Below are 49,511 nucleotides of genomic sequence, written 5' to 3'. Positions count from 1 at the left end.
GGCAGCGTCCACAGCTCAGTAGGAAATCCCTGCATGACCGCCCCGACCTTGAGGGCTTTGACCAATTCACGGCGCTGCGCCTGATCCAATCCCGCCGGACGGCCGCGGCGACCATCTTTGAGCGCCCCCGGACCTTCAGCCTCCAGCTTCAGCCGCCATTTGCGCACCGCCTCAGGGCTGACGCCCACGCGCCGGGCGACTTCCGATTGGTGCACACCCTGCTGCAACAGACGACCAGCCTTGAGTCGCCGTCGCTGTAAATCCGATGCTTTCTGAGGCTCTGCCATTGGTGCCCTCCAAGCTACCACAGCGGCAGACCACAAACAGCAAAAATAGTTTCAACTATTTATGCAGGGCTCAATAATTTCACGTGCCGCTGTCGTTGTATGCGATCTCAGCGGTCGCAACGCAAACGTCTTTTACGAAGCAGGCATCGCCCACACGCTTGGCAGAGAGGTCGTTCTTATCGCGCAAACTGCTGCCGATGTACCGTTCGACGTCGCAGCAATAAGACACATCAGATATCTGCCAAATGGAGAAGGGCTCGCGAAATTAGGAGCCGATTTGAAACGACGCCTCGAAACGCTCAAGACCCGGAAATGAGGCACACGACCAGTAGATCGTGCCGGAAGCCCTTGGCTCTGCGAATACGCTAATTGCGAGCTTACTCAACGGGGTAAAGTGAGCATGCATCGCGGATCAGTTCGCGAGCGAATACGGCCAGGCTCCGCTAACCCGCTGAGAAGTCAGAAAAAATTTCGAGACACCATGCAATCTTCGATTGCGTGATGTCTCAGCGCTGAGGGGTCCAGGACGGCTGAGGGCCGCTAGGCCTGCCACCACCGCAATTCGCCGCGCGCGCTCCAGATAAGCGCGGCGCAGCCGCGCTTGCGTCCGCACCTTCAGTGCGGCGGAGCCGCGAACGCCACTCCCCCGCAAACCCACCTCGTACCGCGCGAGCGGATGGACAGCGGCAGATGCAATCTGACGCTGTCCATCGGCGAAACCGCGAGCCGGGCGAAGCGCATTTGCGCCGCTCGGCGAGCGGAGGCTGCAGCCCCGAGCAACCCGGACTGCATCTTTTGACAGTGGCCGGACCGTCGCCTCGAACTACCATTTCATCTCTGGAGCCAAGACGGTTCCGCACACGCCGGCGGCTGATTTTTCCGCCGCCGCGAACTGGAGGTTCGCCATGCCCGATTCAAGCACACCCGCGCAACGTACTCGCAAGGGCCGCAGCCTCGAGGACGAAATCGCTCGCCAAGAATCCAAACTCAAGAAGCTGCAGGACAACCTGAGAGATAGAAAGAAGCGCGACTACGAGCGCAACGCTAAGGCGGTTTCCACGCTTCTTCAGGCCGAGCACCTTGATCAAGTGTCAGTCGAAATCTGGCAGAAGCACATACCGACTCTCAAAGGTCTTCTGCAGGGAACGCCAGCTGATAAAGATCAGCGGCCGGGAACGGCACTGCCGGCACCCGAATAGGCCGGAAGATCGCCGCGAATCCAGCGCTATACTTAGGAGAGGGTACGGTTACCCGCTATGTAGGGAGTTCGATATCGTGAAACAGCCTGGACTCGACAAACGCCATCGGGACAAGGATGGGACGATCCATCAAAAGCGAGGCGATGCCCAGAACCAGAATCTGTCGCAGCAGATTCCTGGGTTCGGACCAAAGACCACGCTGGCCCACATGCGTAAGGTCACCGGCGAGGTCAGCGAAGCGGCCGTGCGCAAGGCAGCGGAAAAGCTGCGCCCGCCGAAGAAGAAGTAGTTTCGACGGGCGCAACCTCTTCAGGTTGACGCCCGGACGGCACGTTGAAACCCAGCCAGAAGTTCGGCCTTGACCTGATCGGCCCCATACCGGTGCATCCGGTCGTTCCAGTCTGATCCCTCATCACCCGGCTCGAACTCCGGCAGCAGCGCGTAACCATTCACGGCTTCCGCCGCCGCCAGCGCCGCTTCGCGTCCGGCGTTCTTCTTCGGCTTGCCGTCCGGCCCGATCTCCAGCGGCTTGCGATGATCGTTGTCCCCGGCGATGACGATCCGCGCCTGCGGATAGCGCACGCGGAATTCGCGGGCCACCGTGTCCAGATTCCAGGAACTGAACGCCACCACCACCGTCACGCCGGTCAGCCGGACGATGGTTTCTCCCGTCGCCCAGCCTTCCGCGATGACCAGCGGTCGCCGCTCGTCGAAGTATTTCCAGCCGCGCGAGCGCATCGGATGGTGCAGGCCATTGACACGACCGTCGCGCAGGAAACGCTTCTCCCCGTCCGGCGCAATGCGCTGCATGCTCCACAGCTTGCCGGCGATGTCATAGGCGAAGATCGCCAGATTGCCCTGCCGGTCCATCAGCGGACGCGGCCCCGCCGTCAGCCCCTTGGCCACCAGGTACGGGTGATCCTCCTGCGCCGCCCGAAACCCACCCGCCCGGATCATCCGGTATAGCCGGCCGGCCATGCGCTCGTGGAGGCGCTGCCGCTCCGCCTCCCGCGCTTCCTGCCGCCGTTTCGTCTCGGCCTGTAACTGCCGGCGCTCGCGCTCCGACAGCTGGATGCCACCCTTGGAATACCTCCAATTGCGGCGAATGCCGGCGCGGAAGTTCTGGACATAGCCGGCGGGCCAGCCATCCAAATGACCGACATAAGCGCCGCTGCGCTCCCGCCTCGAGTCGCCATCAGCTTTCACCCGGTGCAGCCGGTCGTCCATGTCGGGCAGTCCGTCCAGAACTAGCCCAGCTAGCCGCAGCACGTCCGCAAACTCCCGCATCGCCTCCTGCACATCCACCTGGGCGCTCATTGGCCCCTCCCGATGCGCGTCGCCTGCACGCCTTTCTGAAACGCCAGCAGGTAATCCACCGCCTCCTGTGCCTTCGCCGCCGCCGAGAAGATGAACTTCCGATCATCTCTCAGCACTTTCAGCCAGGACGCGATGTAGGCCGCGTGGTCCTCAATGTGGTCCGGCCGCAGTCCCAGCTCCGCCCCGAGGAAGGCCGCGCCCAGTTCGGCCACCAGTTCCTCCGCTGCATACCCAGCGTCGCCCCAGCGCTTGCGGCCCAGGTCCCGATCCAGGCGCGAGGGATGCCGGGTCCAGTGGATCAGCTCATGCGCCCGGGTTGCGTAGTAGCACTCCGCATCCGGAAACGCCTGGAAGTCCGGTAGCTGGATGTAGTCCTGATCGATACGGTAGTACGCCCTGCCACCACCCTCGCGAATATCGGCTCCGGTCGCCTTGGCAAACGCCTCCAACTCCGGAACCCGCTCACTCAGCTTCTCCGGCCACTTCGGCTCGACGTAGTAGACCTCGGGCAGCCGGTCGATCTGGTCGGCATTGAAGACGTTGAAGGTCCGCAGGAATCGCACCTGCTTCTGGTCGTCCTCCCCATCACCCGCACCTGGACCGTCCTTGAGCGTCGAACCGTAGTACACCACCTGGGTCGAATGCTCGCCTTTGCGCACCTGGCCGCCCAGCTCCAAGGCCTGCCGGTAAGTCATCCAGTGCGCGGAGACGTAGCCTGCCTCCAGCGCCTTGACCCACAGGATCAGCACATTGATCCCGCGATAGCCCTGATGGTTGTGGCGCAGCGGGTGCACAGCACCCGCCCCCGCGCTCCACGGCTGGAACCAGGGCTTGACGCCCCGGTCCAGCTGCTCGATGACGCTCTGAGTCACCTTCTCGTAGATATCCATGGCAGCCCCTCCTCACTCGAAGTCCAGGAAGGGCTGGATGAACGGCCAGGCCCAGTGCTGATCGTGACGGTCCTGCTCGCGCAGTTCCGAGATCTCCTCGAAGATACCGGCCTTGATGTCGTCCGGCAGGGCGCGCCACTCCCGAACCGTGGTCGGGCGAGAAACGGGATAGTAGAAATCGTCCATGAGAGTTACTCCGTAGTGCCAGCACTCGGGGTAAGCGCTGTTTGCGGAAAACCTCCCGGCACGGAGTCGCAGGACGGTCAAGGGCGGCGGCACCGGCTCGTCGGCTCGCGGCTTCATGCGAGGCGACGAACGGAGCGCAAGCCGGCGCAGCGGACCCTTGACCGGCCGAGCACCGTGACAAACTGAAAAGCAAACAGCGGTCTCCTCTCTCTCCCGCCGTCCCCGGGCGTGGCGAAGACCGCCCGAACCTCTAGCCCGCAAAAAGATAGCCGGCGCCGACTCATGGTCGGCGCCGGCAGGCGCAACTACTGCGGCAAGGTGTCGAGCACGGACTGCGCGGCGTAACGCGCGGCGTTGTTCAGCTTGCGCACCCAGGCCGTACGCGTCGGCGACCAGACGAAGCCTCGCGTGCGCAGCAGCCGGCGCACCGATTCCTCGGGCTTGCCCTGAAACACCAGGCACAGGCGGTTCTCGTCGGCGTCCTCGATCACCTGCACACCCTTGACCTCACGCGTGGTCGATTCCTGCTTCTGCGACAGCGCCTCGATACGGCGCTGGACGCGGCGGATGTTGGCGCCGTTGTTCTTCAGGGCGTAGTCCGGGAAGCCGGTTCGGCCACAGAAGTCAGGCTTCTTCAGCTCGATGATTTGCGTGGCGCTGAAGCCGAGCGCCTGCAAGCCCGAATCGTCGCCGTAGCGCAGGGCGCGGTTGGCGGCCTTCATCTGCTCCTGGCGCGCCTCCAACTCCTGCACCTGCGCCTTCAACTTGGTCACGGCCTCGGGATCATCCGAGGACACGCCGCCGAGGCCGACGCCATCCGCCCGCGCAGCCGTGGCCTGCGCCAGGCGCTCCAGCTCGGCGGCCTTCTCGAACGCGCGGCTGATGCGCTGGCGGTAGTTGCGGTCGCGCTTCTCGCTGTGATGGCCTACCAGGATCGGTTGGCCAAAGGGAATCACGGCCGCCCGCTCGCGCGCCCGCTGCGCCAGACCCTCGGCCACCGCCCGCAAGCGTTGCGCCCGCGCCATCAGCCGCTCACGTCGCGCCTGCTGCTTCATCTCGTAACTGTTCATGGGAGACTCCGGTGTGCGTCAGCGCTCCGAGATGAGCGCTGTTTGCCGGAAAGGCGCTGCACCGGGTCACAGGCCGCTCAAGGGCGGCGGCACCGGCTCGTCGGCTCGCATGCTTCCGCGAGCCGATGAACGGAGCACAAGCCGGCGCAGCACATCCTTGAACGGCCGAGCACGGTGCTACCTTAGAAAGGCATACAGCGGGCATTTTCCCCCGGGCCCACTGCCGTGGGCCCGCCGAGCGCGCCCATCAGGCGCGCGAGTCCGGCGATTCAGTTCCAAAGTCGAGGATGTGGCGGCGTGGTCGTTTCTTGACCGCCTCGCGTTGCTTGGCCAGCTCCCGGATCAGGTCGCCTGCGAGCAAACCCGACGAGGACGGCAAGTCCACGGGTCCGTGCAGGCGGATGCGGGCCATCAGGTCGATGCAAGCATGGCAGCACTTGCGGCCGTCCAGCAATTGCCGCTCCAGAAGCTCCAGGTTGGGCAAGCTGGTTTTCGGTCGGCACAGGGCCTCGCCGCGACGGCGCACAATATCACCCAGGTGCAAGGTGTCCAGCACCGTCAAGTGCACGATGGCTTCGGGCCGGTCACCACGGGCGGAAAAGCGGAGTTTCACCGAGCCATATTACGAGCGCCTCGGTGGCGCGCAAGCGAAAAAACTCCCCGGCCTTGCGCCGGGGAGCCAAATACTGCGGGCCTCTGGACTACGCTGCCTTGCGCAGCATGTCCGGCAGCCAGTTCTTTCCCGCCGACAGGCGTTCGGCGGTCGCGGCCAGCTCGTTCTTTTTCATCACGTCGAGCTGGTGCGCGTCATCGGGCGAGAAGCATTTCACCGCCTCGATGATCTTCACCTTCGGCACGTGTGCGAAGTAGCCGGCCGCCGTGGGCGTCCACCAGCGCGCCATGTCGAGGTCCAACGCCGCTGCCAGCGGGCCGGCGCGGTCGTCGGCCGCATCGTCGGTGACCGCCTCGACACAGCAGGCGGTGCACACCGCCAGCAAGGCCAGCAGGTCCTCCTGCGGCATTTCGCGCAACGCCGCAAAGAGCCTTTCCGGCTCTGCGGGCAGCGTATCCCGCCATGCCTGCTTGGCCTCGTTGAGCGCGGTGACTGCCGTGGACTGCGGCAAGTCCTGGGCATAGCGCTCCAGACGCTCCGGCGGCGCGCAGGTGATGCGCACCACGTTGCCGTAGTGGCCGTCGCCGTACAACGCTTGCAGCGCCAGCCGGTGAATCACGGCCACCAACGCCACGCTCGGCTGCTTCGCCAGTTCCGCCTGCAAGGCAGCGGTACGGTGGGCGCTCAACTGCCGGGTCAGACTGGCGCTCAGGCTGCCCTCGGGCTTGCCGTCCGCCTTCTTCTGCTCGCCCTCCTTGGCCTTGCCACCCTCGCTGGCCTCGGCCCGCAACTGCTTGGCGTCGGCCTCGCGCACCAGCCCGCGATGCACCACAGCTTTGCCCTCGTTGTCGACGGACACCACAACGCCGGCATGCGCCTTGGCCTTGACCGGATACACCACCCGCGCCTGCGCCAGTGCCTCGCGCTCCGCGTCGAGCCGTTCCCACTCTTCTTCCAAGACTGCGGCACCACCCTCATCGCACTCCCCGGCCTCCAGCGTGGCCTCGATCTTCTCGATGCGCTTTTCGATCCGGGCGGCCTGCTTGGCCTCCTTGTCAGTAGGCTTCCGGTTCTTGGTGGGCACCCGCTCAAAGGCGTATATGTCGGACGCGGTGGCACGCGGCACCACCTCGATCCACGCCCAGCCCTCCAGTTCTAAGTCGGTCGCGATGGGCGCCAGCCGGTCCACCGCGAGCTTGTCGAGCAGGGCGCGGTCGCTCAGATACACGCCCTTCTCCCCTTCCGCGAACAGGTCCCGGCGCGACACGCCGCCGGCCTGCTGGTAGTCCTCGACGCCGACGAAGCGCGCCACCGCGTCACGCTCGGCGTTCACATCCTCGGCCGTCAGGTGCTCGCGCAACTGGCGGGGATCGCGCTGCCACTCCGGGGACTCGTAGAACGCCTGCTCCTGCGCGGCGTGATCGTCGGTGACGGCCAGGGCCATCAACTGCTCCATGGTGACCTTGTCCTTGCGGTAGTCCGCCAGCAGCCGACGCGAGACATTGGCGAGCTTGAGCCTGCGCTGCACCGTCAGCGGGGTGACGCCGAAGTCGGCGGCAATGTCCTCGATGGGCCGGCCCTCGTCCACCAGCGCCTTGAACGCCTCGAACTCGTCGGCGGGGTGCATGGCCTCGCGCTGGAAGTTCTCGGTCAGGCTGACCGTGGTGGCTGAGGCATCCGGCACCAGCAGGCAGCGCACGCCGTGGTCCTCCGGCAGGCGCTTGCGCTTGGCGAGCAGTTGCAGTGCCAGCAGTCGGCGCTTGCCGGCCTCGACCTCGTGGAAGCCCTCGTCGCCGGGATCGGTGACGATCAGGTTTTGCAGCAGGCCGACCCGGTCGATGCTGCGGGCCAGTTGCTTGACCGACGTGCCGCCGCTCTTGCGGACGTTGCGGGTGGAGGGGCGCAGGCGGTTCAAGGGAACCGTGATTTCCCGCGCCGTGCTTTCGACTCTCATATCCATGTGAAGCTCCTTCATCAGTTAGGTAGGGGATGGAAGGAACGCCAGTGCCACCTCCGGGGCTGTTGGGCGTAGTCGCGCCGGGTGCGCGACTCGCCCTTGGCGAGCGACCGCCGGGCTGGCCGCAGTCCAGCCCCGCCCGAAGGGGCGGAACGCCTCGTCGGCCGCGCCCGCCGTCTCGTCGGGACGACGAGCGGCGGCAGGCGCGGGCGGCGAGCGGGGCTTGACGGCGGACGGCACGGCGGGCCGCCCGCGGAACGCGGGCACCGAAAAACAGCTGCGCGCAGCGCAGACCACTACGGCCGCCGCAGGGATAGGCGGCCGGGACAGGGCGCGCAGCGCGCTGTCCGCCGGCGCTCAAGGTCGAGCCGGCGCGGTTTGTCGGCTGGACCTGCGCCGGCGACGAGTTGATGAGAAGGAAGAAGTTTGGAACTGCCCTCGCCCCTCGCGTCAGGGGGCGTTACCCGAAGGGCCGAGACCCGGCTTCATCGGGGCTCGGTGAGCGCAGCGAGTAGCACCCGGCCCCGGCACAGCCGGGGAGACGCTCAATCCGAGCTAGCTCGCCATTCAGTGAAGGTCTGAATTGCGGCATAGGAAACGAATTCACTGTAGAAGCCATCGAATCGGTCACACGCCCCAACGCCATTACGCATGAAACGGATGACTCAACAGCAGCTCACTCCTTAGCCCACTCTTGTTCTTCTTCCTTCACGAGTTCTTGCATCGCTTTCATATCGGTGATGCGTGCGGCGGATCGCCGGGCAGCCACTTTCTCAGGGCTCAGCTTTGCTCGTAGCTCAGGGCCGGCGGTGTTGTAGAGCAGCTCCTGAAACTCCTGCTCGTGCACCCGCGCACAGAGCTTGCTCCCGAGCATGTCGTTCAACACCATTAGACGAATCGGATTCAGGCGCAGCAGATTACGCCAGCGTTCATCCATCGATACGAAATAAGGAACAAAAAATGAGCCCTCTCGCGTAACCTGCGCGACTTGTTCCATTAGCCGCACATGTGCCATATCCCAGGCCATGCCGCGAACCGACTTCAGCATCTTGGGTGAGGGGTTAATGATCGGCCCAAAAAAAGAGCTGACCTCCCTACCGCGAATGCCGCTCCAGATCAGGTTCAGTTCGGTCGCCGGTACAGCCCCCAGCCTATCAATGCCAAACGCGAGCAAGTCATGAAGGATGCGGCTGACCTGGCGCCTCCCGAATCGGCGCCAAAGCCTGGCGAAACACAACAAGAGCGCCTGGATGCCAAGGCACTTGGCTTCATGCTGCACGATGGAACGATCGTTGTAGAGGTTAGACAGAAAAGTTTCAGCATCGGATCGAAGCGAAATCATCAGGGACTCGGCTGGTGCGCTGAATTGAAAACGACCGGGATCGTGCTGAAAAGCGGCCCAGTCCAGATGATCAAGCATGCGAAAGGCGATCAAGGTGTTGATCGGACGATAGTTCGCCGCATTCTCGCGTACGAGCCGGACGTTCTCATAGAGAAACGGCAACACGTCGAACTGCACCCGAGGATTTTTCGCCTTCAGGGTCAGAACCTCGATTACGCGTGCACGGTCGACAGCCTGAATGCCTTCCCCGCTCAGAACAGCCCTCAGTTTCTCCGCAAAATTTGAATCGAAGCTCAGCGAGTAGTCGATCGCTACTGCGGACTTCCCGCCGGTATGGCGCGCCTGCACGCTAACACTAGGTGACATAAAGAACGCACGTGGGCCTTCCAAGATCGGCGTGACGTAAATGCTATCAAGCACGCCGAGGCCCAGGTCCAGGGCAATGGCATCTTTATGATCGGTGCTGACAATCGCCCGAAGATCGGCGCACTCCGCCGCCCGGTGCGCCTGAACCTCGCGGAGGGTGTCATAGTCATTTGTGAGCAGCGCCCTGAATACGACATCAGCGATAGGGGATTGCTTCATTGCTGGATCGAAAGTAACGGAACATCGACTGTATTTGACGGTAGGTTTGGATTCGCAATCACCAGCCACAGCTGTTAGCGATACAGAACCAGATGAATTCGATCACTAGTCTACCGTTAACAAGTATCTACTCTCAGTGCCCGATACCCCGACCGCCGGCAAGCGATGAGGTATCGAACAGGGCTTGCAGGGGGAGACGCGTAGCTCCCACTGCGCTGCTGTCGGATGCCAACCAAGGAAGCTACTCAGCGTGCCTTGTATTGCGTTGCAAGCCAGAACCCAAATACGTTGAAGCCGGCGATTATCAGAACCACGGCCAGCAGCGCTGCCCTAGCCTTCGCCGGCAAGAAGTAGTTCTGGACCAGGTAGATACAACCCAGCCCCAGGCCCCAGCTCACGATCGCGATGGACCACAGCCAGGACCGCCGGCGCTCCGCGGCCAGCGCCGGAAGGTCTGCGTTGCATTGCTGGCAGTAGCGGGTGCGGCGCCAGGTGTAGCGATCACACTGCGGGCAGCGGACCGCGTTGCGGTGTGCTGGATCAGGCCCAGGCCGTGCTTCGGCTTCACCAACTGCCGGCCGAGCCTCGCCCAGTACGCCCTGGATCTCGCGTTCGAGCGCGTCCGCGTCCTGCCAGTCGAGCGCCGGCCCGCGCTCCAGTCCGTCTCGGCCTCTCCCTGTCTGCTGCGGAAACAGGCGGACGACTTTTTCACCCGGATCCCTGTCGCCTTGCTCGTCTGACACCTCAGCACCTATTCGCCGGCCTGGTCGGCCCGCTGTGCGTGCTTGTAGTACACGCCGGCCACCCTGCGCCGGCCACCGATCTTGCGCACCTGGATGACGATATCCACCACGCCCCGCAGATAAGCCAGGACCTGCTCCCGCGACAGCGCGACATTGCCCTGCATCACCATCAGCGCCAGCCGCTCGAACGCCAACGCCGGCGAGTCCGCATGCACGCTGGTCAGCGACCCCGGATGCCCGCTGTTGACCGCGTGCAGGAAGCTGGACGCTTCGGCCCCACGCAACTCGCCCAGGATGATGCGGTCCGGCCGCAGCCGCAGGCAGGCCTCCAGCAGATCCTGGATCGTCACCCGCGCCACGCCTTGGCCGCCTTTGCTCGCGAGCAAGTGAGCGGCGTTGGGCACGCTCGCCCGCAGCTCGCGCACATCCTCAATGGTCAGCAGCCGCTCCTCCGCCGGCACTTCCCGCAACAAGGTGTTGAGGAAGGTCGTCTTCCCCGAGTTAGTCGAGCCGGACACGACAATGTTCTTGCGATAGCGCACCGCGCAACGTAGGAAATCCTTGAGGCGTCGCGCTGCCAGTAGCTCCTTCAGCTGCTCGTCCTCGACACTGAGCGCGTCGCTGCGCACCAGCTCGACCGCCTCAAACATTCCCTGCGCTTCGTATTCCTCCAGCGTGTACTGCCGTTCCGCCTGCCGCCGGAACGACATCACCACAGTGCCGGCCTCGCAGGCCGGCGGCAGCACCACCTGCACCCGCTGGCCAGTCGGCAACCAGGCCGACAGCAGCGGCCGCGTCTCGTCCACCACCTGATGGGTCTCATAGGCGATCAGCGACGCCAGCCGCTGCAGGTGCTCGTAGTCAAGCTGCGGCACGGCCCGATGTTCCATCGTCCCGCCGTTGTCGACAAATACCTCCCCCGGCCGGTTGATGGAGACCTCGTTGATCTCCGGCCGCGCCAGCAGCGACGCCAGCGGCCCGAGGAAGGTGCGCAGTGCGACGCCCGCGCTGGTCGTGAGGATAGGATGGATGGTCGCGCTCACGGCATCCCTGCCGACAGCTGCGGCGCCGCGCCGAACACCAGATCACGCGCCACAAACACCTGAACCGGCGTCCCCTGGTCCACGTAGATCGTCGGCGGGATGTTGATGCTGTCCTGCAGCGAGTCCTGCGCCACCTGGCCGAAGCCCTGTGAGGTGTTGATGACGAAGGTGTTGCCGCCCTGGCTGGCTGTCGTGGCCGAGCCGATCAGCGACAGCAGGAAAGCCGCGCCGAAGCGCTCGACGAAGTGCCGGTCGATGTCCCCGGTCAGGCCCGCCCGGCCCAGGTCATCGGTGCCAGGCGAGCCGATCGCTACGTCGGTACCGTCCGGTTCCAACAAGCGAGTCCAGATCACGAAGACGCGCGTCTGCCCTCGCACCAGCCCCGATCGGTAGTCGCCGATCAGCCGCGATCCCTTCAGAATCAGCTTGCGACTGCCATCCTCGCTCCACACATCGCTGGTCACCACCGCCCGCAGCTTGCCTGGGAGATCCGAGCTCAGAGCCGTCTCCAGGGTCGCGGCCAGCATCTTGCCTTCGGCGATGCGGTCACCAAGGGAAATTCGGTGAGCCACCGCCTCCTGCGCCTGGTCCTTGACCGCCGCCTTCGCAAAAGCCTGGGTCCGCTCTGCATAGCCCTCGGCGGGCGAGCTTCGTTCGCCCTTCGGTTCGTCCGGCTGCGCGCCGGCCGCGGCATTCTGCAGCTGCGCCGCCAACAGGGCATTCAGCGGATCGGCCCCCGGTGGCTTGGGCGCGGCCGCCGCCTGCTCATGCCCGGAGTCGTCGAACACCAGCATCGGCGAGTGCATCCGCGCCTCCGCCTTTTGCTTCGCCGCGTCGACCGCTTCCTGCGTGGCACCCGCCGGGTGTGTCTCGAAATGCTGGGGGTTGTTCGGGACCTCGAAGCTTCGCTCTGTCGCGGGCAGCGGCAGGTCCGGCGGTGGTGAGTTGTCCACGTTGGCAAGGACAGGCGGCTTTGCCGCCGGCGCGGGCTTACCTGGCTTGCCGCCGGTCAGGAACAGAAAAGCCACCACCAGTCCGATGCCGATCAAGCCCAGGACGGTGCCGATCTTGTTGCGCGCGGCCGCGGCAACCGGGCTGCGCCCGCGCTGACGCGGCGGCTCCTGTTCGCCGACCCGGTCGCGATCGTCCGAGTCCATGCGCTACTCTCCGGAGCCGCCGGCCGTCTGCGCCGCGGCGGTGTTCACCAGCGCCTGGTGCCACAGCGCCTCGTTGTAGACGCAGACTTCGCCCTCGCGACTGCGCAGCGTGAACTGCCTTCCCGTCCGTTCCACCACCACGTACTTGCCCGAGACGTGGTAGTTCAGCAGGGACTCGTTCTTGCCATCCGCCACCAGGAAGATCGCCGGCACATCCTGCCGCTCCCGGAACTGGAAATACGTGAACTGTCCGTCGTCGAACACGTGCAGCGGCGCCAGCCCGCCCTTGCCCTGCATCGTATAGTCGAGGTTCCAAGCGGAAGGATCGACTTTCTTGTCGGGCACTACCTCCTGCTGCTTCTGCTGGGCGGCCGCCGCCAGCTGTGCCTGCACCCTGGCTTCCTCGTCCTGCGGATAGCGGAATTTGACGACGTAGTTCATGTCGTCGATGGTGGCGAGCAGGTTTACGGCCACCAGCTCGAAGGCGTAGGTGCGCTTGTTGGTGACGACGGCGACGTTGGTATGCGCCTTGGGCTCCACCGGCTTCAGGAACAGCAGATTCCCCTGCTTGTTCGGCGCCGCCTGCCAGGCCAGGCTGTCGCCGATGGCCAGCGACTCGATCTTCTCGTCGTCGGCCAACTGCACCATCTGCTCGAAGCCGTAGTGCCCCTTGATCAGCACCACCTGGGACGGATCGTAGACCACGGTGCGGATGCGGGGATCTTCGGGACCGGCCTGGGGCAGTTCTGCTGCCAAGGCCAACAACGGCAGGAGTACGAAGAGATACAGGGCTTTCATGGCTTGGACTCCTGGGGCAGCGATTCCTGGTCCACCCGGTAGGAACTGACGACGAAGCCCAAGGGGTTGCGCAGCCGCTGGGCGAGGTCGGCCTTGGCGTTGACGTACTGGAACCCGACGCTGGCGATGTAGTGCTCGGTGGCAACTTCAGTGGCCTTGGTCAGGGAGGCGGTGAAGTGCACCTGGCCGAGGGCGTCGGACAGCAGCACCACGCTGCGGACATCGATGGCGCGGGTCGTGCCGGTGGGAAATTTCATGTAAATCGAATCCGGCGCCCCCGTCTGGAACTGCGCCAACCAGGGCTTGAGCACCGCATCGGTCGAGCGGCTCTGCACCGCCTGGTAGTAGGTCTTGAGCAGGGCGCGGTCGAAGGATTCGCGGGCGATGACGTAGGTGGCCAGATCCGCCTTGCGCACCGCTTCCTGCTGGCTTATGGTCTGTCCGGTCAGCTGTGTTTCTACATGGGCCTCCCCGGTGCTCCGGTCGACGACCACAGGGACCACGTCGGTCCGTTTGAGCGGTGCAAGGAACGCCACCGCGAGCATCGCGAGGCCCGCCAGCACGGCTGCGGCCGCTGCCACGATCCAGGCGCGGTCGCGCGAGGCGCGGACCCGGGCATAGGCCTCGTCGTAAAAGGTTTCCGCCGCCGCCCAGTAACGGTCCAGATCCTGGGTGGGCGGATTCGGCTCAGCGGCGTTCACGCGAAGTCCTCTGCGGCCGATTCACGTAGCGCGCCCACTGCAAGGCGCGCTTGCCCCGCGCCAGGCCGCGACCAACACCCTCGCGGAACGTCCCCATCGTGCTCAGCGAGATGCCGCCGGCGATAGCGCCGGCCACACCGTGGACCTGGGCGAGCAGCAGCACGGCGACGATGTCCGCCAGCGCCAGGTTGAACACGTCCTGGATGGTGGCGTCGTCGGCGTTGGCGTCGAGCTTGTTCAGGCTCTGCTGGGCGATGGCCAGGATCAGCGCCAGTACGCCGTAGACCAAGATCGGGATCAGGGCGTAGTGGATCACCTGCCCCAGCCAGCCCTCGAACAGCCGCCGGGTGTTGCGGAACAGGTAACAGATGGCGAACAGCGGCGTCAGGATCAGTAGCACCGCCAGGGCAATCTGCGCCAGCGCTAGCAGGAAGGCGGCATAGGCCGCAACGCCGACCGTGACTGCGTAGACCACAATGGCGGCCAGGAACGGCGACCAAGGCCCGGTGACGTGGCCGCGGTCCCACAGTTTGTTCCCGGCGTCCATGCCCGTGTCGTAGAAGTTGTCCATCGCCGCGTTCTGCCCGCTGGCGCCGCCCCCGCCGACCTCGACGTTGGCAATCGCCGCCGGTGCCTGCACGAACAGCCGCTCCAGGTAGTTGGTGTAGAAGTCGGCGTTCGTCGCCAGAACGTACACGAACAGCATCACCGCCAACCGGCCCATCACCTCCCGGAACGTCAACTGCGCGTGGCCGGTGAGCATCAGCACCCCGTACCCTGCCACGAAGATCGACAGGCACAACCGCAGCGGCGTCTGGAACGCGCTGCGCATGCTGTCGTAACCGGCGATCAGGAAGCTGTTGACCGCCGTGTCGACGCTGTTGAGGAAGTCGGTGAAAACCGTCGTGCTCATTAGCGGCGCAGACGCAGCAGATGCTGGTCGAACACGTTGTCAGCGGTGACGCCGGTGAAGCCGGCGGCCTGGGCGCGGCCCAGCAGGTCCTGCTGCAGCGCAGGGCACTTCGCCAGGTAGCTGGCTTCATAGCCCTCGGTCTTGAGGCCGGCGTGCTGCTTGACGCAAGCAGTGAACTCGCCCAAGTCCGGCTTTCCGAACAGCCCATGGATGATCGGGCCGTCGCCCAGCGCCCGGCGCAGCGGGTTAGGGTCATTGGGATGCGGCTGGTTGGCGGGATCGTTCTGCCAGCCGTCCTCTCTGGGCTGGAACTTCGCCAGGGCGGCCGGACTCGGAATGCCGGGTGAAGACTGGCCGCAGGCGGCGAATGCAACGCCGACTGCAACGATGCAGGCGCCGAATCTAAGAATTCGCATGGCGGCCTCCTAACGGTTGAGGGGGATCAACGGACCGCAGCCGCCGACCAGGGCTAGAGCGGGATGCTGACAAGGCGGCTTCAGATCCTCGTGCGAGCAGGCGGCCAACAGGATAGAAACAAGCAACAAGGCGACGGCTTTCACGGATGGCTGTACGGCACGAAGGCCGCCTCCTCGACGGTGCCGCGCAGGTGCGCGGCGTTGGCGCTGCCGGTCGCCTGCATCTGCGCGGCCTGCAGCTGGATCAGTTGGGTCAGGGCTTCATTCACTTCGGCTAGGAGGCGGCCGTTGAGATCGATGGCGGCCTTGAGGTCCTGGGTGCCGTTGAGTTGGGCCAGGTACTGCTGCACCCGCTGCATCCGCGCCTGGGTCTGGTCGTAGGCTGCCTGGCTGAGGCCAGCCGCGGCGGCGGTGGCGTTGGTGCTACTGGTGTAGGCCACGGCATCGGGGTTGTTGCCGCTGCGACCGGGGAACACCTGGGCGCCGGTCTGGGTGATGCCCTGATTCTGCGCGAACAGCTGAGCGGCATGCGCAACGTCGGCCGCGCTGCCGGGATTGCCGCCCTGCTGGAGGATGCTGAGAGACTGCTGCCAGCTCCCAGGGGCGTAGTTGCGCATCTGCTGCTCGACCGGAGAGTTGAACAGGCCTCCCATGTTGCGGCTGCCGGTGATGGACTGATACTGCTGCTGAGCTTGCGTCAACTGCTGCTCCAGCCGTTCGAGTTGAGCCGTCAACTGCATGAACTGCTGGATATCCTGCGCCAGGTTGGCGACGTCGATGACCGGCATGCCGCTGGCCCCGGCGGAGCTAATCAGCGCAGTACATGCCAACAGCGACCAACCCATCAAGGTTCGTTTGAGGATCATTACTGCTTCCTCCGTTGCCGAAATACCGGCAGCCAAGCGGCCGGGTCTTCGCCGGTCTCCGGCAGAATCCGGTCCAACAGCTCCACCGTCTCCTGGCGGCCCGACAGGATGGCGATCTCGTCAGCCATGCCGGCCAAATCCAATCTGGCGACGACGCTGTGCTGGCCGTGTTTAACCAGGAAGCAGCGGCTCTCCTTGTCCAGGGTCAGGATCAGGTCCAGCTCGCGCTGGGTGAGGTTGTAGCCCTCAAAGGCCTTGCGCTCGGTGTTGGGGCTGGGCAGGAAGATGTGGGTTGGCGACTGGCCGAGGATGACTTTGCCGATTGGCGCCTCGGTAATCGACTCTGGCGACTGCGAAGCGAACAGCACCAGCCCACCGCGCTTGCGGATAGTCCGCTCCCAGTTATTGACGAGAGGAGCGAGGATTGGATCGGCGACGGCGGACCAGCCCTCGTCGATGACGATGATGGTCGGCCGCCCTTCCTTGAGGATGCGGTCGACCCGCTGCAGCATGTAGTACAGCGCCGGAGCGCGGATGATGGGCTCGGCCAGCACCTCGGTGAGATCGAAGCCCATTACTTCCTGGTCCAACGCCAGCCGGTCTTCCGGGTTGTCGAACAGCCACCCGTACTGACCGTCGCTGTGCCAGGGCCGCAGCCGCTCGGCCAAACTGCCGGCACTGATCCGCGGGAAGAACGCTGCAATCACCGCCAGGCGCCGCTCCGCTTCCGGCAGCTTGAAGGTGTCGTCCACTGCTTTCTGCACCAGCAGGGATTCCTGCGACGTGAGCGCTTCGCCCCGGGCGGTCAGCAGGCCGGCAAGCAGATTGCCGAGCATCGCCCGGGTCGCCGGGGAATCGGGCAGCCGCAACGGATTGAAGCCGGTGGGCTGGCCTTGGCGGATCACGCTGTAGCGTCCGCCGATGGCGCGGATGAACAGGTCGGCGCCGCGGTCCTTGTCGAAGTAGATCAGGCGCGCGCCGGTGCGCAGAGCCTGCGACAGTAGGAAACACATGAGCGCCGTCTTGCCCGTGCCGCTGGCACCGACGACGACAGTGTTGCCGTTGTCGCCGTCGTGGAAGTTGAAGAAGTAGGGCGTGCCCGACACCGTCTCCAGGATGGTGATCGCCGGACCCCAGTGGTTGCCGGCAGGTCTGCCGTAGGCGTAGTTGTGCAGCGAGGCGAAGGCGGCGAAGTTGGTGCTGGCGATCGGCGCCGGCCGGGCGATGTAGGCGAAGTTGGCGGGGAGCTGGGCCCAGCGTGCCAGCTCCATCGCTCCACCCGACTCCCGCACCGTGATCAGGCCCAGTTCGGTCAGGCGCTTGTCCACCTCGTTGCAGGCACGGTCCAGCTCGTCGGCGCTTTCAACCATCGGGACCACGGAGAAGTGGTGGCTGCCATAGACCAGCCGGCCACTCGCGAGGTCGTCGCGGGCCTGCTCGATCTCGTCGATCTGCGACAGGGCCGGATCCTCGATGTTTTCCATGATCCGGGCTTGCCGGGCCAGGGCTTCCAGCGCCGTGGAGCGGCCGATGAAGCCGAAGGACTGGGTGACGACGGCCTCGCACGGCAGAGTGAAGAGTGCGTCCAGCATTCCCGGCCAGGTCTGCGGCGCATACTCCTTGATGCTTAGGACTGCCCCAAAGCGCGACCAGCCAGGGCCGCGCATTTCGAAGCCTTCGGTGCCAAGAAAGTCAGTGGAGCTGGCGAGATATCCATCCAAGCCTCTGGCCGGAACCGTCCGGCCCAGGAAACCGTCCACCGCGGCGAGCGGCAGCTGCACTGGCCGGTCGCGACCCGTCAGCAGATGGACGATGAAGCGCAGGAGCTCGGATTGCTGAGCATCGCCTGCGTCCACCAAGCCGAGTCGACGCGCTCCGTACGGCGCCAGCTTGGCCTGCAGGTTTTCGGCTTGCTGGTGCAGCTCTTTCAGGGTCTGCCTCTGCAGTAAGGTGTGCTGCGCCTCGTCCCTCCCGGGAGACCATGCTCGCCGCAAGCGTCCTGCAAAACTCACCGCTCCGGCCGGGCAGCGGCGGACCAGGCTCAGGTAGAGATCGTTGACGTAGAGGTGCCGGTGGCGCAAACGGGCGAACCACTTCCGGTCCAGTTCGGCGGCGAAATCCGGAGGGATATCGCCTGCAAGCTCGGGCTGCACGCGGCGACGCACGATGTGCTGCCAAAGTGCATAGTCCCCGCCAGCCAAAGCGCGCAGCAGAGTGTTTCGGTTGGCTTTGAGCCGGTCAAGCTCTTGCGAATCTTCCGTCTCGAAGGATTTGCCTTCCAGCTTGAGAGTTTGGATCAGGTCGCCGCTGCGGGTATCGAGAGTCCAGGGATCGCAGTGGCGAACGTAGGGAATGTGCTGCGCCGCGCCGGCGTCGCGAGCAGCGATCCGAGCGGCCGGGGTGCGCGCCGCCGCCGATTTGAGGAGTTGGGCGGAACGGAGCAGCACCGGAATGCCCTCAGCGCGGCAAGTAGAGATTGCTGCGGTACAGCGGTCGGTTGCGGACCGGCCGGGCATGCTGTGCCGCCTTGAACAGGATATCGAAGAAGCGCGGATCCCACTTGCACAACAGCACGCCCGCGAGATGCAAGGGCGCGATGGTCAACAGGTAGAGGAGGTTGTTGCCCATCAAGAACAAAACCGTTGCGCCGACCGCTTCGATAACGAAGTAGCTGTAGGTCACACCCCACAGCAGCAGCGGGCGCGTCATCCCAACGACCAGACAGTCGCGGGCTGTGCGCTCCTCACCCACGGCTTCAGCCTCCGGCAGAGGTAGTGAAGAAGGAAACAAACTGGTCAGCGCCAAAGATCAGCACGATGCCACCGATAACCGAACCCGCCCAAGCCCAGCGCATACGGCCCATCATGGCAGTGATGCCGACGCCGATGACGGCGATGGCAGCCAGGGTGCGGATGGCGGTGGACTGCAAGAAGCCATGGATGGCCGTCATGGTCCCAGTGATCGGGGCGATATCCTGGGCATGGGCACCCAGTGGCACCGCGGCAGCTAGAAGAAACGCTGTGCAGAGGAACAACCGATTCTTTCGCCACCATCCCCGCTGCTGCAGGGTAGAATGACAACTGTCCATGTCCATGTCCTCATCATCAGGCATCCATGCCGTGTAGCGGACTAAATCACGCAATTCAAACTGGTGTCACTGCACTTTGTGACAGTTCGTCGCAGTACGGTTTGGACCACTCTATGGACGACGAGCGAACCACCAAGGACGGAGAGCACAATGGATCACCTCAGCTCGGCCTCTATGTTCCGAAACACGATTGACCGCTTTGTGGAGGCCTTCAACGTTAATGACCTCAATGCGGTGATGATGTTTTTTGCAGATGATGCGGTGTACAAACCTGGTGACGGCACCGAGCACCGCGGGCCAGCGGCCATCCGGCGTGCGTTCGAACCGCAGTTCAATGGCGCGTTCGGAACTATGCGATTCGACGAGCACGACCGGTTGATAGATGACGTCCAACGTAAGGCCGCGATCCGTTGGGTATGCCGCCACGATCTATCGGGCGCAAAGACATTCGGGGTGTCCCAGACCTTGCAAAGGCTCGTGGTGAGCGCATTCGTTGGGCGACAATTCGGCTGGGAAGGTCTCGACGTCTTTCACTTCGATACGAGCGGGAAGATCGTCGGAAAATACACCTACGCGAACTACGGCCGACCACTGCTACGGCGGGATCTTGGTGTCGCGCTGCCTAAGGCTGGCTATCCTAATCCGTTGCAGACTTGAAGCCTGCAGGTGGAAATTGTCGGGTATCAACGATTCCGTCGGCAACCGCTTTGAGAACCGCCTCCTTTCGGCTCTCAACCCCGAGTTTGTCTGCTGCGCGGTCTAGGTAGTACCGAATCGTGCGTGGCTTGACTCCTAGGATGGCTGCAGCTTCCTTTCCGGTGCTGCCACTGGCAAGAACCTCAAGCGCCCTCAATTCAGATGCGGTCAGCGCCTTACCGAATGTTTTAGCACTAGCCTCGAGAATACGGGTGACCGCTTTATTTGTAACGGATGTGAGAAGCACAACTCCTGCAGACACCTGTTCCCATTGCTCAGTGGAGGGAGCAATCGGACGGTCACCACAAAAAGAAAGGATAGCCATTGATCCATCAGTTCCGCGGTCTGCGCATGAGAATCCAAACTCCATGCCATTGCGTACCGATTCGCGGCGCAGTGCTACCTGCCTCTCATCATGATGCAGACCATCCCATCGGAAGGCGCCCTCGCCCTGCAATGCCTTGTTTATTACAGGATCGAAGGTATAGGCCTTATTGGCATCGTAATACTCCTGCCATGCCTTTGGATAGGTCGTGATGACGATCTGTCGAGGCGGCGTAATACTTCGACCAGTACGCATCCCGAAGAGCACAAATACGGCGCCAACGATTGAGGCAGCTGGCTTTAATATGTCCCTTACTTCCGCACGAGACCTTGCCTTATCGATTTGGATACAGATCTCTGCAGTCGCGCGAAGAAGATCATGCATATCGATACCTAAAATCCGCTTTCGGACCCAAGGTTTGACTATGAAGATATGGTTATTGTTCAACCAGTTCCGTCTATTCTCAGCAATATTTGACCCTGCTCATTGAAAGTAGGTCCCGCTCTACTTTGGTGCGCGCAGCTTAGAGTATTCTTGCCAATCGCAATCACGAAGCACGGCGCAGTACCTGCTGCCATCACCTTTCAGGTCTACGCTTGACCAGCATCAACAGCCTGGTCGTCATCTCTCCTTGATCGTTTTTTTATTCGAGGGCTCACGCCTTCATGTCTGTATTTCTCCGCTGGAAGGCTAATTGGCCTTCCGGAAGAGGGCCAAGTCTTTCAATCTATCGGATTGATCTGTTTTACAAATACTCGATAGATCGAAGCGAGTGTTTCCAAGTAGCAGCGGACAATTGGCTAGCCCCGGACCATGCTTGATCCATTGTGATGCAAGCTTCGGCGATGGAGCGCAAAAGGTCCGACAAATCCCCGTCCTAGTCAAACTCTACGATTTGCCTGATCGCCGCCCCCTTGGATAGCCGATCAAAGGCTTCGTTGATATCGTCGAGCCTCAATCGATGCGTAAGCAACCGGTCAACCGGCAGAAGTCCCGCTCGATAAAGATCGATATAGCGGGGAATGTCCCGCGAGGGAACTGCAGACCCCATATACGACCCTTTGACTGTCCTTTCTTCTGCGACGAGGCTTACAGCGGGCACCGAAAACATGCGGTGGGGATGAGGCAACCCTGCTGTCACAGTCGTGCCCCCGCGGCACGTTACGGAATACGCCTGCGCAAGGACTGCCTCGCTGCCGACAGTCTCGATCGCGTGGTGGACCCCACCCCCAGTCATGTCCCTGATCGCGGCGACCACATCATGGTCCCGCGCGTTAATGGCAGAGGTGGCACCCAGTTCAAGCGCGGCATCGAGCTTGGATTGGAGGACGTCCACTGCAATCAAGGGATTGGCGCCGGCCGCCTTGGCGCCAAGGACTGCCGCCAGACCAACACCGCCGAGCCCAAATACGGCGGCGCTTTCACCAGGGCGGATCTGGGCGGTGTTTACGGCCGCGCCAACGCCAGTCAGTACGGCACACCCGAACAACGCCGCGATCTCAGGCCTGAGGCTTGAGTCGACCTTGATCGCAGAACGGGCGGACACTACAGCCATCTCTGCAAACGCCGACACACCTAAGTGATGGTTTGCGGAACTTCCGTCGTTCAGATGCCACCGCCTTGATCCAGTCAGGAGCGTGCCGGCCGTGTTGGATCCGGCGCCCGGTTCGCAAAGCGCTGGCCGCCCCGAGGCGCAGGGCCCGCAATGTCCGCATGACGGGACGAAGGACAGCACAACCAGATCGCCGGGTCGAAGTCCCACCACATCGGGCCCGCATTCGACAACCTCGCCCGCACCTTCGTGCCCCATTACCATGGGCATAATGCGCGGTCTCGATCCATCGATCACCGATAGGTCTGAATGACACAGACCTGCCGCGCGGATTCGTATCATAATTTCGCCGCGGCCGGGTGGATCCAGCTCGACTGTCTCGATGCTCAAGGGCCTGGAGTTCGAGTAAGGGGCAACAGCCCCCGGGTTACGCAACACAGCAGCTCGTACCTTCATATCAACCTCACGTTGTACATCACTAACCTGCCAATTCTCGGTTTTTCTGATCGTTCCAATGACGCGACTTTGCGTCCTTCGGCGTACTGCTAGTCATCCCTCTCTTTTTAGGGGCATTAGGAGCAGCCGTAACAAAGTTTGCTCTGCTGGATACCCAAGCCCTGTGAGGCCCAATTTCATTGAGCGTGGAGGCTCGATTGGAGTCGCACAGTATGTCCCGAATACCCGATCCCACAGCGACAAGTGGAAGCAGAAGTTTCGGCGGTGTTCTTCATGCTCAATAGAATGATGAATCCGGTGCATTTCTGGCGTCACGAAAACCGTGCGGATCACGCACTCCCAGCGTTCCGGGATAGATACGTTGGCATGCGTAAACAATGCGAACGAGCTAAGAAGAATCTCGAAGGACAGCACTGCCACCGGAGCGATGCCAAATGCGAGTACCACCCCGATCTTCCAGACCATGGAAAGGGCGATTTCCGCTGGGTGAAAGCGCGTCGCAGAGCTTACGTCCAGCGAAGCATCGGTATGATGGACCCGATGCAGCCGCCAAAGCAGCGGCAGGCGGTGCATCAGGCGATGCTGCATGTAGATGCTCAGATCCAGGGTGATGATGCCAGCCATTGCCTTGATGAGGGGAGGCAGGTGCAGGGCATGCAGCCCCCCTATCTGCCGATCCTCGCCTATTAACGCCGCATCGACCGCAAGCCATGGCATTACTGCTTGAAGACATAAGGTACCGATGACACCAAGGCTTAGGTTTATCGGCCAGCGCCGTAGCCTTTCGGCTTTTGCTACATGACGCGGCGAGTGCCACTCCGCCGCAGCGAATGTGACCCATAGGGAACAGAACGCAACTAGGCGAAGTGCATTATGGTTCATTGAACGGGCATGTCCGTCGACCGCACGCGCTAATAAGGCCGCACAAGGCAAGAACCTGTGCACCTGATGCAGGGCTGCAGTTCATTCCATTTACGCTCCCGCAGGGAGAGTACGGAGCGTGTCTATCCAGGTCAGCATAGCCTGCTGCTCAGGCAATGGCTTCAGCAAGGAAGATAGCTCATGACGTACCACGTCGAGATCTGGGTCATAGTCAACATCGGTCACTTTATCGAGTTCATGCACGGGCCCGTGCTCTATTAGGTGCGACTGCAGCATGGCCGCTGTCCCGGACTCTGAATAGGGAACAGTTGTCCACACTGAAGTGGGGACCGCCTTCTTTCCTGCAAAGAGCCAGAACCCTCCATCGCAAGCCCGGCCCAAAGCAAAGGCAGAGAGGTCGAGAGCACGCACCGCATTTTGCAGAAGGGCCTGAGTGATTTGAGGAGCATCGGTCCCGATCATCAGCACCGCCCCGTGAGAATGCAGCAGAGTGGAATAGACGGCATCCAGGCGGTCACCGAGACCGCCCGCCCCTTGATATACACGGGGATATCCACTCCATCTGGCGGTTCCTAGTGCCTCATGCTCAGCCACCGCCCAATGAGGCGAAACAAAGCCGGTACAGGAGTCGACGACGGCTTGAACTGCCATCAAGGCCTTGATATAAAACTGAGTAGCAGCGGCTTCGCCAATGCCGGCCGCGAGCCGTGTCTTGATCGGACTGAGCCCCGGGGTCTTCACAAAAATTGCCAGCGCCGGCTTCATCCTGATCGGCGCCGGAGTAAGCGATACCATTCCGGCCCGGCTTGAAGCGCCGTCAACCAGACGTGCCGCAGCGTCGTCGCAATCCAGCCCCGCTCCTTATATTTCCGGGCGCTGGTCAGTACGGTCGCCGGCAGGCCTACTACAGATAGCCCCGCTGACCGAACACGCCACACCAATTGGTGGTCTTCGCCGAAGGTACGGGACTCGTCGTAGCCGCCGAATTGCCAGAAAAGGCGGCTAGGCAGCACGAAGCCTTGATCACCGAATGGCAGCTTGAGCCATCGTGACCGGAGGTTGGCGCCAATGGCGTTCAGGGTCATCAGGCACGGTCCATCGCCGATGAATCCGAGCCTGAAATGAGCCAGGCACTCTTGTCCACTCCTCAATAGGGTTTCTAGTGCGGGGATCGCCCCGTCACTTAGGCAAGAATCCGCGTGGAGAAACCAGAGCCACCGGCCTGTCGCGACCCGTGCGCCGGCATTCATCTGTATAGCTCGTCCGGATGCGCTGAAGCACTCGATCAACCGGTAAGACGGGTACGATTTCGTCGCTATGCCTTCATTCCGCGGAGCCGAGTTGGCCAAGATCACCTCACCGACCAGGGGGTGGCCCCGCAGCTGTTCGAGCAGGGCGGTCCAGCCGCTCTCCTTCGCGGCCAATGGGACGATCACAGACAGCAGATTTTGGCCCTCCACCCGCAGGAAATCCGAGCATGCCGGCTCATTCATGCGCGTGTCTGCTCCCAGGCCTGGTGCAATTCGTAGTGCGGGCCATGCATCAGCCTTTCGGCGTAGTTTCGTTCTGCCGCCGAGCCAGGCGGCCACTGCCGGTCGAAGCGCGTCAACCAAGCGTCGCTGTTATATTGCACCACGAGCGCATCGCAACGGAGAGGCCCGATCTGGATGCCATGGAGACTCCCGCTCACGGGAGGGGCGCCCGATGATATGCGTGTCACGATTCCATAACGATGGCCCCGGAAATTCGGCATTCCGCAGGCGCCGTTGTTCATAAGGAGACGTCGCTCCCCCTGAACGTCGATTGTCCTGACAATAGGCTGGCACGTATGGCTGCATGCGATCACACGGGCATCGACACGTTCGAACTCGCGAGCCAGCCAGGAGCAGGACGTCGCAGCAGCGAGGCCGGCGCAAGCGGCGACCGAGTCGTTCGCCGACAGTGACTCTGCAGCGAACGCCCACCCGGCCAAGGATCGAGTATCTCCGTGCAGCAGCAGGATCCTTTCCCCGGCTACGCGAATGCTCCGGTAAGTGGGTAGGCCGGCCAGCCAGGCTCTGTGTTCCTTAAACCGATGGGCTGTCTGCTTCAGGCGCATGAAGATCTCATTCGAATGATCTACGAAGCCTTGGGCGACAAAGGGGGGATAGGCGCAACCGCAACCGGCGGACGTCTCGTCCCGCCCCAGCTCGCGCTCCACATTTCCGGAGATTGCCTCGAAGTCACCAACAGCTTGGGCGATCCGTGAAAAGTCCGTGTCATCTACATCGAACCAATGGAAGTCTCCGCCGAACACTAGGCGCACCCGCCCTCGCTCAAGCGAAACCATCCGCTGGAGCTCCAGCAGCGCTTCGATGTTCCCGTAGAGCCCCCCAGCAGCATACACGACGTCGGCGTCACCATCGTCAGCGGCGCGTAAGGCACCCTCCGGGTAGAAATAGTCGGTGGGGCAAACACGCCCCATCCCCGCCCTACCAGCTGTAGACATATCTAAAGTAGACGGCGTCGGTTTGAACGACGTTCGCACCGCTAAGCGCGTGCGAATAGCTCATAGACAAGGAGCTTGCTAGAAACGGGATCCACATTGCGCCAGCGCCCATCGCGAATTCCCGTGTGCGACTGTTGTTGATCGCATTGTCCATGCCATCCCGTGCTTTCCCGGTATATTGCCAATCGGCGCTCAAATATGGCGACCATTTCGAAGTCAGCGCATACGCCACTCGTACGTTCGCGAAAGCGGTTTCGGCGGGATCTTTGACATCATTAATCGCCTGCCCGTGAGAACTCGGTAGGCTGAGCCCGATGTCGCCATCCACGTTGACATGAGAAACATTGGCGTCGTAGAAGAGCGTTGGCGTCACAACTAGGTTGTGGGCGGAAAACTTCGATTGGCCCCAGGCCGGTTGAACGAGTAGATCTGCACCTATGGTTGTATTGTCCGTCGGCTTGAACCACAGAACGGGCGCGAAAATGGGGTCTCCAACGCCGGAATCATTTGGCTCTCTGCCGGCTACTTTGGTTAGGGGCACCAAGGCCTCTATCTCATAGCCAAGGCGGTCCCCAAGCGACGCCAAGTAGGCTAGCTTCGAGATCCCTACGTAAGTGGCACCATCGGGCCCCTTGGACGTCGATCCATCCACTGCATAGGTTCTGTCGTCCGAATTGAAATAGCCATATTCTACGAATTCGCTAATCGGCTTGAATTTGAGTGGGAGGTCGAATTCATGGGGAGCAATGACGGCGGATGGCATGCCCGCCGCAATTGCGCTCGAACTGAAAATCGACACGACCAATGCTGGCCAAAGTTGCACAACGCGCGTACGCATATTTCCCCCGTAACAAAATAAGCAATCGCCGCTCGACTCACTCATCAGCGCACCGACTCGCCAACGAGAGCTTCCAAGGACATTCCTCTCGCTTCGACACCCGTCCGGTTCCAAATGAGCATCGCGACCAGTCCTAAAAACCAATATCCGGCCAAGAGGACAAGCGCCGCGGAAATGCCAAACCTTTCGGCGGCCGCTGTAATAGAAAACGGGGCTGAAAATGCGCCGATTCGACCGACTGCTACACTTGCGCCTACACCTGTGGCGCGCAGACTGGTCGGGAACAGTTCGGTGAAGGTGGGGTAAGCGCCCACCCAGCTTGCAGTCGCCAGAACATTCGCTACTACGAAGCCGGCAATAATCCAAGACGTGCCCCAGGAGCTAACTGCGGCGACCCCCAGCATGGCCAAAGCCGTCAGCCCATAACACGCGGTAACCGTGAGCTTCCGTCCAGCGCGATCCAGGAGCCAAGCGACCACGAGCCCACCGACCAGCGCACCGGCATTGCCAGCTAGGTAGAACAGAGGGATGGCGGTAGCGTCCAATTTCAGCATCGGTAGAGCCACCAGCGGAATGAATGCGAACAGGCCGTAGTACCCGGCGGCCTCGGCAAAATCGAGCGCACATCCCAAGGCGAGACGACCGGGATGGAGTCGCAAAAGTTTCAGAATTTTCGATTCGCCATCCGCCTTGGTTGATGGCACGCGCATCTTTATCGCCGGGATGCGATCAAATCGAACCTGCCCTCGCGATATTCCATCGATGATGGCGCTGGCAGCCGCTCTTTGTTGCTGGAGAAGAAGCCAGCGTGGAGATTCAGGGAGGTGCCGGCGCAACACTAACGTCGACAAAGCGATAAATGCGCCAACGATGAAAACAGCCCGCCAAGCTAGCTCAGGTGGAAGGACAGCCAATAGGACCATCGCCACCAGCGAGGCCGCTATCGCGCCCACGGTCCAGAGGTTCATTACCAGGGCCCCAGCTCGCCCCCGGAAACTGGCCGGAATGAACTCGCTGACAGCCGCGTTGATCGCCGCATATTCGGCTCCGACGCCTATCGCCGTGATAAACCTCAACACCAGGAAGGTAGAATATCCAGGTGCCGCAGCCGTGAGTGCGGTGAAGAGCCCATAGATTGAGAGGCTTGTCAAAAAGATGCGCTTTCTGCCGTATCGATCCGACAGCACCCCGAACCCGTAAGCTCCGATCATCAGGCCGACAAACCATGCACCGAGTATCCAACTCATTTGGGCCGCGTTGAGCCGCCATTGATCTTTCAGAATGCCAATAATATTGCTGATCAAAGTGACTTCGAATGAATCGAGAGCCCAACCCACGCCGAGAACAAGGATCGCCACCGTATGAAATCTGTTCCACGGCAAGGTATCCAGCTTTGCGGCAACGTCGTGGCATTCGCGAGAATCGTGTGGTTCCGCCTTTGACGTCATGCAATATCCTTCGTTGTGACGCTTAGGTAAGGTGAGGGTACTGCTGCTACACGCCAGGCACTCACAAATGCCCTCCAGAGGCGTTGCAAGTCACAAACCTGTATGGATTCATCTGGTGAGCGAACCCCCGCAGGAACTTCCAGCCCCCGCCGTGCAGCCGTAGCAGTGATCCCCGAACGCCAATGGCATATGCTCTAGATCATCCAACCTTGAGATATCCCAGATGCTCCGTCGGTGCCCACCGACGGGAATATCCAGCATCTGGTTGAAGTCGCAATCGAACAGAAGGCCATCCCAGGATACCGAAAGCATGGTTCGGCACATCACGCCCCGCGCTGCAGTGGGATTGAACGCATTCAGCAACGTCGTCATGTACTGTTCGTACTGCCCCTGCCGTTGCAGGTCATGTAGGAAGCGACTGATCGGCATGTTGGTAATAGCCAACAGACGATTGAAGCGGACCCCGAAATGCTCATCAAGCTCTCGCTTGTAGTCCGCTTGGAGTGTCAATTGTGGGGGCGGTAGGCTGGGACCTACAGGGTTATAGACGAGATCCAGTTCCAGCTCGCCCTCAGGAGAGCCGTAACCAAGAGCATTGAGCTTCTTCAAGGCCACGATACTTTCGTCAAAGACGCCGCGCCCACGCTGGGAATCGACGTTTCCTTTGGAATAACAGGGCAAAGATGCCACGATTGCCACACCTTGCTCCGCAAGAAATTCAGCCGTGCCCTCTTGCCCGGATTGCAGTAAGACAGTGAGGTTGCATCGGTCGATAACGCGCTTGCCGAGCGCGCGTGCGCCACGAACAAGCATTCGAAAGTTTGGATTCAGTTCGGGCGCACCGCCGGTAATGTCAACCGTCGTGACACCCGGGGTGTGCTCCAGCAGGTTTATCAAACGCTCGATGGTCGCAGCGGCCATCACTTCGGTCCGCTTTGGACCCGCATCCACGTGACAATGATGACAAGCTTGGTTGCAAACCTTTCCGACATTAATTTGGAGCACATCAATGGGCATGCGGTCAATCGCAAGCCCTCTTTCTGCAAGGGTTACGTCGAATGGGACGATGGTCCGGTTCTTATTCATCCCAGACGCCAGTTATGATATCGCTCGAGCCACCGCAAGACGTTCTGCGGCGCATGAGCCTTCTTCCAAACACCGGCCGCATATTTGTTGGCTTCCGCGAGAGTGGGATATGCGTGGATGGTGCCAAGAATCTTGTTGAGTCCGATGCGATTCCGGATCGCCAGAGTGAACTCCACAAGCAGTTCACCGGCACTCTCTCCAACGATGGTTGCTCCGAGGATCCTATCGGAGCCTGGTACCGTGAGCACCTTTACCCAACCGTGCTGATCTCCGTCAACAATCGCCCGATCCAGATCGTCGATGCCATAACGGGTGAGTTCATACTTGACACCTTGCTTCTCGGCCTCGCTTTCGTTCAGGCCAACACGGGCAACCTCAGGATCAACAAAGGTCACGGCGGGGATAGCCGAATAGTCGACGCGGAAACGACGGAGCTGGCCAAAGAGTGCATGCACGGCGGCATACCAGGCCTGGTGCGCTGCAACGTGGGTGAGTTGGTACGGTCCTGCGACATCGCCGCAAGCGTAGATGTTTGGATAAAGCGTTTCTAGGTACTCGTTTGTCTGAAACGTCCCGGAGCCGCCTCCGGTGATGCCCATTTCTTCGAGCCCATAGCCGGATATGCGTGGCCTGCGGCCTATCGCGACCAGGATCTCATCGAATTCCAGCGAAACGTGGGAGTCGCCCGAGGTGCAGTGAAGCAGTTTTTGCCCGTTGTTGCACTCAACCGACGTGGCGGCATGAGCCGTGTGGACCTTTACACCGTCGTTTTCCAGGCGTTCGCGGACAAACGACGAAACATCGGGATCTTCACGAAGCAATAGCCGATCCGCAACTTCCACCTGGGTTACCTCGGAACCGAGCCGGGCAAATGCCTGCGACAACTCGCAGCCAATAGATCCGCCACCTAGCACGAGGAGCCTGCGTGGAAGAGTTCGCAATACCCAGAGGTTCTCCGAAGTCAGGTACCCTGCTTCCGAAAGACCTGGAATTGGTGGCACAAACGGTTCCGCACCGGCGGCTATGATGATCGAGCGTGTGGTAATGACCTCTCCGTCGACCTCGACCGTCCATGGCGAGGTGATCCGCGCCGTACCTGCGCGGACATCAACCCCAAGCTCGGTATAGCGCTTCACTGAATCATGGGGAGCTACCGCGGCAACACAACGCTGCACCCGCTCCATCACCTTGGCAAAGTCTGCGTGTGCTTTTGGAATGGACAGTCCGAATTCTTCCGCTCTCTTTGCTTGCGCAAGGATCCTCGAGCTTCGGATGAGTGCCTTGGATGGTACACAGCCATAGTTGAGGCAGTCGCCACCCATCAGATGCTTTTCAATCAAGGTTACCTTTGCTTTTACAGCTGAAGCGATGTAGGCGGATACCAAACCGGCGGAGCCGGCGCCGATCACGACGACATTGCGTTCGAAACGCTTTGGCTTTGGCCATTTGCTATAGATTCGATTAGCCTTGATCCCGCGCTCAATCCGTCGAGCGACCAGCGGAAACAAACCAAGCAGGATGAACGCGCCCAACACCGATGGAGATACAACGCCCGAAAGGGAGTGCAGCTTGGCCAACTGCGTACCCGCATTGACGTAGACGATCGTACCTGGAAGCATCCCGATCTGGCTGACCCAGAAGAAGGTCAACGTGCTGATTGGCGTCAGCGCCGTAAGCAGGTTGACGAGGAAGAAAGGGAACGCCGGTACCAAGCGGAGGGTAAGCAGATAGAATGGTCCGTCCTTTTTCATTCCTTGATTCACCGCATAGAGACGGCTGGAGAATTTCTTCTGGACGAAATCCCTTAGTAGGAAGCGACTCGCTAGGAAAGCCAGAGTTGCTCCTAGTGTCGATGCAATCGAAGCGATGATCGTTCCTTCAACCAAGCCAAAAATTGCGCCTGCCGCAAGCGTCATCAGAGCCGCGCCTGGTAAGGTCAGGCCCGTAATGGCGACGTAAATCGCTCCGAACTCCAGAGCCAGCAAAAGAGGATGGCTCGCCTTCAGGTCACGAAAGTCATCTTGTCTCTCCTGCAGCTGACCCAAGCTTAGATAATTCTCCCCGCCAGCAAGAAAGAAAAGCCCGATTGATGCTGCGATCAGTGCGATTAATGCGAGGCGTGCCACGATCTTATTGATCTTCATGTCTAGAACTTCGAGATTCCCAATACGCAGCAATAGCACGACCGCGCTACGGCACATTCTCCTGTGCTTGAGTTCAGCGTTGCGCAAATCACAAAGGGGTCGATGGCCATGATGAGTGAGGCACCCGTGGCCTTACCTCCTGGATCAACTAGCCGACACCAGATTGCGCCCCTTGGTACTATTCAGGTATGCGGAGTAGACGCCCAACAGATTCAGAAGAAGGAAGTTTGGTACTACCAGGCTCGGCGCAAGAACCATCGGGAACGTCAGCATCGACTCTGATGACGGCAGGTGCGAGAAAACCTGTGCCGGCCCCGGAAGACCTGACTGGATTGCAAGCTCACCCGGCACGATGATGATCAGAAAACCGGCCATGTGCCAGAACATTAGCGCATCATTCGAAATGCGACCGGATTTGACGGCCTTGTAAATCAGGACGGCGCTCAACCCGAAGGTTATATCCGTCACGCCGATTGCGAGCTCCACGTGAAGTGGGAACCCTTCACGCAGCGACAGCAGCAGAGTACCGATCGCGCAAATGCGAAGCGCCTGAATGGCAACCTGCCAGTGAGCCGGGGTATTTAATGCGATTTCGTGGATTCCCGAACGGACCGCAGGAATAAGGAGTAACAATGTGGTGGCGATAACGATCGGAACGGCCGGCAACCAGAGGCCAGGCATGAACGTCAGGAATTCCGGACTAGCATAGACCCCAGTCAAGGCGAATCGCGCGCTAAAAAAGCCCCACACCACCAGCGGCACAACTAACACAATTGCCGCCAGCATCGCCCTTTTCGGGCCAGCCGCCTCCGAATCTGCCGACTTTCCCGCGGCGACAAGGAGCGCGCATTGGGCCGCAAACAGGAAAGGAATCGTTGATATGTGCGCCATGTTCAAGCTCCCCGGTGTCGTCTAGTAAAGATTACTAACTGCATCTGCTGGCTGCAGCGGATATGATCCCGCGCCAAACCGAAGATACAATTGGAGAATGATTGTTCTCTCTCACGACAGATAACGCAAATAGATGTTTTGTATGGGACGCATAATTACGGTTGATTGGTGGCACCTCAGCGATCGTAGCTATCCTTATGCGTGCCCCTCGGAATCCGCAAGTCGCTCCGCCTCAGTCAAATCGGTGAGAAATCCAATGTGGATGACGCCATAGGTCGCCTTTATTCTCGATCCTGACTTTTGAGCCGCTCATATCAACGCCATGATCTCTTCTCTGCCGGTTCTATTTGTGGCTCAGAGCGTCACGACGCTACTCGCGGCCCGGACGACCGACAGGCGGATAGGCAGCCAGACTAAATCGGTCGCGGCGGTCTTGCCGCTAATTGCTGCAATTGCGCTTTGGGGGGGCGTGGACGTTGTACTTGCGTCACAAGGGGTTTATTTCACAGAGCGTTTTCTGGCGCTCTTGCCTGGTCTCTGGCTGCCATTTGTTCCGCCGGTGATCTTGGGACTGGCGACTCTTTGCCCTCGCGTGCGGAGAGGACTTAAGGACCTAATCGTGGGCGCGCCGAGGCATTGGCTGGTTGGAATTCAGGCGCTCAGGGGGGTTGCAATAACCACGCCGGCGGCCATTGTCTACGCTCACTTTAAGGTTGATCCGGCCATATGGCTAGTCGAATTGTCAATTGGTTTGTCAGATGCCGTATTCGGCTTGAGCGCGCTCCTGCTTTACCGTCCCGTCCGGAGGGCAGGTATATCTCCCGATGCAATGGTGGTCTGGCATGCAACCGGGATACTCCTGATTCTCGTTCCTGGCCTGTTCGCAATCCAAATGGGACTACCTGGGCCTTTTCAGATTCCCGAGCTCGTATCAGACCCTCCTGCAATGCTGACTCTTCCGACCGTGCTCGCGCCTTCTCTGGTTGTGCCTTGCTTCATGCTGCTCAACGCGCTTGGGATAGGGTCTGCACTAATGGATCAGGCATCGAAAGCGAAACAGACCGATTGACACGTGTCCTTTTCCACCTTCTCGGTGGCCCGAAAATACCTGAGTATCTTGCGCGGAATACATCTCTGGCTTCGTCATGACACATCCATCATCATTTGAGCCCAGGCACCCCTTAGATGCCGTCATTTGCGTTTTTTGGGAACGAGGGTTCGCAGAGGCGAGCTATGAAGACCTTGCTGAGGCTAGCGGAGTAGGCCGGAAGGGACTCTATGCCGCGTTTGGAAACAAAGAAACCATGTTTGGCTTTGCGCTGCGGCGTTATCGTCAATTGTTCGTGGCATCATTGCTATCCGATCTACGAAATCCGGATATCCGACTAGCGGATATCGCGCACCTTCTTCGGGAAATCGGAGGATTTCTGGCCAGCAAGGAGGGACGGATCGGCTGCCTAATGGCGAATACGGCACTAGACGATGTTCTGAAAGTTCCGGCCGTCAGGCTCCAAGTTGTAGAGCATCTGAAGTTCATGAGCACCACATTCGCTGCAGCGCTTCGGCGCTGCGGCGTCACGGAGGAGCCAAGCAGCAGATTGTCGGACTACCTTACCGGAACATTGCAGGGTCTCTTCGTTCTTGGGAGAGCGCAAGCGGGCAGACAGATGATCACCAACTGTACGCGGACAGCTATCGCTGCTATCTCCTTGCCCATGTCTTCCACAGGGATGGGCGCAGGTACTGAAGATCCGTCTGGTGACCCACAACAGTTGCTTCCAGGGTTTGAGAAATTTAGATCGATGACCATTCAGCGCCGGCGCTTCTCTGAAATGGTTGCTAAGAGAATCTAGTCCATTATTGGAACCTGGCCATTCGAGCCGGACCATCGCGCAAAACGCAAGTTGACCCCATGGAGAGTCAACGATATGGATTCCTATGCAATAATCGGGGAGGTGCTCTCTCCAGGATCGGCGTCGCCCAGTTCCTGCGTCTTAATTGATTGGATGCACCAGATTTTCCAGGCTTTCCCGTGAGGCTGCTTGTTAGCATGGGCTACGGTCCTGCGAAAATTGACGGGGGACTACTCCAATTTCTCTTGCTTTAAGCACATCTAGCGCCCCGACGCTACCTCGTCTTTGATGATTGTATCTGCGCCTTTTCCGATCTGTCGCTGGCGGAGTTTCTGACAAATTATCGTTCCGCAGTGAACAAAGATAACCCGAAGGTCGGCTGCCCGACCGCTATACTTGTTTCTGAAGTACCCAACTAACCTCCCCAGTCGGAGAAGGCCTTCCGGGATGGAATTGAGGACTTCGCATCGTTGGGTCTCATACCGTCGCTTTTGTGGCGCTAAGGATAGCTGGGAGGCGGTTCTCGCCAGCGGCGAGATCCGCCCCTCATTCAGTCCTAAAGGTCAGTCCTAAAGGAATGTCTGTCGGTTCGCTCGCACGAACGCTTCAACAGTTGTCGGCGGCCGCCCTCCGATCGACTCAATCACATCGTTGGTGCCGGCGAAGACACCGTTGGTGTGATCGATGGAAACGTTGCGCAAGTGCTGGGCCAAGTAGGACTCCCCGGTCCTGGGCTGGCCCTTGCGCTCGAACTCGCCGTACATGGACCGCGTAACATGGGCTATGGGCATATATGCCGACGCTGATCCAAGAATCTCCCAGAATTCATCGAACGAGACGGACTGGAACCGGATCGGCTTTCCGATAACCCTGGAAATCTCCGCGGAGATTTCCTCATAGGTCATCTCTACGGGACCGTAAAGAGGATAGATTTTTCCGCTGTGCGGCGCCGGGTTCTCGAGTATCTCGGTAATAACCCTGGCCTGATCCTCCGCCGCCACAGGGGCATGACGGCCACTGCTGAATGGAACCTGCATAACGCCCTGCTTGATCATCGGGGCCATGTAGAGCAGCCATTCCGCGAAGTAGGTCGGGCGGATGTGCGCGACGTTCGGAACATCGGACCAGTCAAAAACGCGCTCGGCCAGCCAGTGATTCCGTGCCGAGTGGCTTTTCGCTTCCCGGCGCGCCGAGATCTGCGACATGTTGACGATGCCATCGACTCCGACCTCTTTTGCCGCTTGGGCGAAATATGCCGTAGCTTGGATGATGCCGGGAATGATGGGGTAACAGAAGTACGCCCGCTGCATCCCTTCCATCGCAGAGCGCACGGCGTCGAAGTCGAGAAAATCTCCGACAACGACCTCGGCCCCGAGGTCTTCCAGCTTTTTTGATCGATCGTCCTTGCGGTGCGCAAGTGCGCGCACGCGATGACCTTTTTCAAGTAATTGCGCTACCGCGAACCCACCGGTATCGCCGGTGGCGCCTGTAATGAGTACGTTCAGTGCTTTAGTCACGTTTGCTGATTCCTCGTTCTGGCAGGTCGCCATTTAGATGTTTACAATAATCCAATTAGATGTTACTAATCATCTATTCGTCAATACCTGCTTGACTAAATCACGGGCTACTGGGCAATGAGAAAATCGAAAGTCGCGGCCGCGGAGACTAGGCAGCGCATCGTCAAAGGTGCAGCTGACGAATTTCGGCGCAATGGGCTCGCCGGAACCGGCCTCGCCGATCTCATGGGCGCGGCTTTGCTCACCCACGGCGGCTTTTACAAGCACTTCGAATCAAAGGAACAGGTCGCGGCCGAAGCCATCGCGCATGCTCTCAACACCATGATCGATTCGCTTGAAGCGGATGCTGCTGCGGCTCAGCACGGGAATGGCCTCAAGGCGATCTTTGGCCGATACCTGGCCCCCAAGCATAGGGATGAGCCGGAAAGCGGTTGCGCCCTCGCGGCCTTGGGATCCGAGATCGCCAGGTCCGGGGAAGATATCAGACATGAGGCCACGGCTGGCTACAAGCGTCTGGTGGAGACGATTGCTCGCCAGCTGCCAAGCACGACAACGGAGCCATCGCGGGACTGTGCTACGGCGATTGTTTCGGCCATGGTCGGCGCTGTCGTGCTGTCGCGTCTAGTCGACGATTCTGCCCTTTCGAATTCACTTCTCAAGCGAACGCGGCAGTATCTTCTTGCACAGTCGTGATGCACCAGACGAGCGCGGCGTCACCGGTCGAACGCCGGCACCGGCAGCCCCTATCGAGTGTTGTGCGGCCCCTCTCCGCTGCGGACGGTTGCGTCCGATTGGCCGAACAGTATTTCGCGGGAACTATCTGAAACCACCGGGGCGTTATTGATCTGTGTCGCCATCTCGTAAGCTCGAATTACCGCAGGGCGTTGGCTCACGGTTTCGAACCACCGTGCCACATGCGGATATTGTTCCAAGGTAATGCCTTGTCGGGTGTGCGGCACTATCCAGGGGTAGCAGGCCATGTCGGCGATTGAGTAGGAGTTTGCGATAAAGAGCCGGCCTTCGAGTCGTCGGTTCAGGACCGCGTAAAGGCGCTTTGTCTCCGCAGTGTAGCGGTTGATGGCGTAGGGAATCTTCTCTGGGGCATACTGAAGGAAATGATGGTTCTGGCCGAGCATGGGTCCCAATCCGGCGACCTGCCAAAACACCCACTGAAGAACATCGATTCGCTCACGTGGATCCTGCGGGAGAAACTGACCGCTTTTCTCCGCCAGATAGAGCAGAATAGCACCGGATTCAAAAATGCTGATCGGATTTTCACCAGACGCCGGGTGGCGGTCGACAATCGCCGGTATACGATTATTTGGAGAGATATCCAGGAAGCTTGACTCGAACTGCTGTCCGGCGCTGATGTTGACCGGAATCAGCTTGTACTCGAGTTGCGCCTCCTCGAGAAAGATTGTGATCTTGTGTCCGTTCGGCGTCGTCCAGTAATACAGGTCGATCACGACGAGGCCCCTATCTGCTCGTGTCTCACAAATTGCTGCCCACGTTGGGCGTGTCGTAGGTCAAACTCAAACCACCTTCAACCGGATGAGCCGCTTGCCGGCATTGGCCCCGGTGTAGAGATCCGCAATCGAACCCGGCGCCTGCTCCAGGCCTTCCAGGATGTCCTCACGATAGTGGAGCTGCCCGTTCCGTACCCAGGCACTCAACTGCTCCACCGATTCTGCGTATAGATCATCGTGGTCGAGGTTGATGAATCCTTGCATCTTTGCCCGCTTGACCAGTAGATGACGTTCCGGGCGAGGCCCCGCCGGCCAGGGATCCCAACTGGCAACGGAAGCGGTGCCGCAGATGACAATGCGGGCGCCGAATGTGATTGAGTTCAGGACTGCATCGGATATAGCCCCGGAGGTATTGTCGAAATAAACATCCACACCTTGGGGGCAGGCCTGCTGTAAATCTGCCACGAAAGTCGGTGATTTGTAATCAACGGCGGCGTCGAACCCAAATTCATCGAGGCACCAGCGGACCTTTTGTGGTCCACCAGCGATGCCGACCGCGCGGCAGCCCAAGGCTTTGGCGATCTGCCCTACCGCGGAGCCTACAGACCCTGCTGCCGAAGATACCACAACTGTGTCCCCCGGCTTCGGCTCGCCGAATTTTGTCAGCCCGATATACGCCGTGATCCCATTCAAGCCTAGCGCGCCCAGATATAGCGAAAGCGGCAAATCAAGTTGCGCGATCTTGTAGCGGATGGCTCGAGTGGAAACGACCGAATATTCCTGCCAACCCAACATGCCAACCACGTAGTCCCCGACTTTATAATCCGGATGGTGGGATTCGATGACGTCGCCGGCTGCGAAGGCCCGCATCACTCCCCCGATCGGAACCAAGTCCGAATAGTTGGTCACGGCATTGACCCAGCCCCGCATGGCAGGATCGACCGAGAGAAAGTGGTGCCGCACCAGTACCTGTCCATCGCCAATCGGGGGCAGCGTTGATTCCGCGAGGCGAAAGTTTTCGGCCTGAGGAATGCCATTGGGCCTAGAGTGCAGGAGGATTTGACGATTGCGAGTGGGCAGCATATTCGGGCTCATTCGTATGGAGTGGGTCGCGATTCAGATCTTACGGCCGCAACGACTTCAGCCAGGTCCGGATCTCGCGTCCGATCTGCTCTCCTGAGTCCTCTTGGATGAAATGCGATCCTGGCACCGTGACCTCGGTTTGCTGCGGCCAGGTACGGCAAAACTCCCGGTGTCCGCCAATAAGAACCGCCCCGGGCTCTGCGTTTACGAATAACTTGGGCAGGGTGCTGGTCGATAGCCACCTCGAATACTGCTCGACGATAGCCACGACATCGGCCGGCTCTCCGCCTATCGGCAGCTCCCGAGGCCAACTCAGGGTGGGCCAACGGTCATTAGGGCTAAGGAAGGGCCGGCGGTATTCCGTCATCTCCTCCTCGGTGAGCTTGCGCTGGATGGATCCCGGCAGCACCTTTTCCACGAATATGTTCCGCTCCAGCACCAGATGTTCACCCTTATCCGAGCGAAAGCCCTGGAAAATAGATGCGGACATGGGGTTCCACTGATCCCAACCGGAGATCGGACGAACGAAACCTTCCATGTATGCAATGCCGCGTACTCTGGTCTGATTCTCAAAAGCCCAATTGAATCCTAGGGCCGACCCCCAGTCGTGAATGACAAGGATCACCCGGTCGTGGTTGGATAGCACTTGTTCCATGAAGCCAGCGAAATATCTGGCATGCGTGGCAAAGCGGTAGGTATCCGGCCCGGCGGGGCTCAGCTTTTCCGAATCACCCATGCCTATCAGATCCGGCGCGATCAGGCGTCCGCATCCCTCCAAGGGGTGCATGACGTCGCGCCATAGGTACGATGAGGTCGGATTGCCGTGTACAAAGACTATGGCATCGCCATCTCCATGCTCAATATATGCCATGTTCCTACCATGGACGCTCACTGTTTTCTTGGTTTTTTGCACGATTTCCGTCTCCATCCAGCTATCAGGCATGCGCTGCCATATGGCATGTCATCATCACTATTATTGGATGATCGACACCATCTAATAATTGCATCGGAACAGAGGTGCAATCCAATCGTTTCTGTCGATGCCAGGAATCGACCCTGCTTATCCTGACCGGTAGAGCAGGTCTGATGGAAAGCGAGCCAGCACTGCTGAGGAGATGCCAAGCTATAGACGCGATTTATACGAGTTATAAATATGAATTGTTTTTAGGCTTGCACGTAACTAGTTAAGGTAGGGCTCCACCACTTGAGAAGAACCCATGTCTGAACACATAAAAACCGAGATAAAGGAACGCATCCTGACCATCCGCTTCAACCGGGCAGACAAGAAGAATGCGATCACCCAGGACATGTACCTTTCCCTGATCGAAACACTTACCAATGCGGCGACAGACGGCGAGGTCCGGGTCGTTCTTCTGGCTGGCGCCCCAGACGCCTTTTCCGCCGGCAACGACATGCAGGACTTCCTCAGCAAGCCGCCCAAGGATGACCGCGCGCCAGTTGGAAACTTCATGCGGACACTGGCTGGCTTTCCCAAACCCGTTATCGCCGCGGTGAACGGGATTGCAATAGGCATCGGCGTGACCGTGCTACTGCACTGCGACTTAGTCTACCTGGGCCAGAACGCGCGCTTGCAGCTGCCTTTCGTGAACATCGGCCTGTGCCCGGAGTTCGCGTCGTCTTATTTGCTCCCCCGAATGATCGGCAATGTTCGGGCCAGTGAGTTAATCCTGACCGGTGCACCCTTCACCGCGGAGCAAGCCATGCAGATGGGCCTGGTCAACGCTGTTCTGCCGGAAGCCGAGGTGGAGGCGCACGCCAGCAGCATGGCGGAGAAGCTGGCATTGCAACCACCCAACGCGATCCGCGTCGCCAAGAAACTGATGCGCGGATGGACGGAAAGCACCTTCGAAGAAGCGCTGAAAGTGGAGTTCGAAAAAATGGTACCGATGCTAAATTTACCCGAGGCGCAGGAAGCCATAAACGCGTTCATGCAGAAGCGAAAGTCCGATTTCTCCAGTTTCAGCTGAATCCGGCCAGAAATCGGGCGATAATAGGCGCGGTGTTTGCGTACAACCCTGATCCACCACAGGAGCAAGCGTCAGCAATGCGTTTACTCGTGGTCGGAGCCGGCTCGACCGGGGGCTATCTTGGTGCGCGTCTCAGTAAGGCGGGGCGTGACGTTACCTTTCTCGTACGTCCGGAGCGGGCCTCGCTGTTACGCAGGGACGGACTCCACGTTGAGAGTCCGCTCGGCAACGTTGTGTTGGCGCCCAAGGTCGTGACGTCCGGCGCGCTGGACGCGAACTACGATGCTATCCTACTCGCCGTGAAGGCCTTTCAACTGGACGCGGCGCTGGCTGACCTTGCGCCGGCAGTCGGCAGCGACACGATGATCCTTCCCGTGCTGAATGGCATGCGGCATATGGATCTCTTGGCCAAGCGCTTCAGTTCACGAAATCTGGTCGGCTGCGCCCTAAAGGTAGCGACAGAACTGCAAAACGACGGCCGGATCGTGCAACTCAATCCCAACCAGGACTTCGCCTACGGCGAGCTCGACGGCATTTTGAGTCCGCGCATCGGGGCTCTCGACCAGTTCATGCAGGGCGCGGAGATTGGGGCCAGGCTCTCGCAAGACATCAGCCGCGAGCTTTGGGAGAAATGGATTCTGCTGGCCAGTGTCGGAGCGATCACCTGCCTAATGCGCGGGACGATTGGCGAGATCGAGGCGAGCCCCGGCGGCGCTGAACTCGCTCTAAATCTGTTCGATGAAGTCATCGGCATTGTCAGTGCGTGCGGCGAGCCGCCTTCCGATGGATTTGTGGGCGCGACGCGATCACTGCTCACCGCGAAGGGATCGGGATTCGCTTCATCGATGTTCCGGGACTTAAAGCGGGGACGCGCCGTCGAGTCGGAAAGCATCGTCGGCGACTTGGTGCGTCATGGCCAGGCCGCTGGGATCTCGGCACCGCTGCTTGCCACGGCTTATGCCCACCTATCCGTTTACCAGCGACAGATTGTCGCGCGCTAGTCGCCCGCCAGTCACGGTCGGCTAGTTAGTCCGCCACCCGGACGACAGCTTTTCCGAAGTTTCGGCCCTCGAAAAGACCCTGCAGCCCATCTGGCGCATTCTCCAAGCCGTCGACGACGTGTTCGACCGGGCGAATCTTACCGCCGAGGATCCACTCTTTCATGTCTTTCTTGAACTGATCGTGTAGCGGTGTGCCCATCCAGTCCATGGTGACTAGGCCATTGATCGAGAGACGCTTAAGATTGATTTCGTTGAATACGGCCATGGTCATGTCGGGACCGCTCGGCAGTGTGACCATCCCGTAGAAAGCCATCAGACCGCACACGGCGATACGGGCATTCAGGTTGAAATTAGGGAGCGCTGCCCGGAATACCCGGCCACCAGCGGCCATGGCGTAGCAGTCAACGCCCGCGCGGCCAAACTCCTCCAGACAGCGGTCGTGGAAATCCTCGGCCCTTCGGTCCAGACAAACGTCGAATCCGAGTTCCTCGACTGCGAACTTGCATTTTTCCGGACCGCCGGCACCGCCAATGGTGTGTGCTCCACGCATTTTTCCGATCTGTCCAATCATTTGTCCAAGGCCACCCAGTGCCGCACCGAAGGTCAGGACTTCACCTGGCTGTACGCGGAGGTATTCATTGATGGCTATATATGCGCCGAACCCGGAAATGCCGAATGCGCCGAGGACATAGGAAGGTCGCGGGATCTCCGGATCGATCTTCATGATGCGGGAGCCATCAGATAAGAAGTAGTCCTGCCAACCCCAAAACCCTTGTACGAGATCGCCTTCCGCGAAGGCGGGATGGTGGGAAGCTACAACCCGTCCGACGGTTGGTCCTACCATGACCTGCCCGAGTTGGACCGGAGACGATTGGGACGAGACCCGCTTCACCCTTCCATACAGATAGGGATCAAGGCCGAGCCAAGTGGTCCGAATCAACACTTGCCGATCACCGATCTTCGGCACCGGGGACTCGGTGACACTGAACACGTTGGCGGTCGGGATTGCGTAGCGTGGCCGTTCGGAGACGATGACTCGCCGGTTCACGGTGCCTTCTTTCATTTGAGAGCTCTCCTCCAGATTGCCTGGATGTATCAAGCACAGCGGATGGCACCGCCGCTTGGTTGTTGTAGGTCGAGCCTAGATGAGTTGTCGGAGAATACTCCAATCGATTGTGCGTATGGCGTACATCATTGCGCCTTATGCCTCATGTATTCCGATCCATATAAGAACAATTGATCCACCGCATAAAGACAAATGATTTCCCAGCTCAAGGTCCGATCCAGTACGTTTCCGTATCGGACGTAGTTCTGTGGAGTAACCCAGTGGACGGCGATGATAAAAACATGCTCCAACTCTATGATTTGGCCGGCGCGAATGTGGATCTGCGGTTCAGCCCGCACTGCTGGAAGACGCGCATGGCCCTTGCGCACAAGGGACTACAAACAGTGTATGTGCCCTGGCGCTTCCGCCAGAAGGATTCGATCGCCTTCTCAGGACAGGGCATGGTTCCGGTGCTGGTGCACGACAAACAGGTGGTAAGCGACTCTTGGCAGATAGCGTTGCATCTGGATCGTGCTTTTCCGGAGCATCCCCTGTTCGAATCTCCGGCTGCCCTCGCCTCGGCCCATTTCGTCAATAGCTGGGTCGACACCGTGCTGATTCCGCTCGTGGCGAGCATCACTATGCTGGATGTGTGGAACATCCTGCACGTCGACGACAAAGCCTACTTCCGGGAGACACGGGAGAAGCGCTTCGGCACGACACTGGAGAATCTTACCGCCGATCAGGCCGGCAATATCCAGCGGCTACGGCAGAGCCTAGCGCCTCTTCAGCGCACTTTGCGACAGCATCCGTTCCTCTCCGGGGAAACGCCCGCCTATGCCGACTACAGCGTTTTTGGTGTACTGATGTGGGCTCGTTGCTGCAGCGGCGCGAAGCTGCTCGAAGTCGGCGATGTCGTCTACGCTTGGCGTGAGCGTCTACTCAATGCGTTCGATGGCTTCGCGCGCAGCGCACCCTGCATCGAATGCGACTGCTGATCGGCCTAACTCCCAGATAACCAAGGAAACGTTTGCATGAACATTGGAATCATCGGGGCGCGTGGCTTAATCGGCCGCCGAGTCCTGGCAGAAGCCGTTCGCCGGGGACACGATGTAACAGCCCTGACTCGTGACCCTCACACCACTCCGTCGGATATGGGCGTCAACGCCGCCTCGTTCCAATGGCGAAGCGCAAACGTGCTCGACACGGACAGCCTTATTGAGGCCTTAAAGGGTATCGACGTAGTAGTCAGTGCGTTCGGACCAGGTCGGGCCTCCGAGGGCTTCGAAGCCGCCATCGCCGAGGCAATACGCGAAGCCAGCAGTTATGTAGCGGCAGCAAAATCGCTGATTCATACGCTGGAGAGCTATCCGGCCCTGCGCCTACTGGTGGTCGGTGGCATGGGCAGCCTGGAGTTGTCGCCGGGCAAGCAGGTGGTCGACTCCCCCGATTTTTCGGCAATGCTGTCATCCATCGGCATTCCGGCGGATTTCAAGCTAGCTGTACTTGCCCATCGCGAGGCCTTGAACCTCTACCGCACCTCTAACCGCAACTGGACTTACTTCAGCCCACCCGGCTCGATCGCCGCTGGCGAGCGAACCGGCCGGTTCAGGATAGGCGGAGACCAACTCCTGGTCGATGCTCAAGGCCACAGCAAGATCTCCTTCGAGGACTATGCTGTTGCGATGCTGGATGAAATCGAGCAGCCACGGCACATTCAGCGCCGCTTTACGGCGGCATATTAGCCGTATCGATGGAAACGCCAAGTCGATGACATGGCGCTCGCGGTGGCCCGAGGAGCGTCGGCTTCAATACTCGAAGATTGGAGTTTGGAGCGGACGTCTGAGGCGTCCGGCGATGCTACGCCATTGGCGGACACGCATGGTTTTCTGGGTGGGCGCAATCGCGATCGGCCTAGTAGCGACCGGCTTTGCAGCCGCCTGCGATTGGGCGATTCACATCCACGCCCTGCTCGTCGCGCGTTGGCCTCTGCAGTCAGCACTACTGAGCCCTTTGAGCTTTGCCCTGGTGGTTTGGGCGACGCGCCGTTTTGCGCCTGCATCCCGCGGGAGTGGTATCCCCCAGGCCATTGCTGCACTAGAACTAGTGCAGGCAGCGGACCGCTCGCACCTTCTATCGCTGCAAATTGCCGCGGCCAAGATCGGATTCACCGTATTGGCCCTGCTTGGGGGCGCCTCGGTCGGCCGCGAGGGGCCGACCGTGCACATTGGCGCCTCGATGATGGACGCGCTGGGTCGATTGGCGCGCTTTCCCTATAACTATCTACGACGCTCCCTTGTGCTGGCAGGTAGCGCGGCCGGGCTAGCTGCGGCCTTCAACACTCCGATTGCCGGCATTGTTTTCGTGGTGGAGGAAATGGCTCGCTCTTTCGAGGAGCGCAGCACCGGCACCCTGCTTACAGCCGTCGTTCTGGCCGGCATGGTCAGCACCGCTCTGCTTGGCAACTACACCTATTTCGGTGTCGCTGACGCGCATTTGCCCACGCCAGCGGCCTGGTTAGGCGTGCCGTTATGCGGCATTTGCGGGGGGCTCGCCGGGGGCTTCTTCTCCAAGATTTGGATTAGCGGCGGTCGGCGTCTGGGCGGTCTGGCTGAGCGTCGCCCTTTGTTATTGGCTTTCTGCCTCGGGTTGGTGGTAGCCGCCCTGGGACTACTGTCACAGGGCGTCACTTACGGCACAGGTTATGACCAAGCCCATGGGCTGCTCACCGGAAAATCGGATCCTGGCTCCTGGTTCCCATTGTTTAAGTCAGCAGCCACCCTAGCCTCGTATTTCACCGGAACACCTGGGGGAGTTTTCGCCCCTACGCTGGCGATCGGCGCAGGAGTTGGTGCGGATCTCGCCGCGTTGGTGCCACAGGTGCCGGTGCAGGCTATGGTGGTTCTGGGTATGGTTTCTTACTTCACTGGCGTGACGCAGTCGCCCCTCACCGGTGCGGTGATCGTGATGGAAATGGTCGACGACCACGCGTTCATCCTGCCGATGCTGGCCACTTCGTTCATCGCCCTAGGTGTTTCGCGACTCATCTGCAAGCAGCAAGTGTATCGTACGCTGGCAATACCTTTCTTGCTAGGATCTGGTGCTGTGGCGCAGTCTTCGAGAGCCTAGCTAAATACAAAGACATCTGCGCCTTGCAAGCCACTCGAATGGACTTCCAATACTTCGGTATGGGCCGTGAGCCTCCACAGTACGGCCGCTGCACCTGGCAAGCCTCTCAGACGGGCGCAACTGCACATCAATCGCGCATCGAATTCCAATTTGGAATTGCATTCGCGCTGGAACCGAATGCGCTTGTGTTCGGAATAGGTCGTCTCTAAGTCCCGCGCAGAAGAATCCCGAACGTACCCCCTATCTCGATCCGCTCGCCGGCGAGGGCAACTACCATCCTCATGTAGGACTGCAGAGCCTCGTCCAAAAAAGTCATCACGAATGTCCGGTTTGCTACCTTCGCCACAGGCACATCACTTGCATTCAACTCTCGGGCCCGTCCTGCCACGGACGAAATCCGACTTGCCACCTGTCTTGTGCAGTAGCAGGATCTCGCGGATCACTAGATCGGTTCCGGCGTGGGGCTTGAGCATGTCATACAGGGTCAATACGCAGATACTGACTCCCGTCAGAGCCTCCATTTCAACTCCGGTGCGGGAATGTGTGGCCGCCTCGACCGTAACGGTCACACCCTTCTCATTGAAGGTGTACTGGACGTCGTAGCGCTCAAGAGGTAACGGGTGGCAAAGCGGCAACAGTTCCCAGGTCCTCTTAGCTGCGAGTACCGAGGCTGCTCGGGCGATTTCGAGTGCATCGCCCTTGTCCAAATTACGCGCACGCAACCTTTCAAGCACCGCGGCCGGCATCTCGAGCGAGGCCGTGGCCCGGGCCACCCTAAAGGTGACTTGCTTTTCGGAGACGTCTCTCATGATTGTTTTCCGCTGAATGGGCAATCAACTCTTTGCCCGCCACGATGTGTGTACCGGCTCAGCCGCCGCTAACCGGTGGGATCAACGCCAGTGTCTCGCCATTTCGGACTTCACGCGCCAGCGGGATAATTTCGTCACCAATAGCAACCGCGATGGTCGAACGACGACTTCCTAATTCCGGATACCTCTCAGAAAGCTCGTGCAGTACGTCGCTGACCGTCGTTCCTGCTGGCATGTCCAGCTTTAGGCTGTCGGCTCCGCACCAGCGGATTGACGCGCCCATGCATTCCACGAAGAGGTTCATCGTAATTTCTGAAAGCTGCGCTACGGGACAAGCGGTGTGGCAGGCGTGGCCAAGGCCACGCCTGCACAATCGTCGCGAGCGGAGCGGCTACTTGGCCACCATCGGAACCTCGTCAATAATCCCGCTAGTATTGCTTCGCGCTTCATCCGCCGGTACGCGGTAGATCTTGCAGAGTAGCCCCCCCATAGTCGGAACACCCTGCTCACGATCGGCGAATTCATCAGAATCGGGCAGAATCATGCCGTCGTGAGACTGGAACTGTCCCGAAAGGTTCGGCAGGTAGGCCTGCTGCTCGGGGAACCACCACATGTAGGGCACCCGGACGACGTTGGGATGCGCATCGTCGCTCATACGGATCTTGCCCTTGATCCGGCCTTGCGGGGTCTCCAGATAAACCCAGTCGCCATCCTCGAAGCCAAGGTCATAGGCCGTTTCGGGGTACAGCTCAATCGCCGGATCCGGGCACAGGCTGCGCAGGGAGTGGATCTGTCGCCCCTGCGACTGGAAGTAGGGCTCGCTGCGGCCGCCTACGAAGAAGGTCAAGGGGTATTCCTTCTTGATTTCCTCGGAAGCACTGACCGAGGTGCACGCCTGCTCGACGTAGGCGGGCAGCGGGTCGTAGCCGTATTTCTCGAACAGGGTTGAGTACAGCTCAACCTTTCCGGTGGGAGTGCCGAAACCAACCTTTTCGTACTTCTTGAACTGGGGATCCGGGAAGTCGACACCGCCGGCGGCGAGAAACTCGTCAAAAGTCTTGCCCATCGGCTCAAGGCGCCAGTCGAAGAATTCCTTCGAGGTCTTCCAGGGCCAGTGCGCTTCCTGTCCCATGCGCACCGCCAGCTCGCGCCAGAAGTGGTATTCGTCGCGGCACTCGGCAGGCGCGTCGACCGCCTTATCGCCGGCCATCAGGATGTTGTGCCAGTCCCAGTGATTATGGAGGCTGTACTTCTCTGCCCAGGTGGTCGAGGGAAACACGTAGTCGGCGAGCTGTGCCGTCGGCGTCATAAAGATCTCGTGCGCTACGATCAGATCGCAATTCATGAGACCCTTGAAGATGTGCTCAATGTTGGTATATCCGCCAAGCGTGTTCGCGCCCACCGCCAGCAGCGCCTTCACCGGGTAGGGCTGGCCTGTTTCCATCGCCGTCCAGACGTCGGCAGGGTGCGCCAACGAACCTGAAGCGATCTGGTTCGCCCACTTCTTGCCCATGACGCGCTCGGTATGCGGGTCTAGCTCGCGCCACATGTCGTAGCTCAGGACCTTGAAGCGATCCTGGCCCAGCTGCTTGTCCATCTGTTCCTTGGATAGCATGTGGGTCAGATGCACTTCGTTCTCGACAACCACGTTCGGATTGAAGTGCATGAAGATCTCGCCACCCGGCACATCCAGGTTGCCGCAGATTGCACGCAGTATGGCGTAGCAGCGTATCGAGTGGGTGCTGTTGGCGTGCTTGTCGGTAACCGGGGTCCAGGGAATGATTGCCGGGCCGCTGGTGGCGTACATCCGGGCGCTCGCCACGATCTGCTCCGCCGGGATCCAGGTAAGCTCGGAGACCTTCTCCGGCGTGTACTCCTGCACGCGGGACTTCAACTCCTCGAAGCCATGGGTGTACTTCTCTACAAATGCCTTGTCGTAGAGCCCTTCGTTGATGATGACGTGGATCCAGCCGAGCATCAGGGCGGAATCCGTCCCCGGGCGGATGCGCAGGTGCATGTCCGCGCGCTTGGCGTGGAAGTTGACACGCGGATCGACCACGATTAGCTTGGCGCCGCGCTTCAATGCCTCGCGCAGCCACAGGAACTCCGAGGTCCATTTATTCGGCTGCGGGTCGTGCCCCATCAGCACGATGCACTTGGTACGCCACCAGTCTGGGAACGGCATCCAGCCGTAGGTGGCTTTGTTCGGGCCTGTGGTGTTGCCCAAGCAAACATAAGCACCCATGGTGAAATTGGGGCTGCCGAGCAGGTTGGTGAAGCGGCGCACGATGTCGATCGGCACGATGGCGCCGGCAGTGGTCATCACCGATTCCGGGCCGTGCTTGGCAACGATCCCCTTCAGCGCGACGGCAACGCCGTCGAGCGCCTCCTCCCAACTCACCTGCTCCCACTTGCCTTCGCCGCGCTCGCCGACCCGCTTCAGCGGGTACATCAGTCGATCCTTGTGGTATACGGTGTCCGAGAACAGCGAGCCCTTGTTGCAGAGCGCCTGCGGCGTCACGGGATGGTTAGGATCGCGGTGGATCCGCACTATACGGCCGTCGTCGACATCGGCAAGGACGTTGCACATGATGTCGCACGCCTTGCAGCTTACCCGCTTGGTTTCCATTGTCCCACTCCTCCACGATTGGCGTTACGCGATCGATTACGACGCTTTCGGGGCGTTCGTAGACGGCGAATCGTCTCTATCCGAGTCCAGGAGGGACTCAGGGCATTAGTTCTGAGTATGATCCTAGGAGCGAAAGGTGCATAACTCCAATCGTTTCTGTCGATTAAGTGTATCTACCGTATTTATATGTCGGCTTACACGGGAGGCGGCGGGTGCCACTTTTTTTGTGGCTGAGGGAATCAGGCGAACCTTCCCGCGTTATCATCCTGGGCGCAGCAGGGAATCCGGCTACCCGCTTGGGCCAGATCCTTCGCTGCGCGCAGGGTGGCAGCGAGGGTTGACTGCTCGAAGGAATTTCAGGGACAACGCACTGTCGAATTTCCTCAAGCGATGACCCTGGTGGAATCGCCACCCGCATCGCGGGCTTGCAGTGCGGCGGTGCGGCTACTAGAGTCGGAAGCCTCCCCTCCAGAACCAAGGACGCGCGATGGCCACGGAACGGTATGCCTTGAAGGTCCCGGGTGCGAAGAGCGCTTCGCCGGATGTGACGGTGCTGGCGCCGTTCGACCGCAAGCCCATCGCCACGGTGGCGACGGCGGATGCCGCGACTATCGAGCATGCGCTGGCGACGGCGCACAAGCTCTACCGCAACCGCGATGCCTGGCTGCCGCTGGCCAAGCGCATATCCATCCTCGAGGGCACCGCCAGCATGATGAAGGCGCGGGCCGAGTACCTGGCGATCGAGGCGGCGCGCGAGGGCGGCAAGCCGCTGGTGGATTCGAAGGTGGAAGTGGCGCGGGCCATCGACTCGGTACGCATCGCCATCGAGCACCTGCGCACGCAGCAGGGTGAGGTGATCCCGATGAACGTGGGCGCCTCCAGCGCCAACCGCCTGGCCTTCACGCAACTGGAGCCGATCGGCGTGGTGGTGGCGCTCTCGGCCTTCAATCATCCGCTCAACCTGATCACGCACCAGGTGGGCCCGGCCATCGCGGCCGGCTGCCCGGTGATCGT

Annotated in this window: 49 protein-coding genes; 11 read left to right on the top strand and 38 right to left on the bottom strand. The window is 60.4% G+C overall.

What is annotated here, in order from left to right:
- Positions 1–287 (bottom strand): helix-turn-helix domain-containing protein (locus BP26_RS28765; RefSeq protein WP_084183210.1); only part of this gene is annotated, 287 nt, incomplete at its 3' end.
- Positions 288–1,192: 905 nt separating this feature from the next.
- Here BP26_RS28765 and BP26_RS0118085 point away from each other — a divergent pair.
- Together BP26_RS0118085 and BP26_RS0118080 are read left to right on the top strand one after the other, a co-directional pair.
- Positions 1,193–1,486 (top strand): hypothetical protein, encoded by a 294-nt coding sequence (locus BP26_RS0118085; RefSeq protein ID WP_051749137.1) that lies wholly within the window; start codon positions 1,193–1,195, stop codon positions 1,484–1,486.
- Positions 1,487–1,562: 76 nt separating this feature from the next.
- On the top strand, positions 1,563–1,775 hold the full coding sequence (locus tag BP26_RS0118080) for a hypothetical protein (protein WP_029921970.1): 213 nt from the start codon (positions 1,563–1,565) through the stop codon (positions 1,773–1,775).
- Between the two features lie 20 nt (positions 1,776–1,795).
- On the opposite strand, the gene BP26_RS0118075 is transcribed toward BP26_RS0118080, so the two are convergent.
- The 18 genes from BP26_RS0118075 to BP26_RS0117990 all read right to left on the bottom strand — a co-directional run bounded on the left by BP26_RS0118075 (position 1,796) and on the right by BP26_RS0117990 (position 19,177).
- Complete coding sequence (locus BP26_RS0118075; RefSeq protein WP_029921969.1) at positions 1,796–2,803, bottom strand: toprim domain-containing protein; 1,008 nt, start codon at positions 2,801–2,803, stop codon at positions 1,796–1,798.
- A complete protein-coding gene (locus BP26_RS0118070) occupies positions 2,800–3,693 on the bottom strand; it encodes an ArdC family protein (RefSeq protein ID WP_029921968.1) in 894 nt (297 codons plus the stop codon). The genes BP26_RS0118075 and BP26_RS0118070 overlap by 4 nt, the downstream gene beginning before the upstream one ends.
- A gap of 12 nt (positions 3,694–3,705) precedes the next feature.
- Positions 3,706–3,879: a hypothetical protein gene (locus tag BP26_RS29630; protein WP_157572601.1), complete on the bottom strand. Its 174-nt coding sequence runs from the start codon at positions 3,877–3,879 to the stop codon at positions 3,706–3,708.
- A gap of 305 nt (positions 3,880–4,184) precedes the next feature.
- Complete coding sequence (locus BP26_RS0118060) at positions 4,185–4,949, bottom strand: DUF3560 domain-containing protein (RefSeq protein WP_029921967.1); 765 nt, start codon at positions 4,947–4,949, stop codon at positions 4,185–4,187.
- Between the two features lie 247 nt (positions 4,950–5,196).
- Positions 5,197–5,562 (bottom strand): hypothetical protein, encoded by a 366-nt coding sequence (locus BP26_RS0118055; RefSeq protein WP_157572600.1) that lies wholly within the window; start codon positions 5,560–5,562, stop codon positions 5,197–5,199.
- A gap of 88 nt (positions 5,563–5,650) precedes the next feature.
- Entirely contained in the window at positions 5,651–7,522 is a 1,872-nt protein-coding gene (locus tag BP26_RS0118050) for a ParB/RepB/Spo0J family partition protein (RefSeq protein WP_051749136.1), read from the bottom strand.
- A gap of 673 nt (positions 7,523–8,195) precedes the next feature.
- The gene (locus BP26_RS0118045) at positions 8,196–9,446 is read right to left on the bottom strand and encodes a hypothetical protein (RefSeq protein ID WP_029921964.1); all 1,251 of its coding nucleotides are present in this window, start codon (positions 9,444–9,446) and stop codon (positions 8,196–8,198) included.
- Positions 9,447–9,691: 245 nt separating this feature from the next.
- Positions 9,692–10,189: a hypothetical protein gene (locus tag BP26_RS0118040; RefSeq protein WP_029921963.1), complete on the bottom strand. Its 498-nt coding sequence runs from the start codon at positions 10,187–10,189 to the stop codon at positions 9,692–9,694.
- Between the two features lie 8 nt (positions 10,190–10,197).
- Entirely contained in the window at positions 10,198–11,232 is a 1,035-nt protein-coding gene (gene virB11 / locus BP26_RS0118035; RefSeq protein WP_211254968.1) for a P-type DNA transfer ATPase VirB11, read from the bottom strand.
- Positions 11,229–12,389 (bottom strand): TrbI/VirB10 family protein, encoded by a 1,161-nt coding sequence (locus tag BP26_RS27810; protein WP_051749135.1) that lies wholly within the window; start codon positions 12,387–12,389, stop codon positions 11,229–11,231. The genes virB11 and BP26_RS27810 overlap by 4 nt, the downstream gene beginning before the upstream one ends.
- A gap of 3 nt (positions 12,390–12,392) precedes the next feature.
- Positions 12,393–13,187: a P-type conjugative transfer protein VirB9 gene (gene virB9, locus BP26_RS0118025; RefSeq protein ID WP_051749134.1), complete on the bottom strand. Its 795-nt coding sequence runs from the start codon at positions 13,185–13,187 to the stop codon at positions 12,393–12,395.
- Positions 13,184–13,888, bottom strand: coding sequence for a VirB8 family type IV secretion system protein (locus BP26_RS0118020; protein WP_029921959.1), 705 nt, complete (start codon positions 13,886–13,888; stop codon positions 13,184–13,186). The genes virB9 and BP26_RS0118020 overlap by 4 nt, the downstream gene beginning before the upstream one ends.
- Positions 13,875–14,801 (bottom strand): TrbL/VirB6 family protein, encoded by a 927-nt coding sequence (locus BP26_RS0118015; protein ID WP_029921958.1) that lies wholly within the window; start codon positions 14,799–14,801, stop codon positions 13,875–13,877. Before BP26_RS0118015 ends, BP26_RS0118020 begins: the two co-directional genes overlap by 14 nt.
- Positions 14,801–15,217: a hypothetical protein gene (locus tag BP26_RS0118010; protein WP_029921957.1), complete on the bottom strand. Its 417-nt coding sequence runs from the start codon at positions 15,215–15,217 to the stop codon at positions 14,801–14,803. Before BP26_RS0118010 ends, BP26_RS0118015 begins: the two co-directional genes overlap by 1 nt.
- Before the next feature lie 140 nt (positions 15,218–15,357).
- Positions 15,358–16,083: a type IV secretion system protein gene (locus BP26_RS0118005; protein ID WP_084183207.1), complete on the bottom strand. Its 726-nt coding sequence runs from the start codon at positions 16,081–16,083 to the stop codon at positions 15,358–15,360.
- The gene (locus BP26_RS0118000) at positions 16,083–18,530 is read right to left on the bottom strand and encodes a VirB4 family type IV secretion/conjugal transfer ATPase (protein WP_051749133.1); all 2,448 of its coding nucleotides are present in this window, start codon (positions 18,528–18,530) and stop codon (positions 16,083–16,085) included. The genes BP26_RS0118005 and BP26_RS0118000 overlap by 1 nt, the downstream gene beginning before the upstream one ends.
- A 10-nt stretch (positions 18,531–18,540) precedes the next feature.
- Positions 18,541–18,834 (bottom strand): VirB3 family type IV secretion system protein, encoded by a 294-nt coding sequence (locus BP26_RS26860; RefSeq protein WP_036517309.1) that lies wholly within the window; start codon positions 18,832–18,834, stop codon positions 18,541–18,543.
- 4 nt (positions 18,835–18,838) lie between these two features.
- A complete protein-coding gene (locus BP26_RS0117990; RefSeq protein WP_169740738.1) occupies positions 18,839–19,177 on the bottom strand; it encodes a TrbC/VirB2 family protein in 339 nt (112 codons plus the stop codon).
- A gap of 144 nt (positions 19,178–19,321) precedes the next feature.
- Here BP26_RS0117990 and BP26_RS0117985 point away from each other — a divergent pair, with 144 nt between their 5' ends.
- Entirely contained in the window at positions 19,322–19,828 is a 507-nt protein-coding gene (locus BP26_RS0117985) for a YybH family protein (RefSeq protein WP_211254967.1), read from the top strand.
- On the opposite strand, the gene BP26_RS28760 is transcribed toward BP26_RS0117985, so the two are convergent.
- The 11 genes from BP26_RS28760 to BP26_RS0117935 form a co-directional block, all read right to left on the bottom strand.
- Positions 19,809–20,639, bottom strand: a complete 831-nt coding sequence (locus tag BP26_RS28760) for a helix-turn-helix transcriptional regulator (RefSeq protein ID WP_157572598.1) — start codon at positions 20,637–20,639, stop codon at positions 19,809–19,811. The genes BP26_RS0117985 and BP26_RS28760 overlap by 20 nt on opposite strands.
- 430 nt (positions 20,640–21,069) lie before the next feature.
- Complete coding sequence (locus tag BP26_RS30705) at positions 21,070–22,200, bottom strand: zinc-dependent alcohol dehydrogenase family protein (RefSeq protein ID WP_029921951.1); 1,131 nt, start codon at positions 22,198–22,200, stop codon at positions 21,070–21,072.
- Positions 22,201–22,293: 93 nt separating this feature from the next.
- The gene (locus BP26_RS0117975; RefSeq protein ID WP_029921950.1) at positions 22,294–23,082 is read right to left on the bottom strand and encodes a sterol desaturase family protein; all 789 of its coding nucleotides are present in this window, start codon (positions 23,080–23,082) and stop codon (positions 22,294–22,296) included.
- 90 nt (positions 23,083–23,172) lie between these two features.
- Entirely contained in the window at positions 23,173–23,847 is a 675-nt protein-coding gene (locus BP26_RS0117970; protein WP_029921949.1) for a TIGR04282 family arsenosugar biosynthesis glycosyltransferase, read from the bottom strand.
- Positions 23,844–24,575 (bottom strand): TIGR04283 family arsenosugar biosynthesis glycosyltransferase, encoded by a 732-nt coding sequence (locus tag BP26_RS0117965; RefSeq protein ID WP_051749128.1) that lies wholly within the window; start codon positions 24,573–24,575, stop codon positions 23,844–23,846. The genes BP26_RS0117970 and BP26_RS0117965 overlap by 4 nt, the downstream gene beginning before the upstream one ends.
- Positions 24,572–25,546, bottom strand: a complete 975-nt coding sequence (locus BP26_RS0117960) for a metallophosphoesterase family protein (protein ID WP_157572597.1) — start codon at positions 25,544–25,546, stop codon at positions 24,572–24,574. Before BP26_RS0117960 ends, BP26_RS0117965 begins: the two co-directional genes overlap by 4 nt.
- A 7-nt stretch (positions 25,547–25,553) precedes the next feature.
- The gene (locus tag BP26_RS0117955) at positions 25,554–26,369 is read right to left on the bottom strand and encodes a transporter (protein ID WP_169740737.1); all 816 of its coding nucleotides are present in this window, start codon (positions 26,367–26,369) and stop codon (positions 25,554–25,556) included.
- An 83-nt stretch (positions 26,370–26,452) separates the two neighbouring features.
- Complete coding sequence (locus BP26_RS0117950) at positions 26,453–27,856, bottom strand: MFS transporter (protein WP_029921945.1); 1,404 nt, start codon at positions 27,854–27,856, stop codon at positions 26,453–26,455.
- 108 nt (positions 27,857–27,964) lie between these two features.
- On the bottom strand, positions 27,965–28,942 hold the full coding sequence (gene arsS, locus BP26_RS0117945; RefSeq protein WP_029921944.1) for an arsenosugar biosynthesis radical SAM (seleno)protein ArsS: 978 nt from the start codon (positions 28,940–28,942) through the stop codon (positions 27,965–27,967).
- Positions 28,939–31,086, bottom strand: a complete 2,148-nt coding sequence (locus BP26_RS0117940; protein WP_029921943.1) for a dihydrolipoyl dehydrogenase family protein — start codon at positions 31,084–31,086, stop codon at positions 28,939–28,941. Before BP26_RS0117940 ends, arsS begins: the two co-directional genes overlap by 4 nt.
- A gap of 144 nt (positions 31,087–31,230) precedes the next feature.
- Entirely contained in the window at positions 31,231–31,977 is a 747-nt protein-coding gene (locus tag BP26_RS0117935) for a DUF8737 domain-containing protein (RefSeq protein ID WP_029921942.1), read from the bottom strand.
- Positions 31,978–33,122: 1,145 nt separating this feature from the next.
- On the opposite strand from BP26_RS0117935, the gene BP26_RS0117925 reads away from it, so the two are divergent.
- Positions 33,123–33,830, top strand: coding sequence for a TetR/AcrR family transcriptional regulator (locus BP26_RS0117925; protein ID WP_084183202.1), 708 nt, complete (start codon positions 33,123–33,125; stop codon positions 33,828–33,830).
- A gap of 569 nt (positions 33,831–34,399) precedes the next feature.
- On the opposite strand, the gene BP26_RS0117920 is transcribed toward BP26_RS0117925, so the two are convergent.
- Entirely contained in the window at positions 34,400–35,347 is a 948-nt protein-coding gene (locus BP26_RS0117920; RefSeq protein WP_245611838.1) for an NmrA family NAD(P)-binding protein, read from the bottom strand.
- Positions 35,348–35,464: 117 nt separating this feature from the next.
- Here BP26_RS0117920 and BP26_RS0117915 point away from each other — a divergent pair, with 117 nt between their 5' ends.
- The gene (locus BP26_RS0117915; protein WP_029921938.1) at positions 35,465–36,040 is read left to right on the top strand and encodes a TetR/AcrR family transcriptional regulator; all 576 of its coding nucleotides are present in this window, start codon (positions 35,465–35,467) and stop codon (positions 36,038–36,040) included.
- Between the two features lie 50 nt (positions 36,041–36,090).
- On the opposite strand, the gene BP26_RS0117910 is transcribed toward BP26_RS0117915, so the two are convergent.
- The 3 genes from BP26_RS0117910 to BP26_RS0117900 form a co-directional block, all read right to left on the bottom strand.
- On the bottom strand, positions 36,091–36,813 hold the full coding sequence (locus BP26_RS0117910) for a glutathione binding-like protein (protein ID WP_029921937.1): 723 nt from the start codon (positions 36,811–36,813) through the stop codon (positions 36,091–36,093).
- A gap of 66 nt (positions 36,814–36,879) precedes the next feature.
- Entirely contained in the window at positions 36,880–37,896 is a 1,017-nt protein-coding gene (locus tag BP26_RS0117905; RefSeq protein ID WP_029921936.1) for an NADP-dependent oxidoreductase, read from the bottom strand.
- Positions 37,897–37,936: 40 nt separating this feature from the next.
- On the bottom strand, positions 37,937–38,824 hold the full coding sequence (locus BP26_RS0117900; RefSeq protein WP_029921935.1) for a haloalkane dehalogenase: 888 nt from the start codon (positions 38,822–38,824) through the stop codon (positions 37,937–37,939).
- A gap of 289 nt (positions 38,825–39,113) precedes the next feature.
- Here BP26_RS0117900 and BP26_RS0117895 point away from each other — a divergent pair, with 289 nt between their 5' ends.
- Both BP26_RS0117895 and BP26_RS0117890 read left to right on the top strand, forming a co-directional pair.
- Positions 39,114–39,884: an enoyl-CoA hydratase gene (locus BP26_RS0117895; protein ID WP_029921934.1), complete on the top strand. Its 771-nt coding sequence runs from the start codon at positions 39,114–39,116 to the stop codon at positions 39,882–39,884.
- Between the two features lie 77 nt (positions 39,885–39,961).
- Complete coding sequence (locus tag BP26_RS0117890; RefSeq protein WP_029921933.1) at positions 39,962–40,885, top strand: ketopantoate reductase family protein; 924 nt, start codon at positions 39,962–39,964, stop codon at positions 40,883–40,885.
- A 25-nt stretch (positions 40,886–40,910) separates the two neighbouring features.
- Here BP26_RS0117890 and BP26_RS0117885 read toward each other — a convergent pair whose 3' ends face one another.
- Entirely contained in the window at positions 40,911–41,948 is a 1,038-nt protein-coding gene (locus BP26_RS0117885; protein ID WP_029921932.1) for an NADP-dependent oxidoreductase, read from the bottom strand.
- Positions 41,949–42,211: 263 nt separating this feature from the next.
- On the opposite strand from BP26_RS0117885, the gene BP26_RS0117880 reads away from it, so the two are divergent.
- The 3 genes from BP26_RS0117880 to BP26_RS0117870 all read left to right on the top strand — a co-directional run bounded on the left by BP26_RS0117880 (position 42,212) and on the right by BP26_RS0117870 (position 45,059).
- Complete coding sequence (locus BP26_RS0117880; protein WP_211254966.1) at positions 42,212–42,928, top strand: glutathione S-transferase N-terminal domain-containing protein; 717 nt, start codon at positions 42,212–42,214, stop codon at positions 42,926–42,928.
- A 36-nt stretch (positions 42,929–42,964) separates the two neighbouring features.
- Entirely contained in the window at positions 42,965–43,675 is a 711-nt protein-coding gene (locus tag BP26_RS0117875; protein ID WP_029921930.1) for an NAD(P)-dependent oxidoreductase, read from the top strand.
- Between the two features lie 136 nt (positions 43,676–43,811).
- Positions 43,812–45,059 (top strand): chloride channel protein, encoded by a 1,248-nt coding sequence (locus BP26_RS0117870; protein WP_169740736.1) that lies wholly within the window; start codon positions 43,812–43,814, stop codon positions 45,057–45,059.
- 353 nt (positions 45,060–45,412) lie between these two features.
- On the opposite strand, the gene moaC is transcribed toward BP26_RS0117870, so the two are convergent.
- The 3 genes from moaC to BP26_RS0117855 form a co-directional block, all read right to left on the bottom strand.
- Positions 45,413–45,868 (bottom strand): cyclic pyranopterin monophosphate synthase MoaC, encoded by a 456-nt coding sequence (gene moaC, locus BP26_RS0117860; protein ID WP_051749125.1) that lies wholly within the window; start codon positions 45,866–45,868, stop codon positions 45,413–45,415.
- 58 nt (positions 45,869–45,926) lie between these two features.
- Entirely contained in the window at positions 45,927–46,172 is a 246-nt protein-coding gene (locus BP26_RS28755; RefSeq protein WP_084183200.1) for a MoaD/ThiS family protein, read from the bottom strand.
- Between the two features lie 87 nt (positions 46,173–46,259).
- Positions 46,260–48,497 (bottom strand): molybdopterin-containing oxidoreductase family protein, encoded by a 2,238-nt coding sequence (locus BP26_RS0117855; RefSeq protein WP_051749124.1) that lies wholly within the window; start codon positions 48,495–48,497, stop codon positions 46,260–46,262.
- 487 nt (positions 48,498–48,984) lie between these two features.
- Here BP26_RS0117855 and BP26_RS0117850 point away from each other — a divergent pair.
- On the top strand, positions 48,985–49,511 hold a 527-nt coding region (locus BP26_RS0117850), incomplete at its 3' end, for an aldehyde dehydrogenase family protein (RefSeq protein WP_029921926.1).

The organism is Nevskia soli DSM 19509, from assembly GCF_000711955.1.
Lineage (GTDB): Bacteria > Pseudomonadota > Gammaproteobacteria > Nevskiales > Nevskiaceae > Nevskia > Nevskia soli.
The sequence above is the reverse complement of the archived record's forward strand: the minus strand, read 5'-3'. Positions and strand labels throughout refer to the sequence as shown.

Coding starts and splice junctions, on each gene's coding strand:
- BP26_RS0117970 (WP_029921949.1), bottom strand. CDS start 23,847: ATGAAGCCGGCGCTGGCAATTTTTGTGAAGACCCCGGGGCTCAGTCCG.
- BP26_RS0117905 (WP_029921936.1), bottom strand. CDS start 37,896: ATGCTGCCCACTCGCAATCGTCAAATCCTCCTGCACTCTAGGCCCAAT.
- BP26_RS0117895 (WP_029921934.1), top strand. CDS start 39,114: ATGTCTGAACACATAAAAACCGAGATAAAGGAACGCATCCTGACCATC.
- BP26_RS27810 (WP_051749135.1), bottom strand. CDS start 12,389: ATGGACTCGGACGATCGCGACCGGGTCGGCGAACAGGAGCCGCCGCGT.
- BP26_RS0118060 (WP_029921967.1), bottom strand. CDS start 4,949: ATGAACAGTTACGAGATGAAGCAGCAGGCGCGACGTGAGCGGCTGATG.
- BP26_RS0118005 (WP_084183207.1), bottom strand. CDS start 16,083: ATGATCCTCAAACGAACCTTGATGGGTTGGTCGCTGTTGGCATGTACT.
- virB9 (WP_051749134.1), bottom strand. CDS start 13,187: ATGAAAGCCCTGTATCTCTTCGTACTCCTGCCGTTGTTGGCCTTGGCA.
- BP26_RS0117915 (WP_029921938.1), top strand. CDS start 35,465: ATGAGAAAATCGAAAGTCGCGGCCGCGGAGACTAGGCAGCGCATCGTC.
- BP26_RS0117900 (WP_029921935.1), bottom strand. CDS start 38,824: ATGGAGACGGAAATCGTGCAAAAAACCAAGAAAACAGTGAGCGTCCAT.
- BP26_RS0117965 (WP_051749128.1), bottom strand. CDS start 24,575: ATGAATGAGCCGGCATGCTCGGATTTCCTGCGGGTGGAGGGCCAAAAT.
- BP26_RS0117935 (WP_029921942.1), bottom strand. CDS start 31,977: ATGGCGCACATATCAACGATTCCTTTCCTGTTTGCGGCCCAATGCGCG.
- BP26_RS28755 (WP_084183200.1), bottom strand. CDS start 46,172: ATGAACCTCTTCGTGGAATGCATGGGCGCGTCAATCCGCTGGTGCGGA.
- BP26_RS0117990 (WP_169740738.1), bottom strand. CDS start 19,177: ATGGACATGGACAGTTGTCATTCTACCCTGCAGCAGCGGGGATGGTGG.
- BP26_RS0117950 (WP_029921945.1), bottom strand. CDS start 27,856: ATGACGTCAAAGGCGGAACCACACGATTCTCGCGAATGCCACGACGTT.
- BP26_RS0118075 (WP_029921969.1), bottom strand. CDS start 2,803: ATGAGCGCCCAGGTGGATGTGCAGGAGGCGATGCGGGAGTTTGCGGAC.
- BP26_RS0117875 (WP_029921930.1), top strand. CDS start 42,965: ATGAACATTGGAATCATCGGGGCGCGTGGCTTAATCGGCCGCCGAGTC.
- BP26_RS0117925 (WP_084183202.1), top strand. CDS start 33,123: ATGACACATCCATCATCATTTGAGCCCAGGCACCCCTTAGATGCCGTC.
- BP26_RS0117985 (WP_211254967.1), top strand. CDS start 19,322: ATGGATCACCTCAGCTCGGCCTCTATGTTCCGAAACACGATTGACCGC.
- BP26_RS0117870 (WP_169740736.1), top strand. CDS start 43,812: ATGGTTTTCTGGGTGGGCGCAATCGCGATCGGCCTAGTAGCGACCGGC.
- BP26_RS0118015 (WP_029921958.1), bottom strand. CDS start 14,801: ATGAGCACGACGGTTTTCACCGACTTCCTCAACAGCGTCGACACGGCG.
- moaC (WP_051749125.1), bottom strand. CDS start 45,868: ATGAGAGACGTCTCCGAAAAGCAAGTCACCTTTAGGGTGGCCCGGGCC.
- BP26_RS0117960 (WP_157572597.1), bottom strand. CDS start 25,546: ATGGGGCGTGTTTGCCCCACCGACTATTTCTACCCGGAGGGTGCCTTA.
- BP26_RS0118010 (WP_029921957.1), bottom strand. CDS start 15,217: ATGCGAATTCTTAGATTCGGCGCCTGCATCGTTGCAGTCGGCGTTGCA.
- arsS (WP_029921944.1), bottom strand. CDS start 28,942: ATGAATAAGAACCGGACCATCGTCCCATTCGACGTAACCCTTGCAGAA.
- BP26_RS0118045 (WP_029921964.1), bottom strand. CDS start 9,446: ATGAAGCAATCCCCTATCGCTGATGTCGTATTCAGGGCGCTGCTCACA.
- BP26_RS0117940 (WP_029921943.1), bottom strand. CDS start 31,086: ATGAAGATCAATAAGATCGTGGCACGCCTCGCATTAATCGCACTGATC.
- BP26_RS0117890 (WP_029921933.1), top strand. CDS start 39,962: ATGCGTTTACTCGTGGTCGGAGCCGGCTCGACCGGGGGCTATCTTGGT.
- BP26_RS0118070 (WP_029921968.1), bottom strand. CDS start 3,693: ATGGATATCTACGAGAAGGTGACTCAGAGCGTCATCGAGCAGCTGGAC.
- BP26_RS30705 (WP_029921951.1), bottom strand. CDS start 22,200: ATGAAGGTACGAGCTGCTGTGTTGCGTAACCCGGGGGCTGTTGCCCCT.
- BP26_RS0117855 (WP_051749124.1), bottom strand. CDS start 48,497: ATGGAAACCAAGCGGGTAAGCTGCAAGGCGTGCGACATCATGTGCAAC.
- BP26_RS29630 (WP_157572601.1), bottom strand. CDS start 3,879: ATGGACGATTTCTACTATCCCGTTTCTCGCCCGACCACGGTTCGGGAG.
- BP26_RS0117975 (WP_029921950.1), bottom strand. CDS start 23,082: ATGAACCATAATGCACTTCGCCTAGTTGCGTTCTGTTCCCTATGGGTC.
- BP26_RS0118085 (WP_051749137.1), top strand. CDS start 1,193: ATGCCCGATTCAAGCACACCCGCGCAACGTACTCGCAAGGGCCGCAGC.
- BP26_RS0117885 (WP_029921932.1), bottom strand. CDS start 41,948: ATGAAAGAAGGCACCGTGAACCGGCGAGTCATCGTCTCCGAACGGCCA.
- BP26_RS0118050 (WP_051749136.1), bottom strand. CDS start 7,522: ATGGATATGAGAGTCGAAAGCACGGCGCGGGAAATCACGGTTCCCTTG.